Here is a 57671-nt window from a genome sequence, read left to right on the forward strand (position 1 = left end):
AAAAGATTCCATAATAGAACTGATTATCGGCCATAAACTGAGTTCCCTTATTATTTCTGGCAGCCTGTAAATGGATAGGTTTAATATTCTTGTCATTCAGATTATGGCCAAATGTAACCTGATTATTCTGATTATAAACCGCTACTCTGTTATTCTGAATAAGATGATTGTATTCTTGTTTGATCTGGGCATGCCTGTTTTGGGGAAGTTCATCCTTTTCAAGGTAATAAATAGCTGAAATAAGTGCTGTATTCCTAAGTTTTTCGAAATAAAAGATCTTAGTACTATCATAATAAGCAAAAAATATCACCGCAGATGTGATGATAGAAACAATGCCAAATGAAAGGCTTGAAATAAGGGTAAACCTGTTTCTAAGAGTCATTTCAGTCTTTAATTAAATATCCTGTTCCCTTAACGGTATGGATAATTTTCTGTTCCTTTTCATCAATCTTATTACGAACATAGGAAATATACACATCCACCACATTCGTAGTACTGTCAAAATCTATTCCCCAAACATTGTGCAAAATCTGCGTTCTGCTCAATACCTTGTTTTTGTTCTCCATCAAAAAAGTAAAAAGCTTATATTCTGTAGGAGAAAATTCAATCTCCTTATCATTTTGGGTCACCTTATGAAGATCCGTATCAATAACAATAGTACCGCATGATAAATATTGATCTTCCTTTTGATAACTTAATTTATTACGTCTTGTTAATGCCTTAATCCTTGATATCAGTTCTTCAAAATGAAAGGGCTTGGATAAGTAGTCATCTGCTCCCAAATCCAGCATCTTAATTTTATCATCAGGACTGTTCAATGCACTTAATACAAGAATAGGAGTATAGTTACCTTTAAATCTGATGATTTGAGTAAGTTGCATTCCATCTAACCCCGGAAGCATAATATCCATCAGTATAATATCAAAATCATAGGTATGAAGAATTTCTCTGGCTTTTTCCCCCGAATCAGCAAGTGTCATATTATGGCCGGCTTCAGAAAGTCCTTTCAACAGGAAACTGCTAATTCTTTGATCGTCCTCTACCAATAAGATATTCATAATGTTTCTGAAATTTCCCATAAATATAGGAATTCTGATTGAAGAAAGGAAGCCAGAAGAAAGACGCGAAAAGTTTTTCTAAGCATTAAAATAATAACTGCAATCCTATTTGGAAATTTATTATTCAATACCAACTTCCAGCCTTTTTTCATAATTTTGAGAAATGGAGATGACATATTTAATTATTGGATGTATTGCCGGCGGATTATTGGGAGCCATTATTTTATATTTTGCATTGAAATCGTCTACGGTTTCAAGAAGTTCTTATGATGAGCTCAACACATTACACATTAAAAACAAATCGGATCTGGAAAATTCAGGATTGAAAGTTCAGGAACTGAATCAAAATCTCACCAAGGAAAAGGAATTAAATATACAACAGCAAGACCTTTTGAACGATCTGAAAAATGAATTTGCCAAGATCTCTGCCCAACATTCTTCATTGAATACACAGTTTCAGGAGCAGAAGCAAACGAATTTAAAACAAGATTTTCAAATAGAAACACTTATCGCTGAGAAACAGGAATTCTTTGCTAAAAATGCTGAGCTTTCTGCACAAAATGAAAGTCTCCAAAAATCTCTTTCTACCCAAAAGGAAGAAATCACAAAAATACAAGAGGAATCCAAACTCCAGTTTGAAAATCTGGCGAATAAAATCCTGGAGGAAAAAACTGAAAAGTTCACTACTTTAAATCAAAATAATTTAAAAAATATCCTCGATCCATTTCAGGAAAAAATTGCTGACTTAAAAAACAGGGTTAATGAAGCCTATGAAAAGGAAAACAAGGAACGTTTCTCCCTTGCTGAAAAGGTAAAGGAACTGGCTGAATTGAATCAACAGATCTCTGAAGATGCAAAAAAATTAACCCGAGCTTTGAAAGGTGAAAGTAAAACCCAAGGAAACTGGGGCGAAATGATTCTTGAAAGCATTCTTGAAAAATCGGGGTTGGTAAAAGGCAGAGAATATTTTCTGGAGCATGAACTTCGCGATGAAGACAATAAAGCTCTATTCTCTGAATTCTCAGGAAAAAAGATGCGTCCGGATGCAGTTATAAAATATCCGGATGAAAGAAATGTCATTATTGACTCTAAGGTTTCTCTGACTGCTTTCACAGAATTGGTAGATGAAACAGATCAGGATGTTTATATGATGAAGCTTAATCAACATTTAGGTTCTATCAAAAACCATATCATGCAACTTAGCCAAAAAGCTTACGATGATTATGGAAAATCCCTGGACTTTGTCATGATGTTTATCCCAAGTGAACCCGCTTACATTGCAGCCATGCAGGCAGACCCCAACCTTTGGAACTATGCCTACGACAGAAGAATTCTTCTCTTGAACCCAAGCAATCTGATTACTTCTTTAAAACTGATCGCTGATCTTTGGAAGCGTGAATATCAAAACAGAAACTCTTTGGAAATTGCAGAGCGTGGAGCTAAACTGTATGATAAATTTGTAGGATTTGTAGATAACCTTGAAAAAGTGGGGAGAAATCTTGATCTTGCCAAAAACGTTTACAATGATGCCTACAAACAACTTCATACCGGAAATGATAATCTTGTGATTCAGACTCAAAAACTGAAATCACTGGGAATTAAAAACAAAAAAGACCTGCCTCAAAGCCTTATTGACAACACTAATTTAATAGAATAAAATTCTATTGAAATACCATGTAAAGGAAATTAATATTTGATAAAACGAATGATATGTTTTACTTTATACCTTATTCGTATCCAAAATCCAAATCGGTAAAAGAGATCCTGGTTTCTTCGCTGGCAGCAGGAATCCTGGTTTATCTTTTCCTGATTATTTTTCAGCCTTTTGGTACAGAAAACTATCATCATCCTTACAAATACCTTATTCTTTTTCCGTACACTCTTATTTTTGGAACAGCCTTTTTTATTTCAAGCCTCTTTGTTTTCCGATTCAAAGATTGGAATGTCGGATCTGAACTCTTGAAAATATTTGTCATCTTATTGCTTGGGTCCATCTTTTCCTACCTTTACAATACATTATGTATAAGTCATGTAAAACTTAGTTTTGAAAATTATGGCTATATGCTTCTCTACTCCCTCGCAATAGGCGTTCCCATTTCCACCATCTATATTCTGTCAAGATATATTTATTTAAAATGCATTCATGAAAATATTGCACGGGATATTACTCCTCAGCTCATCGGTAACCATGAAAACACCAAAGAAAAAAATCTGAAAATTACCGGTAATAATATTGAGCTGGCAATTGCCCAAGAAGATTTCCTGTGTGCTCAATCCATGGAGAACTATTGTACGTTATACTTTTTAGAAAATAATACAATAAAAAAGCTTTTGCTCAGAATAAGCTTATCCAATGTTTTATCACAAGTGGAAACAGATTCCATTAAAAAATGCCATCGCTCTTACATTGTTAATCTGGAAAAAGTAAAAAACCTTAAAGGAAATGCTCAGGGGTATAAATTAATTCTTCAGGAAATCGACTTTGAAATTCCTGTTTCAAGGAGCTTTATCTCAAATATTATTCCCCAATTACAACAATCTAAAAGGTAAATACTTGTCGTTGGTCACTATTCCTTGACACTCATCACATTCATTTGATTCTCTTTAGGGAAAGTTACATTTTTGCTTAAAAATAACTGACATGAGTAAAAATATTCGTTTTTTTTCCATCTTTATTCTGGGGTTTACCATCTATTATTTCTTTGATTTATTCTGTTTTAAAAGCATACAGCAATTCTCAAAAGAACTTTTTCACAGCAAGGCTATTGCCCATATCATTGCTTATCTAGTGTCCTTAGTTCCATTGGTGATAACATTAAAGATTCTATTTCCTAAAAAGGATATTCTTAACCTATTTTCTTTGGACAGACCCATTATTAAAGGTTTTGTATTAGCTTTTCTAGGCACGTTGCCCATGTTGATTGGGTATTTTATACATTTTAAAATAAACATTACAATAAACACTGAATCTTTATTCATCAATACTATTTCCTCAGCATTTTTTGAAGAAATAATCTTCAGAGCATTTCTCATTGGAACATTATTCAGATTCACAAAACTCGGATTTTTATCATCTGTAGTACTGGGATCATTGTTATTTGCACAGGTTCATTTATATCAAAGTCAGAAAACTAAGGAACTTATTGAAATATTTGCCATTACATTTCTGGGATCTGTGTTTTTTGCCTGGGTATATTTTGAACAGAATTTTAATCTCTGGGGCGCCATATTCCTTCATGCTCTCATGAATCTCTATTGGGAAATCTTTAATGTCTCGGAAAATGTTTCTGGAAACCTTCACGGAAATCTCTTTAAATTTCTATCCCTCTTTCTCATCATAGGTATTATTATATATCATAGAAGGAAAAATAAAATTCATTTTCAAATCACCTGGAAAAGCCTTTTTATAAAAAGCACAGAAGCTCAATCATAAATTTTGCATAATTTTGCGAAATGTTGATAGAAAGTTTTCAAAACGAAAAAATAAAAAATGTCACTAAGCTACTTACTGACAACAGGTTCCGTAAAAAATCAAAGGTTTTTGTTGTAGAAGGACAACAAGAGAATGAAAGAGCTGTACAATACAACTTTGAGCCATTGGAATTTTTTATCTGTGAAAATATCTTCAAGGGAACCATTCCTGAGAGCAAAATTCATTATGTAAGTGACAAAGTTTATGAAAAAATAGCCTACAGAGGAAGTTCTGAGGGAATCATTGGCATATATAAAGCCAAAGAAACACCTCTTTCATCATACGATCCCAAGGATAATTCAACGGTTATTATTGTTGAAGGTGTAGAAAAACCAGGTAATCTTGGTGCTATTTTAAGAAGCTGTGAAGCTTTTGGTATTGATGCACTGATTGTTGCAGACGGTAAAACCGATTTCTATAACCCAAATGTAATCAGATCCAGCGTGGGCTGTCTTTTTGGAATGGAGGTTTATCAGGCAGAAAATAATGAAACATTAGAATTTCTGAAGAAAAACAGCTTCAACATTTATACAACATTGATGGACGAAAGTGCTGAAGATCTTTATAAAAGAGATTTCACGCAGCGTTCTGCGGTGTTATTTGGTACAGAACATTCCGGGTTAAGTAACTTCTGGATTGGGAAAGGAAAAAATACACTGATTCCTATGGCAGGAAGTATTGACTCTCTAAATCTGAGTAATGCAGTGGCTATTACTTGTTATGAATCCTTAAGACAGAAGAAAGGATAGAAAATCCAGAGCCATTAAGATGATATCATCCTTTAAGAGTATTTAGGGGCCATCTTTTTGTTCGTGATATTAAAGCATAAAAAAACCGTCTCACTGAGTGAAACGGTTCTTTTATTTTTAAGCTAGGCTAAAATTATTTCTTAGCAGCGTCTTTTGCAGCATCTTTAGCAGCGTCAGCAGCTCCTTTAGCAGCATCAGCAGCTCCTTTAGCAGCGTCAGCAGCTCCTTTAGCAGCATCTTTAGCAACTTCAGTTCCAGCAGCAGTAGTAGCAGCAGCAGCATCTTTAGTAGCTTCTACAGCAGTAGTTGCAGCAGAATCAACAACTTTAGCAGCAGAATCAGAAACTACAGCAGCAGAATCAGCTACGTTAGCAGCAGCAGAATCAGTTGTACCTTCAGTAGCAGTAGCGTCAGTTTTTTTACAAGCAACTAGAGAGATTGCAGCGATAGCAGCTACGAATAATGACTTTTTCATAATAAATTAAATTTAATTTTGTTAATATTGTTTTATAAAATTTTCTTCTGTTCTGTTATTTGAACAAGACAAAGGTAGAGCAGTTAGGAAATTTGTTTATGAAAAATAATTGTAATACATTTGTAAAATAGTTTTACAAAAAAACATAGCTGATAATCAACAATTTAATTATTTTTAAAAAAATTGACAGATTTAGATTTATTACACTTTGAACAACTAAAAAAGGACGTTCAGGGTCAATATTTAAAAGAATATACCCCTTCACAGGATGACATATCCAAGTGGAAGGGTATAGATATCATATATTTTCAGGAAGACCTACGCAAAAAAGCAAAAGGTAACATCAGTGAAAAGTCATTTTACACCTATTTCAAAAATTCACCAGTCACAAAATTGCCAAGAATAGACATGCTTAATTTATTGAGTATTTATGCGGGTTATGACTCATGGTATGAATTCAAGAAGCAGCATCTTTTTGCTGGGGAATTATTACTGGAAAATGAAAATCTGGATGAAGAAGAAATTGATGAATTAGAAAAAACAGTAACTTCAGCTCCTGAGCTTCCAAAAAATGAGTTTCAACCTAAAAAAACTGAACTTAAGACCCCTGAAAACACTGATTTACAAAAATCAATTACTGAAAACCAACAAGTTAACACAATCGTTACAAAAAATAACGAAGCTGAATTTCCACCTGTTATTCCAAAGAAAAATTTCTTCAAAAAGAATGCTTGGGCACTTATTACTTCCGTTTTAATTACCATAACCGGTTTATTAGGATTTAAAGATGTAATTTTTTCAAAAAGTTATAAGTATTGCTTTATTGACAAGGACAGAGGAGTTTCCGTAATCAATACATTAGAAATAATGGTTGTTAAGGAAAATGAATCTCCTTTGATGTATAAAATAAAGCCAGGCGATTGTTTTTCTTATTCAACTAAGGATAAGATTCTAAAAATGCGCATCAGTGCTCCTTTTTATGAACCTTTGGAAGTTAACAGAAATTTGGAAAATGCTCCTGAAGAGGAAAAAATAGAACTGAAACCGGATGATTACAAGATGGCGGTTTATTATTTCTCCATAAAGGACATTAAGGGAGGAAATCCAGAAGAACAGGTAGCCCTTATCAAGCAGAAAAGAAATCAGCTGGAAAACCTGATTAGCAATAATGCCATTATATATCAGGTATATGACAATAACACGTATGGAATTGAAAGACTTGACAAACAAAAGTACATCACCCTTGTAACCACCCCTACTACTTCACTGAAAAACCTGAATGTAATAGAAATGAAAAAGGATAACAACGGTAAGATTGTATCCATTAAATTTAAAATTACCACCACAGATGAAAAGAATAAATAACTTTTTAATTTTCTCGGTACTTCTGACTTTATTTGTTGCCTGTAATAATAAAAAAACAGAGGTAAGCGATCTGGACAAACTAAGAAACAGCAATAATGCAAAAAGCTATCCTGCGGTACAAATGGATAGCATGCAGGCTATAAACTCTATTACCAAACAAAAAGTTCAGGAACTTCTTGACCTTTCTACCTTATATTTATCCGGAAACAGAAATACTGAAATAGATACTGTTATTTACTCACAGATGGAAAGCTACTTCCATAAACCTGACTCTTTAACTTTTAAAAGGTTATTTTCAGAATTAGACAGTATGAAAGTAAAATCTGTGAAAGTCAACAATTTGAATGTCTACAAGGAATTCTATAAGAAAGATACTCTTGATTATGCAAGATTCAATGTAGAATATTTTGACGGCAAAAATAAGTCATTGGGAAATTTTGAGAAAAATGCACAGTACATATTACTATCCACATCCAAGCTTAAAAAGGAGTTTAAGTTCTATTTTTTAGATTTTTATTCCAAACCGATTAAGAAAGACAGTACTTCTTTGGGAGTAACCAAATAGTCCAGCGGAATATCATTTTCCCAGACATCATCAATACATTCATCGGGGTCAAAGTAATTGACTCCGATTTTTTTTGTCCCAGATGACATTCCTTGAAAAAGACCATCATAAAATCCTTTTCCATATCCTACTCTATTTCCTTTTTTATCACAATACAAAAGAGGGGTAACCACATAATGGTAATCATTTCCCTTAGAATCATCATTAGAAACAGGTTCCAAAATCCCCCAACTGTTGGTTTCAAATAAGGTATCTTCAAAAATCTCTATATTGATAAGCTTATCTCCAACTATTTTAGGCACAAATACACGGATATTATGGGATAAAAAATACTTGATGAAGATTTGGGTATCAATTTCTTTTCTGGCCACAATCGGGATAAAAACATGTACTTTCTCCGACTCTTTTGGATTGAAATAATGAATGAAATTTTCAAAAATATTTTCAGATAACAAGAAAGCCTCATCAAGAGACAAGGCTTTTCTTTTTTGTATATATTTTTTTCTAAGCTCTGCTTTTAGCATAATCTTATGCATTTTCAGCTTGCGCAATTTTATATAATTTGTCAGACAAACGAACTCTAAACGGTAGTTCAAAAGTAATCTGATCTCCTACATTTGCTATTTCACAAGGACCTCCGTTGGCATAAATCTGAGTAATGGTAACCTCCTGCTCTCCTGTAGTTGGTCCTGAAATCAAGACTTTATCACCTATAGAAAGTTCTTTATTTTCAATTAAGAACTGTGCAATCTTTGATTTTGAATAATAATGTTCAGCCTTTCCAATTAATGTCTTTTTAACTTTTATTTTCTGGCGAATATCCTTTGTTTCAGCTTTTGTAGCTTTTCCTAAAGGTTGCGTTGATAAATCTCCTGAATTTTTAAATTTCAGAGCGTCAGATTTTCCTTTTCTGAACACTTTATTTCCAACCTGCAATCCTTTTCTTAATTGAACCTGCTCTTCTAATGGTAAGTGTATTGTTTCCAAACATTCGGTAGAACAAGTATTTTCCATTGCGGCTTTACATTCATCACATTGAATAAACAATAAATGACAAGCATCATTAGCACAATTGGTGTGGTTGTCACAAGGCTTTCCACATTGATGGCATTGGGAAATAATATCGTCAGTGATTCTTTCACCTAAACGGTGGTCAAATACGAAGTTTTTACCAATAAATTTACTTTCTATTCCTTCTTCCTTAATCTGGCGGGTATATTCAATAATTCCACCTTCTAATTGAAAAACATTTTTAAAACCCTGGTGTTTAAAGTAAGCACTCGCTTTTTCACAACGAATTCCACCGGTACAATACATTAACAGGTTTTTATCTTCTTTAAAATCCTGCAGTTGATCATTAATGATTGGTAGACTTTCTCTAAAATTTTCAACATCAGGAGTAATTGCTCCCTCAAAGTGTCCCACCTCACTTTCGTAGTGATTTCTAAAATCAACAACAATCGTGTTAGGATCCTCCAGCATATTATTAAATTCCTGAGCTTTTAAGTGAATTCCTTTATTGGTAACATCAAAAGTTTCATCATTCAAACCATCAGCAACGATTTTATTTCTAACTTTTATAGTTAACTTTAAAAAAGAATGGTTGTCCTGATCTACTGCTACATTTAAGCGAATCCCTTTCATGAAGTCATAAACTTCCAGCGTATTACGAAAAGCCTCAAATTGATCTGCAGGAACACTCATCTGAGCATTTATTCCCTCATGTGCAACATAAATACGGCCTAGGGCATCAAGGGCGTTCCAGGCTATAAATAATTCGTCGCGAAATTTTTTGGGATCTTCAATTTTGGCATACGCATAGAAAGACAAAGTAAGACGGTCCTTACCAGCTTCATCAATAAGTTGAGCTCTTTCTTCTGCGCTTAAGGTGTTATACAGTTGCATGCTATAAACGTTTTAAGTGAGAAAAATATTTTTGCAAAGATAGTAATTTTTCAATTAAATGCATTTCACAGGTAGAATCACAACCCAGAGAGTATGGGTAATGGTGCATTCCACAATGAGTAATAATTGATTACATAAATATAACAATGGCATTAATTTTTCTATATTATATTCTTTTACGTTGCGCCATTATGTCATATGTTGGCGTACTATTTTCTTTAATATTTTTTTAATTTTTGTTAACTATCGCGTTAACAATTATGACATAATGCATAAAATGATACAATAGCCGTTAAATTTTAGTTAAAATTGAAACATAGCATGCTAATTGCTTACTTATTTAACATTAAATTTGTTTACTCAAAAACATAATCGGAAATTAATTAATAAACAAGAAAGATATACAATGAAGAGTACTTTAAAAAAACTATTACCATTTGCAGTAGTCGGAGTAATTTCAGGAGCTACTACCGTTGGAGCTATACAATATTTAGGACATACCTCCAACAACGGAGATCAATCTTTTTTCACAACATCTGCTCCTACGGCAACATTCGCAGGAATGAACACCGGAGCGGTAGGTGATGACTTTGTAAAGGCAGCAAAGACAACCGTTCCTGCTGTAGTTACTATTAAAAATTATCAAAGCAGAACATCCAGCAGAGCTTCTGAGCAGGATCTGTTTGACTTCTTCTTCGGAGATCCATTTGGAGGAAGAGGACAGGGCCAGCAAAGGCAAAAGCAACAGGCTCCGGATAACATGCCATCAGGAATGGGTTCCGGTGTCATTATCTCTCCTGATGGTTATATCATCTCGAACAACCACGTTGTAGCAGGTGCCAATAAACTGGAAGTTGTCCTAAGCAACAAAAAATCATATATAGCAACCTTGGTTGGAACTGACCCTAATACCGATATTTCTTTATTAAAGATTGAGGAAAAGGGACTTCCTTACCTAAACTTTGCTAATTCAGACAATATTGATGTCGGACAATGGGTGCTTGCAGTAGGAAACCCACTGGGGTTAAACTCTACCGTAACAGCAGGAATTGTTTCTGCTAAGGGAAGAGGTATCGGAATCTTAGGAAGCCAGGGAAAAGCGGCTAACCCTATTGAAAGCTTTATCCAAACAGATGCTGCAATTAATCCGGGTAACTCTGGAGGAGCATTGGTAAATACTAATGGTGAACTGATCGGAATCAACTCTGCAATTCAATCTACCACAGGATATTACCAGGGATATGGATTTGCTGTTCCTGCTAACTTAGCAAGAAAAATCGTTGAGGATATCAAGAAGTTTGGTATTGTACAAAGAGGATTCCTTGGAGTTCAGTCTTTAGATCTTTCCAATGATCAGCTAGTAGCAGCATACAATAAACAGTACAAGACCAATCTTAAATCTGGATCTGGAGTATATGTTACAGGATTTGGAGACAATAGCGGCGCAGAAGATGCAGGTCTTAAAAAAGGTGATATCATTACTAAAATAGACAGCTATGACATTACAGATTTTGCTGACTTATCAATGTCTATCGGAAGCAAACGTCCTGGTGATAAGGTACAGGTAACTTACTCAAGAAATGGTAAAGAATCTACTACAAGTGTAACTCTTAGAGATCAGAAAGGAGGTACTTCTACCAGAACAAAGGCAGACCTTAGCATTACAGAAAAGATTGGAGCTGAGTTTGATCCTCTTAATGAAAGATTCAAGACAGAATACGGACTGAACAGCGGTGTAGTTGCCAAGAATGTATCTGAGGGTAGTGAAATGGCAAAAATAGGAATTGTAGACAACTATATCATCATTGAGGTGAATGGTAAGCCGGTTAATTCACAGAAAGATGTGGAAAAGATCCTGGATAAATACCAAGGAAATGTACAGGTTAAATTTGTAGATGACTACGGAAGAATTTATACCAAAGGATTTAAAATGCCTTAATCAAAACTAAACAATAGTTATTTTCATATCAACAAAAAACGCTGCAAAATTTGCAGCGTTTTTTATTATTTTTATTTAGGTTTATTCATTTTTTCAGCGATTCTTTTCTTATTATTCCGCTCATAGATGACTTCTACAATCTTACCGCCAATCCAGGAAAACGGGAAAAAGGTAAGGAAGATAGAAATCTTATAGAATGTAGGATGATAAGGAAATATAATCACATCCAACATCGCAATGAAAAGCATAATAAAACCGATCAGAATAGCATAGGCTACCTTGGCATATTTAACGATAATTGCCGTTGCTACACCTCCAATTGTAGTTCCCAATCCGGAAATAAACAACAGGAAGCCAAAAAAGGCCTTGTCATCTTTCATGCTGAAAAGAAACCTTTGCCAGTGCTCAAATGGAGCAAAGGCCTCAAAAGTTACCCATTGCGGAAAAACTCTTATACCAAGAGTAATAATAAGCCCTGCAATACCAAGGCCTACCAACACCGCAATTGTATTTCTTATAAAATTCATTAATCTTGATGTGCGATCATAGAAATTTCGATATCCACATTTTTAGGCAGACAAGAAACCTGTACTGTTTCACGAGCAGGATAGCTCTCTGCATCTAAATAAGAAGCATAAATATCATTCATTACAGCAAAATCATCCATACTTTTAAGGAAGATTGTTGCCTTTACAACATTTTTGAAAGTCATTCCAGCCTCAGTAAGAATTGCCTCAAGGTTCTTCATTACCTGATGTGTTTCCTTTTCAATTCCCTCTACCAATTTACCAGTTGCAGGATCTACAGGAATCTGTCCGGAGATATATAACACTCCGTTTGCCATATTAGCTTGTGAATAAGGCCCGATTGCTGCAGGTGCATTAACTGTGTTGATTATTTGTTTCATATGTGGATATTTATTTTTTTAATGGTCATATGGAATCGTCCTCTTCATTTATATTTCCTTTCTAACCGATTTCATTAGATTTTATTTTGGTTGCAAATATAAAATTTATATTCACAAATGCCAATCTGATATTAGAAAGGTGCGTTTGGCTGCGTAAAGCTTCGGTCTTTATACTTTAATGCATCACTTAAGATATTGGCTTTGATCCCAATAAAGAAGTCATACACTTTATATTGTCCGAATGGCACCCAGTTAAAATTAATGGTAAAACTTCGCTGATCTCTTGAAAAACCAATTCTTGTATAAGCTAATTCTTTGGTCACCAAGTCATAGTGGGTACTTCCATTGATGTTCCAAAATGGGGTAAGCTTAAGACTTCCGTCAAGACCAATGGATGCAATTTTGCTACCAAATCGACTAAGACCTTTTGAATAAGCATAATTTGCATTAACATTCAAAGTCCATGCCTGATCAAAATGAGCATAGTGATCGTCATCAAAATAATAATTTTCGTTTCGAATCTCTCCTTTCATGGAGTATTTTTTAGCATAATCTTTCTTTTCTCCAAAAAGTTCGCTGCTTAAAGGGTAAGATAGCTGAACATTAAATCCTTGTACTCCGAAATGTCCGAACTGCTCAGTTCTGATTCCTGTATCCTGTCCTGGTAAAAACTCAATTTTATAAGGTTCAAGTGAAAGGCTGGTATTTACTGTAAGCTTACTATTAAAGAAAGAGGACTGTCCATTGATCGTAAAAATAGACCATGGGTGAGTTTTTGCAGCAAAGTTATAGCTTCCTGTAAGGTTTAGGGATTCAAAGATTTTAATCTTCTTTACTCCGGTTGAGTCACTCTTAGACTTTACTTTCATTTCGATATTGTTCCCGATACTAAAGCCTAGTGCTCCTACCATACCGCTTGAAGGGCTTCCTACGATTCCTTTTTCAAAAATAGAATAAGGAGTAATAGCCCCTGTTGCATTATAATAATTTCTATAATATCCGAAGTTAGGACTTGAAAAATCCGGAGCATAAGTAAATCCTATACTTGGGATCATCATATGTCTTATGGCCTCTACAGCAGAACCTTTCTTGAACTTCATCATCCCGTAAAGCGTTGTCTGAAGACTGGCTGTGGTAGTGAAAGTAGAATATCCTGTGAAATTTTTATTGATCTCATCTACTGTAACATTCTTGATAGGATCATAATATCTGTTCAGTGTTTTTGTCGTTAAAGCATTGTCAATATTGGCACTTAAACTGAAAGTAAAATACTTTGCCAATGTAGTATTGGTAGCCAATGCAATATTATTCTTAAGACCCGTCTGCATTTTATCCCACATTTCTTTTTTAAACAGTTCATTTTCCTGAGTGCTTACAAAGTTAGTAAGATTGAAACCTGTATTTACTGTAATATTTTCAAGAAGTCCCTGTCTCACTCCTGTTTTTGATTTAAACAGATAAAACTGATTAACGGCTACGTTCATTTGTGGTAAACGAAGATCGGAAGAACCTGTTGCAAAATTCTGAGAATAAGATGCCGTCCCCGTTATCGTTACCGGAAGCTTCAAAAACCTCTTGGTAAGAGTTACTGTAGAGTTTTGCTGAGTATTCAGTACATTCTGGTTGAAAATATTGTTGTTATTAAGGGTGTTGTTATAAAACTTCGTACTTACAATATCCACCTGCGCACTAAACGTAAGGAAAGGGTTAGCCTTAACATCCTGTGAATGGCTCCAATTGATTCTATATGTGCTATTTTTATTATAATCATCCAGTCCCTTGATTCCTCTTACCATTGTTCCAACATCCGCATTAAAGGTTCCCGAATAGCGGTATTTCTTCTGGTAGTTCATCTGAGGACGAAGGTTCCAGCTTCCTTTGGTATAAATATCCGCAAGAACCTTAAGATCAAAATGTTCTCCAATTGGTTGGTAATATCCTATTCCATTCAGGAAAAACCCTACATCTTCTCTTTCCCCGAAACTTGGGATCAGAATACCCGCCGCTCTTTTATCAGAAAACGGCAAGATGGCAAACGGCAAGTATAGAGGGGTAGGAACCTGCTCTATAAACATTTGAATAGGTCCGGTAACAATCTGAGATTTATTTTTGGTTTTGATAAGCTTGATATTGTAAGCCCTCATAAAATAATCTGCAGCCGTGTCTTTTTTCTTAAGAAAATATTCATCTGTGGTATAATCTGCTTTTCGCATTGCAAACACAGAGTCATTATATTTTTTTGTTTTTTGGGCTATAATTACCCCTTCGCTTTCCTCCGTTCTGGCATTGAAAGCGATAGCCTGTTTCGTTTTCGTATTATAACTAAACTCGTTAGTTTCATATTTTTTCCCTGCCTGGGTGGTAATTACAGGTTCTATTATTTTTCCTAAAGAGTCTTGTTTCCCCCTGGCATAGATCAGATTTTTATTATCATCAATAGAAATATAATCTGCATCAATCTGCATATCCTGGTATTTTACCTGGGCATTCTTGTTAAGGAATGTCATTTTCTTGGGGATATCTCTTCGTTGATCATCTGCTTTTGTATGAAGTACATCATCTAAAGCTTCTTTTTTTACAACTATGGTATCCTTTTTGGAAATAGTATCATTAACCGCATTTTTAGGCAATTTCTCAGACGTTTTTTGTGCTAAAAAATTGTTAAAAATTAGGATAATTAAAATTTGTAATATATTTTTGAGGACGGTTTTGGCCAATTTTATTATATATAATTAAGGCCCAAAATTAATATAATTTTTATAACTGTAAGATGCACAAACAAAATTTTAAAATAATTTTATCATTTCTCCTTATTCTAATGAGTAACTTTTTTTTCTCTCAAAAGAAGTTGACAATAGTTTTAGATGCCGGACACGGAGGAAGTGATCATGGGGCTAACAGGTCCTATTCGGACATTGGAAGAGTAGCAGAAAAAGACATTACACTTGCCATTACCCTAAAGGTGGGAGCAATGCTTGAAAAAAACAGAGATTTTAAGGTTATCTATACCCGTAAGATAGATGAATACCCATCTCTTTCTGACAGAACCAACCTTGCCAACAGAAGTAAGGCTGATTTATTTGTATCCATTCACTGTAACTCTTCAGCGAGACCTACCGCTTATGGAACAGAAACTTATGTACAGGGACCTAACCAAAATAATGAAAACCTTGAGGTTGCAAAAAGAGAAAATGACGTGATTTTTCTGGATGAAAAGGATAAACAGATCTTCGGATCCTACAATCCGGAGTCTCCTGAGTCTCTTATTGCGTTAAAACTTCAGCAAAGTAAGTATCTTGAGTCCAGTCTTCTTTTGGGAGGGTTGGTAGAAGACAATTTTGTGAATAAAGATAAGAGATCTTCAAGAGGTGTATTTCAGAAAAACCTTCACGTTCTACGTATGAATGCCATGCCCTCTGTACTGATAGAAACAGGTTTTATCAATCATCCGGAGGAAAGTCACTACATTGCTTCTGAGAAAGGACAGAATGAAATAGCAGAAAGTATCTATAATGCCATTATTGATTATAAAAAAGCGGTTGACAGAAAATCCGGAGGATCATATACCTCCAAGAAGCAGGAACCTGAGAAACCTGCTGAAACTCCGCTGAAAAATGATTTCAGAATATTATTGATGAGTTCTCCTACGAAGTATAATGAGAACGATCCAGCGCTGAAAGGATTAAGCTATATTCTGACCCTCAAGGAAAACGGACAGTACAAGTATTACTACGCAGTAACCAATATGGCTTCTGTAAAAGACATTAATCTGAAAAGTGCCAAAGACGCCGGATTTAGAAATGCCTTTGCAGTAGGGTTTATGCCAAACCAAAAAATAAACATGGGATATTATACTCTGGAAGTGTATACCGGTGAAAAATTAAACGGGAATTCATACATCCTTCAAAATCTGAAAGATGTGGAAAGAGAAAAAGATAGTGGAGTTTTCTATTACACCTATGGAAAGGTATATACGTTGGAAGATGCTGTAAAGCTTCAAAAAGAAGTTGAAGCTAAGGGCATCAAAAACACAGTGATACAAAAAGTATATAAATAATTTAAAAAAATAATTTTGAGGTTTAAAAGTTAATTATTACTTTTGCAACCTCAAAATTTGGCCTATTCGTCTAGTGGTAAGGACTCAAGATTTTCATTCTTGCAACAGGGGTTCGATTCCCCTATAGGCTACCAAATTTGATATCATGCCGGATTTAAAAATACAAGAAGCAAAATTGCTTTTTAAAAAAGTCCACTCTAACCCAAAAAGTTACGATTTACAAATCAATGAAGAAGGGATTACAGGCAGGGATGATAAAATAAGTTTCAGACTTTACAGGACTGGAGAAAGGGTTGCTTTTGAAGTAACAATAGACGAACTCACTTTCACCAATACTACTGGGGAATGGAACAACGCACTGATCATGCTTGGAAATACGATCAAAAAAATAGATAAAGAACAGGAAAATTTAAAAATAGAACAAGCAATAGATAAGCTTAGAAAGTACCTTTCAGAAGAAAATTAAAAATTTTCAAAATAAATTTGGTAGTTAAAGAAAAAGTTTATAGTTTTGCACTCACATTTAAACGATATGGCAAATCATAAATCAGCTCTAAAGAGAATTAGACAAAACGAAACGAGAAGACTTCGTAACAGATATTATCACAAGACTGCTAGAACAGCATTGAAAACCTTAAGAAATGAGGAGAACAAAGCTGCAGCTACAGAACAGTTGCCAAAAGTTATCGCTTTATTGGATAAATTAGCTAAGAAAAATATTATCCACAAAAACAAAGCAGCTAACTTGAAAAGCAAATTAACAAAGCACGTTAATAAATTAGCGTAAAAATATAGCTGGCCCGTTCGTCTATCGGTTAGGACCTCAGATTTTCATTCTGGTAAGAGGGGTTCGATTCCCCTACGGGCTACTTAAATCTTTAAAAACCACTGTATAACATCAGTGGTTTTTTAAAGAAAAAGTAGAAAAGCTATAATTTTAAATAAAAAATCTAACCGGCCCGTTCGTCTATCGGTTAGGACCTCAGATTTTCATTCTGGTAAGAGGGGTTCGATTCCCCTACGGGCTACAAGATTAAGAGTTGACACTTATAAAAACAAAAACTAACACATTATTTCGATAATGGAAGATAGAAGGCCCGTTCGTCTATCGGTTAGGACCTCAGATTTTCATTCTGGTAAGAGGGGTTCGATTCCCCTACGGGCTACAAAAAAGGATTTTTTCGGAAATCCTTTTTTTTGTTTCTATACTCTCCTATTCTATCTTCTTCATACAAAGTTTTATCATTATTGATCTTTTATAAAGATATACAGCTTTACTTTTCTCACCCTTTCTTTATCGGCTATCTTCTTTACTTTGAAATATCAGGACTGATATATTCGTATTAAAAATTAAATACACCCATTAGCAGGCCACGATAATCCAATCCTTTATTCTCCACTTTAGTTTCAAACCATTTTATTCAGCAATATTAATTTCACCTTAAAAATCACCATAAATGGAAATATTATTTCCTACTCTTCCACTAAATGCTTAAATTTGAATAAAACTATTCATTAAAAAATAAATAACATGAAATTTAATTTACTTTTGGGAAATCACGCCTCTTTTAAAGCTGCGTTAGTAACTTTATTTTTATTTTCAACGCAAGCTCTATTATTTGGGCAGGACAGAATTTACGCTCACGCTCAAAGCTCTGGGGTATTTGGCGTAGCATGTCTGGGATGTCGCGTAGACAACCCACTTAATGCAATTGGGGGTAATGAAGATGATTATTCTACAATGGTACTGGGAACAGCTCTATTAGGAGGCATTCAGCAGACTTTAATTTTTCCGGATCTTAGATCGGATACCAGATTGGTGGTAGGAATAGGCACAGACAATATCCCATTATCTGTACAGCTTCTAAGCGGTGTTACCCTTGAAACAATGAACGGAGGAACTTCTAACGAAGACCGCAGAACGATAGATATAAGTTTGCTTAAACTAGGAGCAACTCCAAACAGGGGTACAGTAGAATTCAAACCGGCAAAACCTTATGATGGTATAAGGATCGGTTTAACAGGAGGAGTACTAAGCCTTGGCGGTGGATTCCGAATTTACTACGCTTATCAGGATCCATTGATCAGTATAATGGCCCACAGCCAGAACGGACAGGTTACTCTTGATGCCAACGTCTCATTAGAGGGAGCAGAAATAGCTTTAACCAATACTTCAGGAAAAGAAGTACACCGTTCTAAATTGAGATCAAAATCATTTGAAACCAATCAGCCTGAAGGGGTTTACTTTATGACCGTTCAGACTAAGGAAGGAAAAACTTATTCTAAAAAAATTATTATTAAATAATTCTCAGAAAACAGGAACGGCAATCTTTGTAAGGTTGCCGTTTTTTTGTGCTTAATACAAGGAAAATGAAATTATAAAACATATTATTTCTAATTTAAAAAATTATAGTTATTAAAACCAAATATTAATAAATCACAAAAAATAGAAATAAAATAATTAACATAATCATTTTATATGTAAATTTACAAAAACTAAAAATCTTAAAATCTCAACATATGAAAACCAATTTATTAGTGAGACAGCATGCCTTAAAAGCAGCGATGTCAGCCCTATTTTTGTTCTTAATGAACTCCATGTCTTTTGCACAGATTGTAAAGTATTATGCCAGCAGCCAGACTAATCAAGTTCTTGGTATCTGCATAGGCTGCGGAGTAGTGAATCCTCAAAATGCTGTAGGAAGTAATGAGAATGATTATTCTGTTCTACAGGTTTCAATAGGCTTACTAGCCCGTACTGAGCAAACCTTAATTTTCCCGAACAGTACTTATACCAATAAGCTGGTAATAGGTATCGGGTCAAACGGAACTCCTTTATCTGCACAAGTATTGGGAGGTGTATCTATTGAAACATTTAATGGAGAAGTTTCAAACAATGACTACCAAAATCTAAGCAATGACATTCTTAAGCTAGGAGATACAGATCCAAGTAAGGGTGAGATTGAACTTACCATGAACAAGCCTTATGACCGAATTAAAATAAATGTGAATTCAGGTTTACTTAATTTAGGTGGTGAACTTAGAGTATACTATGGATACCAATACAAAGATCCGTTTATCAGTATGCTTGCTCACAGCCAAAACGGACAGGTTACCCTTGATAAAAATCTTCCATTGGAAGGTTCAGAGGTTACTCTGGTTAATACTTCAGGAAAAGAAGTATTCCGTACTAAGCTGAATTCAAATACTTTTCAAACCAACCAGCCTGAAGGCATCTACATCATGACCGTTCAGACTAAGAAAGGAGAAACTTATTCTAAGAAGATCTTGATTAAATAAAATTTTAAAACCCAAGAAACGGCTGGCTTATATAAGTCAGCCGTTTTTATTTTATATCTATATCAATAATGCAATCTTAAAACGGGTCTCTACTATTGCTCTAAATTAACCTCAAATACTTTTTAATTATGGAGGTCTTAAATATTAATATAAAATTATCATAAGTTCATTCTCCTATATCATCATGTCCATTGATTTAGTAAAATTGGCTTCTGTAGCGTTGCTGTCTGATTGTTATTTTCACAAAAAAGCCCCGGCCAATTCTTGGCCGGGGCTAAATGAAACAAAATTAGCTATGCTAAAATTAATTTTTAATTAGTTTTTGCTGATACACTGCTTTGTCAGTTACTGCCTTCAGCATATACATTCCTTTTGGTAACATGCTTACATTCACCTGTCCATTGCTGAACTGTGTGTTAACCAGTTTACCGGAAGTATCATATATTGCTACATTGATCACTTTTTCCTGTGTTTTAATATAAAGGATATCTGTAACCGGATTCGGATAAATACCAAATTCAAGTTTCTTCACCTCAGCAGTTGCTAAAGTAGCCGCATTACTATTTACTGTAAGTGTTTTGTCAACAACCTTACCATTAGAATTGAAACTAATTACAATAGTAGCAGTTCCAGAAGTAATTGGTGTAATTACCAGTTCTTCATTGGCATTAATTTCTGCAGAAACAACTGTAGGATTACTGTTTGATTTCACAGATTTAATAATAGATGACCCAAAGCTATCCTCGTCAGAAACCATTGTTTTCAGATCAATGGAAGTCGCACTTGAGGCTGTTAACTGTGTCGGGAAAGTATTGCTTACGGTTGGAGCTGTATTATCCGGGAATACTGCTAATGACGGGAACCAATAATAATCATCCAGCGTTTTGGTATTGATCAGATTACCGGCAGCATCAAATGTGTGGATCCAGTTCTTTTGAAAATGAGCCCCATATCCGCTTTCTGTAGTATTCAGGATAAGATTTCCTGTGGATGGATTTACACGCAGTGCTGCTCCATAAGGAATCTGCTTATAAGTTCCTGTTTGTCCAGGAAGTGTAATAAATGTCTCATTGAATCCTTTTGTTGTAACGTCAAATTTAACAATTTGATTCCCCGGAACAAATCCGCTTCCGCCTTTAATCCAATATAGAGTATTTTCTGTATTGCTTGCCGTAAAGCTTCCTGCATTCCATGCACCCCATGAATCTGAGTATTTTGTAGTAGGAATATTATAATATTGTAGGGCAAGAGTAGTCGGATTAATATTGGCTAATTTCTGATTCTGAATTGCCCAAACGCTTCCATCTTTTGCCTGAGCAATAGAAATGAAAGGTCCAGCAATTGTATTTACCAAAGTATCTGTATCAGGATCAATCACTAAAATTCCTGCGCCTTGTTTTACTGCAAAAACATATTTTGAAGTACGAATCATGTTTCCAATCTGGCCTGCATACTGATTTCCACCACCTGTTGATGTTATTAAACTACCAACCTGCAGATTGTCAATATTAAATAAGTAAATTCCATTGGAAGCACCTATGTATCCTTTGTGTTCATTCACTCCAAGGAAAGATCTTCCATCTCCCCCTCCGATATCATTGAATCCTGCAATTTTCTGCATGGTCTGTGCATTGGCAATTACGAGTCTACCACCAGGTGTATATTGTGAATCTCCTCCATCAGCAGCCTGCTTGGATACAAAATAGAATTTATCTCCATAGATTGTTCCAAATTGTGTAGTTGCTCCGAAAGCATGATTGTTATTTACATTGCTGTAAACGCGATTTGTGATCTGTCCGTTATTGTCAATAAAGTTAACAGACCCGTTTGTATGTCCGAACCATTCTTCATTTACCATAAAGAATCCATTGGTAAAGTTGGTAGAACTTACATAAGGAGAAACGGGTGTCATTGTAGAAGAAATTGGAAAAGATCCTGACATAGGGCTATAATTCCATACATCCCATGAACCGTTTTGAAGTACACGGGAAGTAGCTCCTACTCCTGAAAAACCAAAGTCTGCATCCGTAGGATCTTTCACCCAGTATGACCAGAAGCCATTATACCATCCTGCATTCCAGTGATCACCGGTATCCTGAGCAGTATATTCATCAAAATCATAAGCGGTAGTATTTACAATACCATCCAGAGGATATAACGGATAGGTAGCATTGTTATTCTTAATAAGGGCTCTGCTGTTCTGTCCGTTCAGGTCAAAACCAATTCCTCCTATTGCTGTTCCAAACTGAGTTCCCTGATATAACAACGTATAAAACCTATGATCTGCTTTTGCAATGGCCTTAAGCATATCTTCTCCGGTAGCATTTCCGTCCCATTTAAACCCCCATACCAAGGCATCAGGATTTTTGCTATCATTCCATTGTACAACAAATGCAGCCTGATTGGAACCTGTTCCTACCCAGTACTGGACATCAGAAAAGCTGATTGTTGTTGTCGTGTTATTAATGGTGTTTAATTGATTATTCCCTGAAAGATCATTTCGGGGTACACCCTGTACTTTTATCTGAGCATTCGTGAACAATGCAAAGAGAAAAAGCATAGTAAAAATGTAAAACTTTTTCATTTTTTATTAATTTAAATTATTTCGTTTAATTATTTTGTAAAGTGTAGATCATAGGCTCCGGCAACTTCTGTGGAGACTTCGCCTAGCCAACCGGCTTCCTGATTGATTCCTGTATGCACTCTTACAAAATCAATTCCCGGGAGTTTCACATATCTTCCGTTACGGTCAACAGCCCATGAGATATCAATATTGGAAGCTTCATCAGTATTGGGGGCATTATCAGCATATCCAAAGTCATAGGACTTCCCTACCCAATAGGAACCAGTTCCGCTTTGATCGTAAAAATTATCTTTAAGTCTTGTTCCTGTAAAGCCGTAGGAAGCATCTGAAAACCATAAAGGATAATAGCTTTGTGCGTGGAATGTATTTTTTGTTTTAAATCCGGTATTCCCAAGATTATCCTGCCACTTGATGTATTCGATATCTGTTTGCCAGCCATCATTTCCCGGAACAGGAACTTTATTTTCGTTGGGTTTGAAATAGGTTATGCTATAATCCTTTGTTGTTGTGTTTTTAAAATATTCGCTACCTGCAATTTCATACCATTCATTGTCATCAGGTTTTCCGTTTTTGTTTCTGTCATAGGCAACCATAACAATTCCCGGTTCACAGCTTCCGGAACGAGGGTCATTTGCAGCATTTCCAAAGAATGCATTTCCCAAAATCTTAAAATCTCTTCCATTTAAATTGGGGATGGTATGATCAAATCCAAATACCACATATCCTCCGAAACCACCAAGACTTAACATTGTGGAATTAGATCCTACAAGAGATCCGTTGGCTTTCTGAATCATATCCGTTGCTGTGTTCCCTTGAATATATTCAGGAATTTCATTCATGAATTGTCCTACAGCCGGCCGAAAATCAAATACTTTGGCTATATATTTACTTAAGGTTCCTGTTTCTTTGGTCACAATGATTTTAGAATGATATACTTTTTCTTCACCATTATATCCGATCTTTAATGTTAAAGGATAGGCGTCTGCTTTTGCACTGATGAATTCTAGTTCCGAATTGTTGGAAATAATAGAGTCATTAATACTCCAGGTAAAGCTTCCTGAAATATTAGTTGGAATATTCAGTACTTTAAAGCGTTCAACGCTGTAGGAATCATCTAATCCATTAAAAGGAAAATCATTATCATCATGTTTACAGGAAGCTATCATTCCTACAAAAAGAAGTGATAAAGCTCCTGTTTTTAAATAATTAACAGTTCTTTTATTCATGTCTATCAGTTTTATTATTTATATAGAAAAGCAAAATGGGCAGGGATATTCCCTCCTTCAGTTTTCCATTTAAAGTGTCCGTTTTTATCAAAGCAATACACAAATCCCATGGATACATAGTTCCGAGCATCAGTTATATAAATATCTTCTGTGATTGGATTTACTGCAATTCCGTAAGGTGTTTTAATGATTGTTTCATAATCTGAATCAATAATTTTATTAGAAATAACTTTTTCAGTCTTTACATCAATGACTCCAAATGTTTTTTTGTAGGTATGGGTATTATAATTAAATTCATTACCATAGTAGTAAAGCTTATCATTCACGATGGTCATTTCACTAACTGCGATATTAAAATTCTTCTTTACCATTCCGGTAGCAGCATCAACAAGATATAAGTTGGAGGGAATATCATAGTAATCTCCTCTTGAGCTTACATACAGATCTCCATAATTATCTTTTTTAAGACGATGAAGATTAATGGCAACATCTATCTTTTTAGTTTCTGTAAAACTATTCAGATCGATTACTGAAACTGTTTTATCATAATTAGGGACCATATATCCTCCGGAGTTGGCAACAAAAAGCTGATTTCCTACAATTTCCAGTTCTTCCGGCTGATAACCTACAGTAACTTCTCTTTTTATCGCAAGAGAAGCCGTGTCAATTTCCACTACTTTACCCTTTGGAGCATTAGGATTAATATCTACAGGGCCTACATAACTACTTGCATAAGCCTTCCCGTCCTTGAAGGCTAAATATCTACAATTTTGCAACTGAATTGTTTTTATACGTTTAGCAGTTTTAGCATCCAGTACTTCTATTTTATTGGAAACATTCACTACAATGTATAATTTACTTCCATAGATTTTAATATCATTTCCAACATCCCCCAATTCTTTTACAACTTCCGGGTTGATTTCTGCATAGATATTTCGGTAGTAGTTTCCTTTGGTATAATCGAAGAAATCCAGAGTACATTTATTACTTCCCATATTTCCTTCGTTCAATACATAAAATCCTTTAATTCCATTATCCTGACCTGGTGTAAGTCCCTCCACAACTTCCATTGGAATAACTACTTCATCAGTACGACAGGCAATAAGAGCCAGCAGAGCAAAAAATAAGAAACAAATATTTAGTTTTTTCATAAGGTGAAGTTTAAAGTGAGTCTAAAGTTTCTTCCCGGCATGGGATAATTTTTTACAACGTCATAATATTGATTAAAGACGTTGTTCATTTCAAGATTAATTTTAAAAGGATGTCCAGCCAAATTCAGTTTCTTTTGAATAGAAAGGTCATGGGTATACCAAGGCTGTATAAAATTGTACTGAATATTGTCCAGTTGCCCATCATAACGTTTCCCGACATAGATCATGCTATAGTTGAAACTCCAGTCTTTATAGTCTGCCATCATGGTAAAAGAACCACTATGCCACGGGGTATAAGGAATCTGATTTTTATAAAAGGTATCTGCAGGATCTATTCCTTCTCCTTTGAAGGTTTTATCTTTAGCGCTTTGATAGGTATAAGACAATAAAGGCCTAAGCTTTACTCTTCCCAGCATCAATTCTGTCTGAGCATTGATATCAACACCTATAATTTCAACTTTCCCAAGGTTCAGCATCATCCAGCGGAACATATTGGTAGTGGGTACAGCAACAATTTTATCTTTTACTTTATTATAATATCCATCTATCTTTACATAAAATCCCTTAAATACAGGATTTTCATATTTCTTCTGATAAGTAAAACCGATATCATGCTGATACGTAAACTCAGGCTCAAGGAAAGTACTTCCAACATTGGTATAATATAAATCATTGAAAGTAGGCAGCCTGAAAATCTTTTTATAGAAAGCTCTAAGAGTAAGTTCAGGAACTGCAACAGGCTGATAACTCATAAAAAGGGCAGGAGTCCATTCTCTTCTGTCATCCGGCCTTTTATTTTTTCTTACTTCTTCAAAAGTAAAGGTACCTAATAAACTTCCTAAAAATTTGAACCTATTCCATTGATAAGTAGTAGCCAATGCTACGAGTGTAGTATAACGGGTAGGATAAGAAAAGTTTTTTAAATCAGCGTCCAGATTATTATACTGAAAGTCTCCACTTAAACTTACATCCCAATTGGAATTTATAGAATAAATATTGGAAGATGAAAGATAAACCTCTTTTTGGATATAGGTATTTTTTGCAGGATAAGCTGCCTGAGATAGCACTGTATCATTAAAATAAGTATAATCGTAAGCAAATTTAGCCTTAAGCTGGGTTTCAAACTTGGGAAAAAGTTTCTTTCTGAAGTTGGCTTGTACAAAATAATTTTCATCAATCATTCTTGCCCCTCTTGCTTTAAAACGATTATTCACAATAGGTGCAGGAATTCCGCGGTTTGAAATATATCCATAGCCACGGATGTTCCAATTTCCATTGTTTAGCGTTCCATTAATAGATGTTTCAAAACGTTTTGCCTTTATATCGGAATCATATCTTTTGGCAATCGTATCATTAGCAGTAGTACCATTAGGGTACTTTCTGGTGTATCGATATCTGTAAACACCATCACTCTGTAGAAATTCTGCACTTAAACTTGCTGAAATTCGTTTTGAGATCTTTTGCTCTAATCGGAAAGAGGGATTGAATAAATCTATAGAAGCACTTTTTGCTCTTATAGTGAGATTGGTTTTTCTGTTTCCTGTGAATACGGGTGTTTTGGGCTGTAAATAGATAGATCCTGAGGATCCAAAATCTTTCGCAGGCTGAAAAATCTCGCTCTTTTGTCCGTTATATAATGAAATTTCCTCCAGATCATCCAGAGAATATCTTCCTAAGTCTACCACTCCATTTTGGGCATTCCCCAATTGAATTCCATCATAGAAAACCCCTACATGCTGGCTTCCCATACTTCGAATATTGACAGTCTTCAAACCACCCATTCCTCCATAGTCTTTGATCTGAACTCCGGAGAAATATCGTAAAGCATCTGCTACAGAATGGCTGTTTAGTCTTTCAAGCTCCTCGCCCTGTAAAACCTGAGCAGGAAGTATTTCTTTAAAGTTCTTTTTGTAAATATTGACAGCCTTTATGGCTTCTTCTTTAATGCTGTCTTTTTTCTTCGTTTGGGAAAACAAGAATTGAGATGTTAACACAAATACTGTGAAAACAACCTTATGAAATTGAGATGTAGTCGGTTTTGGCACCATTAGCTCATTCAGGAATAATGATAACGCTAATGGATATAAGAAAGCAACGACAAGGCACAGCTGTTACTGCACAGAATCATTGTAGTCCTAAGCTTTATTCCACGAAAGCGTCAAACGTTTATATTTTCTGGCAGGTCTTCTGACTTACTCCATTTTTGAAATCCTTCCCATTAAAAAACAGTGGATATATTCTTCAAAAACTTTGGTGTGGAGCTTACAGCAGCGGGTCTGTTCCGGATTTTCACCGGATTCCCTTTTAAGAGCTTTTTAGGGCTCACCAAATTTCGGCAAAGATAAACAATTATTACTATATAGCCTTAAATAACAAAATGATTTACAATATTATAAATAAATGACTTTGAAATCTGATTTTAAATATAAGATGATTAAAAAAACAAAGTTTAATTTTTAGAATCTACCATCCTCAATGTATTCTAAAAATTAAACTTTGAAGAAAATAGAAAGCAATGTCTTCTCAACTCTTTTTGCTTTCTGTAAAAAATTATATTCCGATATTCACAAAAATACTGAACCGTGATTTCGCTTCAATATCTCCTCCGGCAAGATTAGTATATGCCGGCAGCATGATTTCACTTCCTAAACTGAATTTTTTATAAGAGGCTTCAAATCCCAGTTTTCCATATAAAGCACTTCCTGCCGTATTGGGTAAAGCTTCATCAAACTGTTTGTTTTGAGCATAAACCTCTCCCTGCACTCCAGCTTTTGCAGAAAAAATAGCATTTTCATTTCCTGCAATCTGGTAAAACCCTGTTGCAGCGTAATTCCATTGGTTTCCAAAACGATAATTCTTTTTATTTTCCGTTTTTATGGTGTAATCTGTATTGATCAATACCGCAATTTTATTCTTTTGAAATTTATAGTTCAGCGCGGCCTGATAATCCCAGCTTCCTGTTCCCAACTGAAAACTTGGATTAACTCCTGAGATTCCTTTCTCATCAAATTTTCCCAAGGGAACTTTTACGCCTAATCCGCCACTTAGCTGATGAAAATTGTCCTTAGAATTAAGAAGCTTATAAATTCCCATCAGATTCAAATCTCCTATTCCATTGATCCTGATATCACCCTGCATTGTTTTCTTCTCATGAAAATGGAATGGTAAGCTTGCATACACGCTTAGTTTCTTGGTTAATGGAATCTTTCCCCAAAGCTGTAAGGTATTGAAATACTGATCCTGTGTCAAATCTTTTACAAATAAATTTTCCTTTGCTTTGTAATGCTGTGCAAAGTATTTAATTCCTATAAATTGTGGATTCAATAAGGATTCAAAACCTGATGAACCGTTTCCTGCAGCACAACCGCATGCATCACAATCGTCATCAAAATCTATTGTCCTAAAATTATTCTGTGAAATATCTGCGCTGTCTCTGATTGTTTTCGCCTGGCTTACCGTAAATAAAACCATGCTTATGATTAAAATGATCTTCTTCATGTCTGTATTTAATTTATTCTGCAAATTTTGGATTGGTGATAAAGCCTTTATCGGATAAGGTTTTCAGAAAAGTAATAATCAATTGTTTTTCCTGACTGTTCATAGCAATTCCGATGTGATTATTCTGTTTGAGCTGCGGATCAAGATTGGGATTATCTTCTACGTTGTCTGAGTAAAAATTAAGGACTGCTTCCAACGTATAAAATCTTCCGTCATGCATATAGGGAGCTGTATATTCTACATTTCTTAAGCTTGGCACTCGGAATTTCATCCAGTCATTCTGATTCAGTGTTACGCGATGAAGACCAGCATCTTTAAATTGATTATTGTAGTACATTCCTGTATTTCTAAAGCTTTCGTCAGTAAACAATCCTCCACTATGGCAAGACGAGCATTTCTGGTTGAATAAAGCCATTCCCTGAGATTCTTCAGAAGTCAGATTTTCCTTTCCCTGCTTAAATCTGTCATATTTGGAATCGGCAGAAATCATTGATGCCATAAACTGAGATAAAGCCTTTAAAATTCTTTCGCCGGTTACATTTTCATCTCCATAGGCTGCACCAAATAGTTTTTTATACTTCGGATCATCTTTTATTTTGGAAATGGCTTCCGGCATAGAGCTATCCATTTCATTCACATCTGTCATAGGGATAATGGGTTGTTCATTTAAATTATGAATCACCCCATCCCACATATACCTTTTGAGAAATGCCATATTCTGAATAGGAGGTGCATTTCTGATTCCGATTCTGTCATCAACTCCGTGGCTTACCGTATGTCCGTGATGGGTAAAAGCATTTTCCTGAATATGACAAAATCCACAGGAAATAGTATTGTTTCTGGAAAGTCTTCCCTCATAGAACAATTTTCTACCCAGTTCTACTCCATTTTTGGTAACCGGATTGGCAGATTTATCAAAAGTCATTTCCGGAAAATAAGAGGGAAAACTTAGATTGTAAGCTTCATTTTTATCAAGCGGCTGCATCACCTCATCGGAACAAGAAGTACAGCTCAGGAGCAAAACTCCCAGAGCCAGTACTGTTTTTATGAAAAAATTAGTCATTGTGTACATGATCTACTTTAAACATTTTTGTAAGATTGTTGGTAACATCCACCAAATGCTGGCTGGACCCCATCATCATTGCATTAGCTTCGGTAAGGGTAAGCGACTTATCCCCGCTTAGGAATTGGTTTAAATCTGCCAAAATATGAATGGATGGTCTGATTTTACCATTTACTCTTGCTGTTGTAGGAAGATTCAATGTAATTTCCCTGTACAGATCAGGAGTGTTGTTCTCTGCCACTTTCCCCATATTTCCTGTATGGTTCATAAATTCAGTAGTTGCAGAACCTGTTCCGTATTTTCCTTCTAATTTTACAAAGACATAGCCGGCAGCCCATGACCATGACATCCCTTTTTGCTTGGCTCTATTCCAGAATTCAGCCTGACCGTCCATTCCCAACAGATATGCATTTTGGCTAATTCCCAGTCCAAATTTTATTTTCTTATAATTATTTTTCGGAATTTCGTTAAGGTTTAAATAAATGATTCCTGCTACAGCATCTGCCTGATCAATGATAAATGCTCCTTTATCAGGGTTATTTTCGTTGTACTTAAACTCATTTCCATTTTCATCGATCAGAGTGATATTACTGATGACATACTTTAAGGTTGAGAAATTATGTTTCTGTCCCTGAGCAGAGGTTTGTATGGTTTGATTGAGAACAATATCCCCAAGATTATTAAATCCGTTTTCAAATTTGATCTGAAGATTTCCGGGGGTAGTATCTTGCGGATTGTCATCATCATCCCTGCTGCTGCATGATGAAAAAGAAAATAAAGTAAGGGCAATAAAGAATAGTGATAAAAATTTATAAATTTTCATTGTTGATTTTTTAAGTTGAATTATAATTTTTGAATGTAAAAACATTCTTTTTTCACCACAAAAGGCACCAAAGTTCTTACACTTAAGGTTATTAAGTGATAGGCTTTATGCATCATAAGAACACTTAAGCTTTTTAAAAATCTTTGATTTTTAATGTAAATAAGCTTTTGTGACTTTTGGGGTTGAATAGTGATAGGAACAACTTAAAAAACAGGTGGTCTGAAAATGTGTTTCAGAAACAGAAAAGAATACTCTGTTTGATAGATAAAATTGAAATTGAAAAATGGAATTTTTTCCGTGATACTAATTTCTGCAATGTCAGGAAGAATATAAATATCAAGAATTTTCTGTCCTGAATTCTTCACTTTACTAAATGGTGTAGACTCTGCATTATCATTGGCTTTTGCCAGTTCTTTGCTCAAGTAACATTTTCCGTTACAATGAACTTCCGGCTTGCTTTTGTTAATACATAAGGTATCAACAATATAATTGTAATTTACAGCATACTCTACCAATGGTATCAGAGGTCTGAACACCATATAAAGGGTAAAAAGTATGCCGTAAAATATTTTCATGAAGTTATTTTTTGCTTAAAGCTTCTTCATATCTTTTGCTCACTTCTTTCCAGTTCAATACATTCCAGATTGCGGAAAGGTAGTCTGCTCTTTTGTTCTGATATTTCAGGTAATAAGCATGTTCCCAAACATCAATTCCTAAAATTGGAGTCCCTTTTTCCTCTACAATATCCATTAAAGGATTGTCCTGATTTGGAGTTGAAGAAACAAATAGTTTCCCTGTTTTATCCACAGAAAGCCAAGCCCATCCTGATCCAAAACGATCTGCTCCGGCTTTACTCATTTTTTCTTTAAAAGCGTCCATACCTCCAAAGGTTTCATTGATTGCCTTTGCTAATTTTGCTGATGGCTGACTATTTTTTTCTGGGGTAAGGATGGTCCAGAAAAGCTCGTGATTGTAATGTCCACCTGCATTATTTCTTACCGCAGGACTTAACTTGGATGTTTCAGAAAGAATCTGAATCAAGGTTTGTTTTTCCTGTGGTGTTCCTGCAATAGCCTTATTCAGGTTAGCGGCATAGGCTGCTCCGTGTTTGGAATAATGGATCTCCATTGTTTGTGCATCTATAGAACCCTCCAATGCGTTGTAAGCATATGGCAGAGGGGTCTGCTTAAATTGGGCCATTGTAAACTGAGCCGCAAATACTGCTCCTAAAGCAGCAATTTTAAAAATCTTCATAACATTTTGTTATATGGTTAAACAATATCTTTTTATCAAATGAAAGCCTTATGCTTCCTGTATTTACTTTAAAAGCTTCTTGATATCTTCTATCAAAATCTCTCTATCGGGGTGATACTTACCGGTTAGTTTTGGAGTTTTCCCCTCCGGATCTTCATAATTTAATCCTGAATAATAGAGGATTGGCATATTTTCCTTGTTGTATCTGCAACGAATATTCCCGTCCTGATCTACTAAGGCAATCATTCCGCTATGATTTAAACTTTCGCTGTCATCCTCTTTATCTCCCACATAAATATTAAATTTATCTGCAAGATTACCGATATAGCCTCTATCACCTGTTAGGAAATGCCAGTTTTGAGATTTCGCTCCAATTCTCTGAGCATGTTCTTTTAAGGCTTCCGGTGTGTCATTTTCCGGATCAATACTAATGGAAATAATTCCGAAATTAGGATCATTGATTTGGTTTTGAATGGCTTTCATATTGCTATTCATCACAGGACATATGGTAGGACATTTACTGAAGAAAAACTCTACCAGATATACTTTTCCAAGCATATCCTTATTCGTAATCTTTTTACTGTTTTGGTCTGTCAGTTCAAAATTAGGAACCGGCATTACCGTATACAGATTCTTCTTGAAATACCCCATTCCTACGCCTATTCCCAGAAACAATAACGCTATAACTGCAATCGGGATGATAACCTTGCTCTTGTTATTAGTCTGTTTATTTTTGGGCATAACTTTCAGGATTTTTCTTGAATTCATCTTTACAATAAGAACTGCAGAAACCGTACGTCTTATTTTTATATACTGCAGTATCTTTCAAAAATTCCGCCGTTTTCATATGACATATAGGATCTTCTTCGTTCACTACCTGTACATTTTTGATATTTTCCTTGGAAGAACTCATGTTGTTTTTATGCTTCACCTGCGGTTCTTTTGCACAGGACAGCAATGATATTGACAGCAATGCAGTCAAAATAACTGAAGATTTCATTTTAATGGTAAATTGAAATTAATATTATTGAATAAAGGTATAACACTAAGCAATGCATCTTGAAAAAAATCCAAACTTTAACAAAATCGCTATTGAAGATCATTGGATTACACCATAAATAGAAACAATGATTTTATTTAAATTACCCTGTCTATTTAAATGGTTAAGATGACGTCAGTAAAAAAACTAAAATTTTAGTTTAATATTAAATTAAATGAGTGGAGGATGGAATATCCTGGAAAAATAATCTGAAGAATGGAAATTAGGGTAATCTGAGCCGGGAGTTTCTACCAGCTGTTCAAAGTCTTTTTGATCCAAAAAAGAAAGGATATCATGAGAAAGAAAAACATCCAGTCCCGCTATCTTTATGGTTTGGGAACTATTGGATTGCTTTTCTGTTTTCGCAAGTTCTTTTTCAACATAGCATTTTCCTTTACAGGTAGACTGAGGTATATCTCTGTTTTCACAAAGATTATTTACAATGTAATCATAATTTACTACATAGTTTACCAGTGGCAAAACAGGACGTAGTGCAACTGTAAGAATGATAAATATGGAAATGAATACCTTCAACTTTTCAGTTCTATGTTACAAATATACTATTTCGAAATTGTTTTATGCTCTATTTATGATGAATGTCATTGATCGTTTTTATTGTTTTCTATGTGGATTATATTGATTAGAGTTATTTTTTTGTAATTTTTATCTCTCGCAAATTTTGCGGATGGTACAGATTTTTTTGGTTGAAAATTCATCATTTTTACTATTAATAGCGGTTAAAATAAAAATAGTAATCTGTTACCCATAAAATTGAAAAAACTGTACCTGTTATAAAACTAGTATTATCACGAACTTTGATTATGGATTTCAAAGTTTAATTCAGAATAAGGAACAACCATTTGATTTCCTTGCCTTGTCAAAGTAAAAAATTTAGTTCTTTATAAAAGTTTAATCTTGTCGAAGCTCTGCTGATCTTTTTCAGTGGAGCTTTTCTTTAGATACTCCAGATTCAATGAATTTTATCATTGTTACCTCTCGCGAATTTTGCTGATGATGCAGATTTTTTTGACTGGAAACCAATTCACTAAAAAAGCTCTACTGAAAACAGCAGAGCCTTTATTAATATAATTTAGTTTATGTTATTATTTGCTTTCTAGAACTTCATTCTCTGAATTCTTACTGCATTTAAAATAGCTAACAGGGCTACTCCAACATCTGCAAAAACCGCTTCCCACATGGTTGCAAGTCCTCCAGCTCCCAGAACCAAAACCACTGCTTTTACAGCAAAGGCCAGAATAATATTTTGCCAAACGATCTTTTTCGTTTGCTTTCCGATATTAATAGCCATTGGAATTTTGCTTGGTTTATCATCCTGAATAACGACATCTGCCGTTTCAATGGTGGCGTCACTTCCTAAGCCACCCATAGCTATTCCTACATCACTCAAAGCAACTACAGGTGCATCATTTACACCGTCTCCTACAAAAGCTACCGTTTGATTTTTTGCCTTAATTTCTTTAACCTTATTTACTTTGTCTTCCGGTAAAAGGTCTCCAAAGGCATTATCAATACCAAGTTGGTCTGCAACATATTTTACAACGGTTCCTTTATCACCGCTCAACATTGTGGCTTTTACACCCATTTTATGAAGATTATCAACTGTTTCTTTTGCATCTTCTTTTATGCTGTCTGCGATAGTAATATACCCTGCAAATTTTTTATCGTAAGCTACAGCAATAAGGGTGTATACAATATTGGCATGGTTAATATCATATTGGATATTGAACTTATCCATTAATTTGAAATTCCCTACAAGTAGTTCTTTTCCATTAACGGTAGCCTTTAATCCGTGTCCTGCAATTTCCTCTACATTTTCCATCGGAATGGAATAATTAATATCTCCTACATAGTTGTGGATAGCAGTTGCTACAGGGTGTGTACTTTTGCTTTCCAGTAGATTGACTAATTGAAGAATTTCATCTTTATTAAATTCGGGGGTAATACTTACTTCCTGAACTTTGAAGACTCCTTCAGTCATCGTTCCGGTTTTATCCATCACCACATTTTGAATCTCCGCAATGCTGTCGAGAAAGTTACTTCCTTTAAATAAAATTCCGTTTCGGCTGGCTGCTCCTATTCCTCCGAAATATCCCAGCGGAATGGAAATTACCAAGGCACAAGGGCAAGAGATTACAAGGAAAATTAAGGCTCTGTACAACCAATCTCTGAACTGATAATCGTTTACAATGAAATAAGGCAAGAAACAGATTCCTATGGCAAGAAACACGACAATCGGCGTATACACCTTGGCAAATTTTCTGATGAACAATTCTGTAGGTGCCTTTTGAGCAGTTGCATTCTGAACCAGCTCTAATATTTTACTTAATTTACTGTCTTCATAGGCTGTAGTTACCTTAACAAGTGCTATACTGTTCATATTGATCATCCCTGCCAATACAACTTCACCTTTATTTTTAGTATCCGGTTTGCTTTCTCCCGTTAAGGCAGCTGTATTGAATGATGCTGAATCTGAAAGCAGTTCCCCGTCCAATGCCAGTTTTTCTCCTGGCTTCAACTGGATAATATTTCCTACCTTGGTTTCTTTGGCTTTAATGGTTTTAGGCTGATTACTTTCCATAATCGTTACCTCATCGGGGCGCTGATCCAGTAAGGCTTTTATATTTCCTTTTGCTCTGGTTACCGCCATAGATTGGAAAACTTCTCCTACAGCATAAAAAAGCATTACAGCAACTCCTTCAGGATATTCTCCAATGGCAAAAGCACCAATGGTAGCAATACTCATCAGAAAAAATTCTGAAAATACATCTCCTTTAATAATACTTTTATAAGCATCTTTCAATACCGGAAATCCTACTGGAATATAGGCTGCCAGAAACCACACCAACCTTACCCAACCTGCAAACCATGCTGGTTTTATATAATTATCAAAAGCAATTCCCAGCAATAAGATCACAAAGGATATAATGGCCGGAAGAAACATCTGAAACATCGTCTGATCTCCGGAATCATGGGAATGATCATGGCCGTCATGGTCATGTCCATCTCCCTCTGAATGATTATGATTGTGTCCTTTTTTCTCTATTTTTTCTGGGGTTGTACTACAGCATTTTTCCATAACTGATATTTTTATACAAATTTAATGGGGAAACGAATGCAATGCTATTGCAAACTTTCAAGACAATTTTCACATATTCCTTTGGCAAAAAGCCTTATTTCATCAATCCGAAAATTGGTCTGAATATTTTCGGGAAAGGAAATATCCTCTTTACATGTCGTTTGTTTACATATTTTGCAATAGAAATGAAGATGCCAGTCCTTATGGGTTTTCTCATCACAATCGTCATCGCATAACTTGTATTTTGTGGTTGCATTTTCCTGTATGCTGTGAACAATTCCTTTTTCTTCAAAGGTTTTTAATGTTCTGTAAATGGTAATTCGATCTGCATTCTCAAAGTGATTTTCTATTTCAGAGAGGGACATCGCTGCGTCTTGTGAGCTTAGAAAATCGTACACCAGAATCCTCATGCTGGTGGGTTTGGTATTTTTATCAATGAGCTTGTTTTCTATATCTTTTTTCATTTTCAACAATTTAAAATTTACAGATGGACTTCATTTTCTTCATAGCCATCATCTTCTATCTGAAAAGTAGTGTGGTTTATTTTAAAGTTCTCCACCGTTTGGTCCGTTAATGTTTTCAATAATTGATTCTGGGGATACGCTTCTTCTTTCACAATGTGTGCACTCATCGCATTCACACTTGATGTTAAAGACCATACGTGAAGATCATGAACGTTTTTCACTCCCTGCGTCTGCTCCAGTGATTTGCGTAGCTCATAGATGTCTACATCATTGGGAGTTCCTTCTAATAATACATTGATTGCTTCTTTCAACAGCCGCCATGTTCTTGGAAATATTAAAAGGCCAATGGCTGCCGAAATCAACGGATCGGCATAATACCACCCTGTTGTCAGCATAATAATTCCGGCAATCATGACTCCTACAGAGGTAAGCATATCTGAAAGAACTTCAAAGTAGGCCCCTTTCATGTTCAGGCTTCCCTCTGAGTCTTTTCTCAGAATCATCATTCCTACAATGTTTACTACCAACCCTATCCCTGCTACAATCAGCATAGATTTACTTTGTACTTCCGGTGGATCCTGAAAGCGTCGATATGCTTCAAATAGGACATATATTGAAATTCCCAATAGAACCACTGCATTAATAACTGCTGCCAGTATTTCAGTACGGTAATATCCGTAGGTTCTGGAGGGATCTGCTTTTTTCTCTCCTATTTTAATGGCAATAAATGCCAATAATAATCCTACAACATCTGTGAGCATATGTGCTGCATCGGCTAATAGGGCAAGACTATTGGTAACAAGTCCTCCTATCACCTCAGCAATGAGATAGGTACCACTTAGACAGAGTACAATCAGGAGGTTTTTTTTATGTCTGCTTGCTGCAGAGGGAAGTTGGGTTTGTGTTTTGGTTTCCATAGCTGCTGGATTAATTACATTTCATAATAGGATGTATTTTCTTTTTTTAAAGGCACATTTTGCTCCCCGATCATTTGCCGGATATTGATTTCTATAGTCTGCGCCAGGGAAGTCATGGGAGTATCCACTGGTCCGTTTTCGAATGGATCCTGCATAATAATAGATGTTTTTTCTATCGTAATGAACACGATCGGAACCAGAAAAGTAATCATGATCTCGATTGTCAATTGTGAATCATCTAATCCAAATGGTAGTATAGCGGCAAACACATAGATCAAAATATGCACTAAAACGCTGTAGGACCTCGGAAAAACGGTATTTTTTAATCTTTCACATTTTCCCATACTGTCACAAAGTCTAGTGACCATATCATTCAGTTGCATCTGCTGGAAATCTGTAAGCCCTTTGGAAGCAGCAATTTCCTTAAACTGTTTGGAGTGGGCATCTAAAAGAGCATTGGGAATATTAACCGCACTGATCTTATTTTCATCCAAATATTTTTGAACTTTATCAGAAAAGGGCAGTTTTCTCAAAGATTCTCCTAAGGCATAAGTCCAGATGATCTGCCTTTCTGCAATGGCTCTGATATTTTTATCTCCCTCAGGTAAAAATTGACTGACCAATCTCACCAATGTTCTGGAATCATTCACAATGGCTCCCCAAACCGTTCTGGCTTCCCACCATCGTTCATAGGATTGGGAGGTTCTGAACGCCAGCAATAATGAAACTGCAGTTCCTAAAAGCGCAGGAATGTTCAGAGGAAGTGAAATTTTACGAAACCATGGCAGCATGTCCAAAAGTCCAATGACTACAGCGAATATTCCGATAAACAGAATTTGAGATTTTATTTCACGGATGAAATACCAGACTGATATTTTTTTGTTTAATAGCATCGTTGGGCATGTATTAAATTTTATAAGATACTCTTTGCTTTCCCTCAGTCGTTTTTACTTCAATAAAAATTATTCCGTAAACAGCTCTAATTTAAGTATAAAAATCGACATTTTATTGGTTTTAAACACTTTCATTAATGTTCGTGCTCTCCTGAATTCACGAGCTTGGCATTTACAAAAAAGGCTCCTTTTACAACAATTTTGGCATTATCCGGAATTTGTCCAATAGAAGTAATGGCAGTGTATCCCATGTCTGAGGTTCCTTTTACGACTTCCATTTTTTCAAAATTCAGGGTTTTCGGATGTGGTTTTCCTTTTTCGTCATGCTCTTCTTCTACCTTTTTATCAGTTTGTACAAAGACATAGTATTTTCCATCTGCTTCTACAATAGCTTCGGTAGGAACTGCAGGTGTTGTACTTTTGTCAAGGCTTACCAGCCCTGTGATATTCATCCCGTCAATCAGTCCTGATTTATTTCCTATCACCTCACAGTGCATTGAAATGGTCTTGCTTTCGTTTTCAAAGGATGATCCAATGCTGTAAATCTTCGCATCATATTCTGTTTCGGGATTATTGGTCAGTTTAAAATGAACAATCTGCCCTACCCTCATTTTCAGAAGATCTTTTTCAAACACCTGAAGATCCAGATGGATGGACCCATTATCAATAACGGTAGCAACAGGGGATGAAATATCTACATAACTTCCTATCTGTGCTGTGATCCCACTGATTGTTCCACTGATTGGAGCTGTGATAACCAAACCGGATTTCATATTGCCATTGTTTACACTTCCCGGATTTATTCCCATCATTTGAAGCTGTTTCAAAAGAGAGGCTCTTTTGGTTCTTAGTGTTTTCAATTCTGCATCTGCATTTTGAAGATTTTTCTTGGCCCCTGCATCATTATCAAAAAGCTCTCGTTGTCTCCTGAATTCCTGTTCAGCATAGGTAATTCGGCTATTGGTAGTCAGATAATCTTCCTGAAGCTGGATGTATTCAGGATTGGCAATGGTTGCGATAACCTGTCCTTTTTTCACAATACTTCCTACCTGGATATTTATTGTTTTAATAATTCCTCCGTATAGAGAAGTTATGGTTGCCTTATTACTATTCGGCACGCTCAAAAGACCATTGGCCTTGATGGTAGAGGTAAGTTCTTTCATTTCTACCGACCCCAAAGCCACTCCTACAGATTTCATCTGCTCTTCTGTTAATGAGGCAATGGTTTCAGGAGCTTCTTCGTGGGCTTTCTCTTTCTGTTCTGTTTTTTCCGGTGCTTTTTCTTCTGTAGATTCCTTTTTTCCACAGCTTATTGCCAACAGAGAGATTAATACAAGAGATATGATATTATATTTGAGTTTCATATGTGAATATTTATTTTTTCTAAAATCGTATGCCATCATCTTCATTGGGGAATTTTCTGTTAATAGCGACTTCATATTATTTGTTAATGATTGAATTAATGGTAACTACAGATTGATTCACCTGCTGGATGGATTCCAGATATTTTAATTGAATATTGGTGGCTGTCTGCAAGGCAAAAAGATATTCTACATAGGAAATTTCCCCTGTTTTATATCCTAGTTGAGCTGCCTTTACAATTTTCTCTGCATTAGGCAGCGCCTGATTGGTATAGTAATCATACTGCTGCGTATCCTGCTGATATTGGCTAAATGCATTTTCCAACTGGGCAGAAAGTTGTTTTTTCTGCATTCTCGCGTTAGTTTCTGCCACCTGTTTATCATATTCTAAAGCCTGCATTCTTGCCTTTGTAGCACCAAATGTTAAAGGTATTGCTACTCCTACTGTTGCTGATTGAAAGCGTTTCCCGGAATCATAGAAATTTTCCTGTCCGTTTATGGTATGAAATCCTATTAATGACTGGTTTGTATATCCCAGGCTAAAATCCGGTAAGCCCGTGGCTTTTTCTACCTTTTTATTCTTCTCTGCAATTTCCATTTCATGATAAAAAGCCTTTACTGTAGGATTGTTGGCTACCACTGCACTATCCAATACATTTTCTGCCTTTAAAGGTTCATAATCTGTTTTGAATGGTACTTCCAGGTTTTCTGAAGTATTCAGGAGTGTTTTTAAATTTTTATAGGCATTATTCAGAAACACTTCATTCTGTCTCAGTAATAGATCGATTTCTCCTTTTTGGGTTTCTGCGGTATTGATTTCGATCTTTTTGATGTCACCAGCTTTAAATCTTACGGTTGCAATTCTGATAAACTCTTCATAAAAACCTGCCAGACTGGTCAGTTTTTCTTTATTATACTGAAGATATTCAATCTGGTAATAATAGGTCCGAACGTCTTTAACAAGCTCGTTGATAGTAACCTCTTTATCAATCTGCTTACTCTTAATATTTTCATTAATGAGTTCCTTTCTTGCCTTAAATAAGGTGGGAAAAGGAATGCTTTGTGAAATAGCAAAAGACTGGTCGAATTTCGGACTGTTGTATTGTCCCAGTTGAGCATCAAAGCTTAATTTGGGAAGTTCCTTTGCCGTAGGTCTTAAAGCTTCTGCAGATTTTATGCTTAAGTCCTTTGACTGTAGGGTTAAATTATTATTCATCGCCATTTGTACAGCCTCTTCCACAGATATTGGCCGGGTTTGAGCTTTAAAGGTCTGCCCCACCATCATTAATCCTAAAAGAAGAATGATTGTAAATGATCCGGTCTGGTTATTTTTTCTTTTCAAAATTTTTGTATTAAAAATAATGTACAGCATGGGTAGAACGAATAATGTAAGGAATGTTGCCGATACCAACCCTCCAATAACTACTGTTGCCAGAGGTTTTTGTACTTCTGCTCCTGCTCCTGTAGAAATCGCCATTGGTAAGAATCCCAATGATGCTACGGTAGCAGTCATCAAAACGGGTCTTAATCTGGTTTTTGTTCCTTCAAAAACACGTTTTAAAATATCTGTTTCACCCTCTTTTTCCAATTGATTAAAGGTTCCTATCAATACAATTCCGTTAAGAACTGCTACTCCAAAAAGAGCAATAAATCCGATTCCCGCACTGATACTGAATGGCATATCTCTTATAATCAAGGCAAAAACACCTCCGATGGCACTCATTGGAATGGCTGTGAAGATTAATCCAGCCTGCTTGAATGAACGGAAAGTAAAATACAACAACATAAAAATAAGAAGCAGCGATACAGGAACGGCAATCATCAAACGTTTACTTGCTTCCTGCAGGTTTTCAAACTGCCCGCCATAGGTAAAGTAGTATCCGGACGGTAATTTCACCTTATCCAGCTTTGCCTGAATATCCTTTACTACACTTTCCACATCTCTCCCTTTCACATTGAATCCGATTACAATTCTACGTTTTCCCTGTTCACGACTGATCTGTGCCGGACCAAGCTTATAACTCACATTGGCAACCTGCGACAATGGAATCTGCGCTCCTGTGCCTGAGGTAATCATCAGGTTATTTACATCTGAAATATCTGTTCTGTGAAGACTGTCCAGACGCACTACCAAATCAAAGCGTCTTTCATTTTCAAAAACCTGTCCGGCAGCTTTTCCTGCAAAGGCCGTACTTACCGCATTGTTGACATCTTCTATATTTAATCCGTAATTGGCAATTCTTGTTCTGTCGTATTGCACATTGATCTGCGGAAGACCACTTACTCTTTCAATCTGAGGTGCTGTAGCCCCATCCACAGTCTGAATAATCTTTCCAACTTTATCAGCATACACGGCCAATGAATCTAGATTTTCTCCAAAAATTTTCACGGCAACATCCTGTCTGATTCCTGTCATCAGTTCATTAAAACGCATTTGGATAGGCTGGTTTTTCTCGAAGAATACCCCAGGAATTGTTTCCAGCTTTTCACTGATTTCATCTGCCAGTTCACTATAGGATTTTTTAGTTTTCCATTCGCTTTGTGGTTTTAAGACCACAATCATATCTGTTGCCTCAGGCGGCATCGGATCTGTAGGAACCTCAGCAGATCCGGTTTTCCCTACTACCATTTTCACCTCATCAAACTGCTTGATGATTCTGGAAGCCTGCATCGAGGTTTCTATACTCTGGCTCAGGGAACTTCCCTGTGGTAAAATACAATGGAACGCAAAATCTCCCTCCTGTAATTGTGGAATAAACTCTCCACCCATATTTTTAAAGGTAAATGCGGAGATCACAAAAACCACTACTGTTGCTGAAACAACAATATATTTTACTTTGATTGCTTTTTGCAATAATGGCTGATACATCTTCTGAAGACGATTCATCATTTTATCTGAAAAAGTTTCCTTGTGTGATATTTTTTTGGATAAGAACAAGGCACTCATCATCGGGATGTACGTTAATGACAAGATCAAAGCTCCCAGAATTGCAAATCCTACTGTTTTTGCCATTGGTGTGAACATTTTCCCTTCTACACCGGATAAGGTAAGGATCGGAATATATACAATCAGGATAATAATTTCCCCGAAAGCGGCACTGCTTCTGATCTTTGATGCTGAAAGGAAGACTTCTTCGTCCATCTCAGACTGAGTTAACGTCCTCATTGATTTCCTTACCCCAAGATGATGCAGGGTTGCTTCTACGATAATAACAGCTCCGTCTACAATTAACCCAAAGTCTATTGCTCCAAGGCTCATTAAATTAGCACTCACCCCAAAGACGTTCATCATCCCCAGCGCAAATAATAAGGAAAGTGGAATGGCAGAGGCCACAATAAGCCCAGCTCTAAGGTTCCCCAGAAAAACTACAAGAACAAAGATAACGATCAAAGCTCCCTCGATCAGGTTTTTCTGAACGGTGCTAATAGCTCTGTCAACTAAATCAGTTCTATCTAAAAACGGCTCTATCACTACATCATCCGGAAGCGATTTCTGAATGGTAGGAATCTTCTCCTTGATGTTGCCAACAACTTCATTACTGTTGGCTCCTTTTAGCATCATCACTACTCCACCCACGGCATCTACTTTTCCGTCATAGGTTAACGCTCCATAACGTACAGCACTTCCTAAACGAACATCGGCAACATCTTTTATAAAAATAGGAACGCTTCCTGTTTCATTTTTAACAGCAATATTCCTGATATCTTCCAGGGAAGTTACAAGTCCTATTCCCCGGATAAAATAAGCATTGGGTTTTTTATCAATATAGGCTCCACCTGTATTTTGATTATTCTTTTCAAGAGCTGTAAATATCTCAGTAATACTGGTTCCCATCGCCTTTAAACGATTGGGATCAATGGCTACTTCATATTGTTTTAATTCTCCTCCAAAACTGTTGATTTCCGCAACTCCCGGAGTTCCGTTAAGCTGTCTGCGGACAATCCAGTCCTGCATGGTTCTTAATTCTTTGGCATTGTATTTCTTTTCGCTTCCTTTTTTCGGGTGAAGAATATACTGATATACCTCTCCAAGGCCTGTACTTACGGGAGCTAATTCAGGAGTTCCCACTCCTTTCGGAATTTCCTCTACTGCATTTTTTAATTGTTCACTGATAAGCTGTCTGGCAAAGTAAATGTTTACATCTTCCTTGAAAACCACTGTAATTACAGAAAGTCCGAATCTTGAAATACTTCTTGTTTCCTGAATATCCGGAACATTTGCGATACTTTGCTCAATGGGAAAGGTCACCAATTGCTCTACTTCCTGCCCTGCCAATGTAGGACATGCAGTAATAATTTGCACTTGATTATTGGTAATATCTGGTACTGCATCTATGGGTAGCTTTGTGGCACTCCACGTTCCCCAAATGATCAGTATCAGGGTCATAATACCAATAACAACCTTGTTTTTGATACTAAATTTTATGATTTTATCTAACACGATTTATATTTAATTTTTATTGAAAATACATTGCGTACAGCGTAATTCTGCAGCAAAAATATCCTGAAAATCTCTGCAATGGTATTGCAAAGTTTCAAACACGTTTAGAAAGGTAACTTTCTAAAAATCAATAAAATTAAATTTTAGGGGGTTGCCAGACGTGATCATACACCTGGTAAGCAAAGTCGTTTTTATGAAATAAAATTTTCTTAGAAAAATAAGCAGGAATCTGCTCGGGAATTTCTAACAATGAACCCATTTTAAATGCTGAAACCGTGATCTGGCAACAGCTGCAGGCACAAAGAGGTGAACAAATATCCCCTTTTTCTGTTGAATGAGCTCCCTGAATGTTTAGGGAAATCTTTTTATCTCCAGAGTCTGATGAAAGATGAGACACGTCTTCACAGGGCATCAATGATAACGCCATGAAATAAATTGCCAGTATCCATCTTAACAAGTTCATTGTGACAAAGGTAAAGTTTTTTTCTAAAATGGGTAAGCTTTCAATTTTAAATACATGATAAAAATCATAAAAAAAATATCAATTAAAAAACTTTTTAAAATAATAGTCCTTTATTTTCAAATACTATAATATTTCCAATCAATAGGTGTATTATATTTCACAAATAGCAAAATACACTTAAGACACTATAATAAAGACGATTAGAAGTGGTAAATATATCATTTACTAACTTTGCAAAAAACATAAATAACCATTTTAAAGTGATAAAACAATTCACCCTCTCTCTAAGAAATATTCTCATTTATTTCAATTTCAAAACAAATTTAATTTATATATGAAACGAACATTACTATTGGTTTGTACTATCACTGCGTCCAGTATTTTTGCACAAAGCTGGAACACTACAGGAAACGCAGGCACAAACTCTTCAAACAACTTTATTGGAACTACAGACAATCAGGATTTAACATTTAAAACCAATAATACTGAAAGAATGAAAATCAGTTCGACAGGTAGTGTAGCCATAGGAGGCCCTGTAGTGGATCCTAATATAGCTTTCAAAACTTATGGCAGGGCCCAATTTCATTCAAGTGCTAATGCTGATGCTTTCCAGATAAGTAATTTACTTCCCAATCTTAATGCAGGGGTTGACCTAGCATGGTTTGTCTATGATAAATACCAGCCTAATGATGTTGGATTATTAACCCTTTCTGCTCCTCTTTTCTCAGGGGATTGGGCAAAGCCTTTATTCTCAGTAAGAGCAAACGGAAAAGTTCTGATCGGAACATCAATGAACACAGCACTTTCCGGATGCAATGACTGTAATGAGTATAGATTATTTGTAAAAGGTGGAATCAAGGCTGAAAAAATAAAAGTTGAAAATCCATCAATCAATGGTTGGGCAGACTACGTATTTAAGAAAGACTATCAACTTAGATCTCTGGAAGAGGTAGAAAAGCATATTTCTGAAAAAGGACATTTACCCAATATTCCCTCCGCAAAAGAAGTGGAAAAAGACGGGATTAATCTAGGTGAAATGGATGCTAAACTTTTGGAGAAAATAGAAGAATTAACTCTTTATTCCATTGAACAAAACAAGCAACTCAAATCTCAGTCTGAAGAGATTAAAGAACTTAGAGAACAAGTACAGCAATTAATTTCTACCAAAAAATAAACACCCATGAAAAGAAAATTACTTTCTCTGTGTTCTCTGTTCATTGGATTTTTAGGGTTTTCACAAACTGAAGTCTACTTCAAATATGATGAAGCCGGAAACCAACGATACAGAGGAACTAACTCCGCGGGTAAAAACGCAGAAAATCAAATCCTAAAAGAAACAAAAGCGGAGGAACAGTCCAAAACAGCAGCCATTACCAAACAGGCTCCTACTATGGATGAAACAACTTTCTGGAAACAAATTAGACTCTATCCGGTTCCTGTGAATGATTATCTGACGATTGACTGGACTGAAGAAGTGGATGGATTAATAGAATCGGTTTCACTCTACCAGCACAGTACCGTTCATTGGAAATTTCAGCAACAGAATATTCCCGGACTAAACCGCCAGCTTAAAATCAATATGACTGGGTATGATTGGGGGATTTATATTCTACGCTTTACCTTAAAAGACGGAAGGGTCTTTGCCAGAAATGTCACCAAAAGATAAAGAGTAAAAGAAAAATGTAAAGGCATTGAAAATGTTTTCTTTGCTCTTACCAGTATTTAACCATCTTTATTAATTATCACTTATAAAAATAACCAATACAAAAATGAAATTTATTTCATCATTGATATTATCCTTGTGGTCAGTGATAGGTTTTTCACAAACCATCCTGTATCAGGCAGAAACTACATCACGTACGGTTCAGGATCCGCAAACGATAGTGCTTGCCCAAGGATTTCAAGCCAAATCGGATGCTTCGAATCCCTTTATAGCAAAAATAGGTCCTGCTACAGAGAATCCAGGTGGAGGACCAACAGACTCCCAAGCTGGAGCCAGTAATCCAACCGGAACCTCAGCTCCAGACGGTCAGAGTTTTCACGATACAAAAGGAAATATAGAAGTTGCTGGAGGAGGCCAATTACAATTCACATTACCTATTGCTTTACCGCCAGGAGTGAAGAGTGTAGCACCACAAATCAGTCTTACCTATTCCAGTGATTCCGGAAATGGAATTGCAGGTTACGGGTGGAATTTATCCGGTATCACTTCTATCTCCAAAACCGGAAAAAATATTGAAAAAGATGGCGAAGTTAAAAGTATTCAGATTGATTTCTCAGATTATTACAGCTTCAATGGACAAAGGTTAATCCTGAAATCCGGAGAATATGGCAAAGACGGCGCCGAATATGTTACTGAAAAGTACTCAAATATCAAAATTAAGTCTTTTGGGACTATGTCCAACTGGAAGCAGCCACAATATTGGCAAGTAACCTTTGAAGATGGTTCACAAGCCTGGTATGGAGGAACGGCTCCAGATTGGAATAATGCTGCCACCCGCTTAAGTTTTAGTATTGTAAAGTGGAAAGATGCTCAGGGAAATATTATCAACTATACTTATGATATGGAAAATAATATTAGTATTATTAAATCCATTACCTGGGGAGGGAATGAGAAACTAGGAACTGCTTCTTTTAATGAAATTATATTTGACTATAGTGATAGAAACATTCCGGAAAGCACCTATATCAATGGGCCTGGAACATTGTTCACCCAAACAAAGATTTTAAAAGATATAACAGTAAAAACAAGTGGGCAGATATTTAAGAAATATGTACCAGAATACATTACCGATACAACAGGTTACCAATATGTAAAAAAGATAACAGAATCTAATTCAAAAGGTGAATCTGCAAACCCTGTTATATTTAATTATCCTGCTCAAAGTCCAGCAACAGCTATTGGCTTGAATCTTGATAATCAGGCTTTATTTGATAGGATCAGATTTACTGGAGATTTTAATGGAGATGCCTACCTGGATTTTGTAATGACCGATGGAACTATAAAATTAGGCGTTTTTAATGATGAATTTAACGTTGTTCAGACTAATAAAATTTTTAATTATAATTCATTGGTGGTCAATACATTTATTGATGAAACAGGCAAAGTATTTACCGGTAACGGGATTGCGGAGTATGAAAAGGGTAAAGTTTCCATATATGCTTTCAAGAATAATGCATTTGTAAAAGTTTTTGAAAAACAAGTATATGATCTGTCTAATTGTACTGACAACGGAATTGAAAAATGTACTCTTTATGCTAATTTAAATGAAGGAGATATTAATGGAGATGGGATATCAGATATATTTATTTCACTAAATGCGAAAAGATGTACTACTGTAACTAATCCGGACTGCATTGATCCACCACTTAATTTAAGTGTAAATAGTGATGATAAAGCAATAGTACCTCCTAAATGCTTAGAAACAATATGCAACACAAATTCTGTAGGTCATTTTATTATAGATTTGAAAAACACTAATAATCCTGTTTCTGAATATACTATTGATTCTGGTATTGATGAGAATTTATATACGGATCAAAAGTATATGGATATAGATAATGATGGAAAGATAGACATCATCAATATATCCAATACAGCATATACTGTATTTGAATTTATAAAAACAACATCCAATCAGTATATAAAGAAAATTAAATTTACAGGAAACTTAGAAGAAACTAAAGGGAACGGATTCCCCTATCTATTTGGAGATTTTAATGGAGATGGAAAACTTGATTTTACGCTACCTCTTACTGAAGGAAAAATAGGTCAAGATGACTGGAAATTCTACTTAGGAACAGGAAAAAGTTTCAATACAGTTTTTAAACCTAATTTCTTGGCGTATAAAAATGAAAGTACACAAAGTAATGGGGTTATGTTCAGATTTAGTAGAACCATGTATTCCGTTTCAGACCTTAATGCAGATGGAAAGTCTGATATTGTTCAGGTTCATTCTTATTCCAACAAATTAAACGATACTTCAAGAACAATAGGGTCTACTGTAATTGGAGTGATCTCGAAAGGATCTCCTACTTTTGGAGCCATAGATTTTGAAAAACAGAATATTTACAGCTTTCCGATTTCTCCATATTTCACGATAGTTCAGCCTTATGATGATCTTTCCATCCATCAACCAATAACGAATATCATAAGGTCTAATAATAACTATTATAACGTTTTCTTATTTAGAAAAGATAATGTAATTAAAATTAAAGCGCCTACAGGAGTAGATGAATTAAAAAAAGTACAATCAATTACTCAAGGGGGGATTACCACATCTGTTACCTATCAGGAGATTGTTCCAGACAATATGGTTAATCCTAATTTTTATAAAAATACAAAAAGTGAATTATATCCTTATTTCTCTTTAAATAGAATAGACAGAGGGTATGCCGTTTCGCAACTTCAGCAAGAAGACAGAAAACAAGATTTCCGATACAGGGGGATGACAATACATATGCAAGGTAAAGGAATGATAGGTTATTATCAAACGGCCCGCTCTTCCTGGTATGCAACAGGCTTCGAAAACACTAAAATCTGGGCAGGTGCAGAAATTAACATTGAAAATGAGGGGCTGCCAGCAAAAGAGTGGTCAATTCGAACTAATGACGAAAACAAAATTTTCCCTGATGATATTTCAGAAAATAACACCCAGCTTTTAAGTTTTAAATCTACAGCCTACCAATCAGATAAATTATTAAATAATCAGGTAGTAACTTCTGTTTCTGATAATGACAAACCAAAAGTAGTAACCTCCATCGTCCCGAAAACTACCAAAACCAAGGATTTTTTAACAAACATTGTTACAACCAGTACACTTACCTATGGAGATTATTATCTCCCAATACAAAGTACATCTAATGTAAACAATGGCTATGGTATTACAACTTCTACATTTGAGTATACTCATAATCCATCAGGATCAGGCCCCGACTATTATATTGGTCGCCCAAAAACTAAATCAAGTGCAATACAGGCTTATGGAGATACCCAATCTACTAAAGAGGAATACACGTATGAAAGTAATCTGTTAAAAACCTTAAAAACCTGGAACCAGGACAATACAGGCTATCTACAGGAAACTTACAGTTATGATAATTTTGGAAACGTAACTCAAAAAGTAATCAACAATAGTGTAGATTCACAAACACAAACAACTAAAGCAGAGTTTGAGCCAAAAGGTAGGTTTGTAGTAAAAAAAACGGATAATCTTGGATTAGAAACTCATATCACTTATAATGATTTAGGGCAGATCTTAACTCAAACCGATCCATTAGGAAATACTTTGACCAATACTTATGATACTTGGGGGAAATTATCAACTTCTAAAACCAATCTTGATGGACTAACTACCTATCAGTATGAAAGAGATAATAATTCCAATATTTTAGTTACACAATACGACCCAGATGGTAATGTATCTAAAAAGTATACAAATAAGTTAGGACAAGATTATAAAGCTTCTACCAAAGCTTTTGGACAAGGACAATTTGTTTCCAATGAGGTTAAATTTGATATATTAGGAAGAAAGACTGCTGAGAGTGAACCTTATTTTGAAGGAGGAGCAGTATGGCAATGGAATTCCATCGCATATGATGACTCTGTATTTCCTGCTAAAATTACTGCTACAACATTTACAGGCAAGCAAATGGAAACGTCAGTTGTTGGCACTACTACGATAGAAAAAGAACTCAACGGATATGGAAGGACAAATTCTAAAATAGCAGATGCACTGGGGAATCTAATATCATCAATAGACAAAGGTGGAACAATTACATTCTCTTACAGCGCAGCTGGAGAGCAAATTAAAGCACAATATGCCGAAAATATTGTAACTACCAAGTATGATTCATGGGGAAGAAAATCAGAATTCAATGATCCAGCCAATGGAACTTATAAATATGAATATGACGGTTTTGGAAAGCCTAAAAAAATCATAAGTCCAAAAGGCACTAAAGAATATGCTTATAGCGCTCTAGGGCAACTTATCTCTCAAAAAGAGCTCTCCACAACAGATGGTGGCCAGGCAACTAATAAGCTAATCTCTTTCAACTATGATGATAAGGGAAGACTTATTTCAAAAACAGGAACCTCTAAAGGAAAAGCTTACAGTTCAAATACTACTTATGATCAGCAAGGAAGAATATTATCTTCTTCTGAAAGTAGTAATGAAAAATATTTTATACAAAAAGGAATTACCTATGATGATAAAGCAAGAGTAATTTCCTATGAAAAGCAACTATTCTCTTCAGGGGTATTGACTAAAGTACAAGTAGAAAATGTATATAACGCCTGGAATGGAGATTTGTTTCAAATCAAGGATAAAAATTCAGGTAAAATTCTTTGGGAACTAAAAGAAATGAATCATAGAGGTCAAGTTCTTAAAGCTCAATTGGGAGCTGTTGAAATTAATCAAAGTTATAAAAATGATGGAACATTAAATCATATAAATCACTCTTCAGCAACCAAACCAGGCATTCTTCAACTTTCGTATAATTTTAATACAATCAAAAATGAATTAGAAGCAAGAACTACCGGAGGAGACTTTAATATTACAGAATCATTTGATTATGACGATAACAATAGACTTGTCAACTGGACTAATCCGATAACAGGTGTTAAAGTACAGAATGCAACCCGTAACGTCTATGATGTAAAAGGTAGAATCCAGGAAAACGACCAGGTAGGAAAAATTAAATTTGACAACCCCTCTAAAATTTATCAACCTACAGGCATGACCCTAAATAATGAAGGAACTCAAAATTATAACAATGATTTAATTCAAAGCATTATTTACAATGAAAACAATGATCCTGTATTCATTGATGGGATGAAAGGTGATGTAGCTTTCCAATATGGACTTACCGGTATGAGACAAAAAGTTACCTACGGTGGTAACTTTAATCCCGATGGAAATGGTAAATTCACCAAATTCTACAGTGAAAGCGGAAGCTTTGAAGTAATAAAAGATAATACTACAGGAAAAGAAAAACATCTTATTTATATTGGTGGATCCCCTTATGACAGTAATATTGTATATGTAAAGAATTATGAAGAAACCTCGGGGTCTTATAAATTCTTGCATAAAGATTATTTAAGTAGTATCTTAGCTATCAGTGATGAAGCCGGAAATAAACTGGAACAGAGACATTTTGATGCATGGGGTAATTTAACCCATCTTCAAATAGCGAATAACCCGGTAATTACAGATAAAAATGCCATTAGCACAATCTCACTGTTAATAGACAGAGGATATACCAGCCATGAATATTTTGCTGAAGTAGGAATTATCCATATGAACGGAAGATTGTATGATCCGTTACTAAGAAGATTCTTAAATGCTGATGAAAACATTCAGGATCCATATAATACTCAGAACTATAACAAGTATGGGTATGTATTGAATAACCCATTGATGTATAACGATCCAACGGGAGAGTTTGCATTTGCTCCTTTTATTGCTCTCATAGCGAAAGCTGCATTTACTGCAGTTGCTATCACTGCTGCTACTTATACAGCTACAGCATTAATAAAAGGAGATTGGACGGTCAATGGATTCTTTAGATCTATTTCCTCGGCAGCCATTACCGGAATGGTAAGTGGTGCGTTATCTTTCGGAATAGGTACCCTATTTCAGGTAGCAAACATTGCCAAGGCACTGGGACCTGTAGGCATGGTGGTTGGACGTGCCGGTGCCCATGCTGTAAGTATGGGAGTTATTTCCACTTTTACAGGTGGAAGCTTTTGGAGTGGAGCAGCAAGTGGAGCATTCGCAAGTTTGACAGGAGATTTACTAAAGGCTCCCAGCGATGGGTTTTTCGATTTTAACCCTCTAAGAAGTGATACAGGGATCATAATAACAGGGGCTATTTCTGGTGGAGTTGGTTCTGTATTAGCAGGAGGTAATTTCTGGCAAGGGGCTATGAATGGATTTTTTGTTTCAACTTTTAATCATGTGATGCATAGAATTGATACCCAAGTAGACTATGCTGATGCTGATAGTAGTTCTGGAGGAGCGACTAATGATAATAAAGGAGATGTATTAAATTGGTTTAATGAAAAAGACGGAGGTCTATATAAAGTTGCACAAAATGACCCGGGTGTTCCAGAAGGAACGATTAGAATTTATGCACACGGAAACGCAAAAGGTATACAGGGAGCAGATAGATATTGGATTGATACGCCGGAGAAATTTGATCGAGTTTTAATGGAAAGAAGTCCTACCTGGAAAAATTACAGAGAAAACGGAGGTGCTATAAAAATAGAGTTAATGTCTTGTAACACTGGTAGAACGAGTAATGGTATTGCAAGTAGAATTTCCCGGGCTTTTATGTTTTCTTCGGTTATGGCGCCTAATAATTATTTTGTTGCTAGAAGAGATGGTTCGTGGAGCTGGGTTGCAGGACAATATAATTTAATCAATCCAGGAAGATGGAACAACTTTGTTAATGGACAAAATATAACAGGTATATACGATAGATATAGAAAATGAAAAAACCAATAATTTATTTAGTGCTTTTGATTTTTGCAATTAATTGCAGTAACAAGAATAAAGAAAATATTATGAAAAATGCTGATACATATAATACAGATTCTGCTTTACCGGATAAACCCGATACGGCAAAAATTATTGTAGACACAGCTTCTGTTTTTAAAAAAAATGAATTAGAAGAATATAAGAAAAATGTGATTCGCAAAGGAGATTCTGATTCATTTACTAGACTTATAATTCATTATGGCAATCTTCCTGATTATAAAGAGTTAAATAAATATGCCTTGATAATGGCAGATAAATATAATAGTGGAGATGGATATAATATGGTTTTTGAATCTATAATTGCAATGAATAACAATAATGAGTATGATGATATTACAGATTTTGCAAAAATAAATGAAAAAGCAAAATTAGAAGCTTTAAAATACTTAGAAAAAGGAGCAAAATTAAATGATATTAATTGTATGTCTAAACTTCAGGAAATTTACAGGAATGGAATTGGTGTTGAGAAAAACGTTAAAACAGCGGATGAACTCAAAAAGAAGATTGAAAAATTGTAGTAATCAATAAAATAATAAACCCGCTTCACAGCGGGTTTATTTTTATCATAAAGCCAGCGCGTTAGAAAGCGTTTTTTTAAGTTTAAGATTATAGAGCGCCATATCAATAATATTGAATATGGATTCTTTCTGTTTCTCGTCCAGTTGTTCTATCAATTGTACTTTTTCCACTACAGATTTATTCAGAGAATCAATATCAGAATTTACAATGAACTTGTCTAAAGTAAAAGAAAGAATGGTATTTCCTAAAAAAGTTGTATCATTCTTTCAAAAAAAACTGTGTTATCCAAAGATATAATAAAAAAGAGTTTAGCCGGTATTTGGATCTAGGGCTCTCAAAAAATAATTGTAAAGTATTATTAGAAGAAGTTGTAAGTTCGATATTGTACCGTTTAAAAACAGGCTGTCAATGGCGTGAACTTCCAATAAAGCAGTTTTTCAGCTCGCCTTATTCATGGAAAAGTGTGTATTATCATTTCAGAAAATGGTGCAGGAACGGAAATTGGGAACGGTTAAAGGAGGGGCTTTTTGAAAAATATAAAAGGTATTTGAATTTATCCTGTCTTCAGCTTGATGGCTCTCATACCCCAGCAAAGCAAGGAGGAGAAAGAGTTGGATACCAGGGTCGAAAAAAATGCAGAACCACCAATATGTTATTCTTGTGTGATAACCAAGGTATTCCATTGGGATGTAGCCAGGCTATCGATGGAAATCATAATGATCTTTTTGAAATTGAGAATCATGTAGATGAAATTTTATCCAGCCTCAAAAATTCATCCATAAGGACGGACTATTTATTTATCAATGCAGATGCAGGCTTTGACAGTGAGGATTTTAGAAAATTTCGCACAAGAAAGGAGCTATTGCACAATATTGCCTTTAATAAAAGAAATGGAAATATCTCTGACAGGGATCTTATCTTTGATGAAAAATTATACAAAAGAAGGTTTGTTATTGAGCGTATGAATGCTTAGTTAGACGGATTCAAAGCATTATTAATTCGTTTTGAAACGTAGAGCTTTACATTGGAAATCTATTCACCTCATTGCCTTTTGTTGTATTCTAATCAGGAAACTTTAGACAAGTTCACAAAAAGAAAAGTATCATAGCCCCACTTTTCATATGTATTATTTCATATTTTTTAATATTCATTATATTATTTTTTTAAATTTAAATTGAGCTGTTTTATTAAATTCAATGAATTTGTATGTTTTTTCATGAAGACTTCAATTTTTAAGTTATTGTTGGATGTGCTAGGATAAGAACATTTGGTTCAGAGAAGAAGATCCAAAGTTGCTAAGAGTAGCAGTAAATGACAATTATACACCTGACAATACGGTAAAAATTTACGCTCATTCAAGTGGTCGCTTCATAGTAGGACCAAATGGCGAACATATCTATACAGCAGAACAATTAGATCAGGTCTTAACTGGTCGTAGTAGAGCTTGGGAGAATTTTAAAAAAAATGTAGGAAAATTAATATTGGATATTAGAGCTTGCAATGCTGGTCATGACGACAAAGGATTCGCTACACGTATATCAAGCAGTCCTATTTTTAAAAATGTTGTTATAGTTGCACCCAGTGATTATTATATGTCAAATGGAGTTAACTCATGGATAAATCGAGGTGGTCAATATAATATCATATTAAATGGTAAATTAGTTAGAGGTAAATACAGCAGCCACCCTATCCCTTAAAAATTAAAATAATGAAAATCAAATACTTAAATAAATTAATTGTATTTTTACTTTTTTTCTTAATCTGTTGTTCAAAGGAAAAAGAACAAAATAAACCTAAGGATATCCCAATAGAAAAATATAAAAAAGAAGTTTTAATGAATGGTAATATTAATGCTTATAACAAATTAACTATATATTATCTTAAGTCAACCTTTCATAATGAACTTTTACCTTACTCAATTCTTATGGCAGACAAATATAATCATGGAGATGCCTGTCATGAGATCTTTGTACAAATAATTGGACTGAAACAAGCTCCAGGGACTCAACATTATGATATATCAATTTTTAATAAGTTGAATAAGGGCGAAAAGGAATATGTCTTATTTTATTTGAAAAAAGGAGCTAAACTGAAAAATATAGGATGTATAGTAGCTCTTAGAGACCTTGGTATTTCTGACAAGGATTAATACATTCAGAACGAATACCTTTGTTCTATTTAAAAACAAAAACCGTTGCTTTTCTAGCAACGGTTTTTTCAATAAAAAACCACCGCAAAAGCGGTGGTTTAAAAAATCAAATCTAATTATGGACTGTAATTATAAATTGGGATTATTTTCAATTTCTTTCTGTGGAATACTGAATAAATAATAATTACTGTTCGGAGTAAATGCTTTCTTATTAGGAAGATCAAAGATTGAATGACCTCTCCCATCAACCGTTTTCACAGTTCCGTTTGGCGTTGTTATCTGAACTTTAATAGGCTTTCCATCCCCATCTACAAATGGCTTTCTTACCACAGAACCTTGTGTTCTGATAATATCTGAAAGAGAGAATCCTTCTCCAAATAATTCTTTTCTTCTTTCAATCAAGATTTCATTCACAACATCATTTTGTGCCAACGGCCCGCTATATACATTGGCATTTCTTGCTGATCTCAATTGATTTAAAATAGCTACTGCCTGTACCGGATTTCCGTTTCTTGCTTCTGATTCTGCTTCGATCAGGTACATTTCAGCAGCTCTCATATAGACAATATCTCCAATAAGATTCGGTTTAAATTTAAATTTAGCATATCTCAGCAATCCCTCTCTTGCCGGAAGACCATCCCATGAAAATAACTGAGATCTGATATCATTGGTATCAAATAAATTTTTAAAGAAAGGATCTGCCATAAAGCTGTAATAAAAACTTCCTGATGAAGATACATCCAAATAGTGGAATGCATAACTGGCGTCTGACTGTTCCTGAGTTTGTGCATGCCCCCAGATCCACTCTACATTGTTAATATCATTGAAGCCATCCTTATACTTTTCCGGAGCCATTAAAGTAAATCCTTCTTTTGCAATTTTTGCAGCAGCAGAGGCTTTGCTCCATTCTCCCGTATTCAGATAAACCCTTGCTAAAATTCCGTTTACTACGTTTCGGTTGATTTTATCCTTATTATTTCTCGTATAGTTTTTCAATAAATTATCTGCATCTGTAAGATCACTTTTAATTAAAGCATAAATATCTTCCAGACTAGATTTTTTCTTTCCTCCTGTACTTGTAGATGATGGTTCTGTATAAATTGGAGCGGTTAAAGCCGTTTTATCTTTAAGATAACTGAACTGGTAAAAGCTGGCAATATTAAGGTAACAAAAAGCACGCAATGCTTTTGCCTGGCCTTTCACCTGATCCTTTTTTTCCTGGCTCCCCTCTGTTCCGTCTATTCTTGCAATAACATTATTCATATTATTGATGGCGGAATAAAGCATAGTCCAGATAAACAACGGACGACCTACTGTATTGTTGACCATTTCGGTAAAGCCATAGGTAGATCCGAACCCATATTTATTGGTAAGTACGGCTACATCGCTTCCCATGGCATCACTTGCCCTTAAAACAGTTGAGTAACCAATATTGGCATAAGTAGTCCCATCATTATTAAACTTTGCCCAGGTTCCGTTGATAACTGTTTCAGCATTTTCTGCTGTTTTAAAAACCTCTACACTATTAGACTGATCAGTTGGAGCTGTATCCAAATCACTTTCACAACTTGTAAGTGACCATAATCCTACTAGAACAAGGGATACATATTTTAATTTTTTCATTGTTTCAATTTTAAAGATTAAAGAGTTGCCTGAAGACCAAATGTAATTGTTCTCATTGCAGGATATCTATAGTAGGTTGTACCATCCAATGCCTGCTCAGGATCCATTCCCTTATGCTTATAGAATGTCAGAAGATTCTCTGCCTGAACATAAATTCTGAATTTCTTAAGCCCTATTTTTTCAAAATAATCTGATGGAAGCGTATATCCTAAACTCACATTTTTAAGTCTTGCATAAGTTCCTGAATATAAAAATCTTGTAGAGTTTGAAGTCCAGTTATTTGTTCTTGTACTCAAGGCAGGAACATCCGTGTGGGTATTTTCCGGCGTCCATCTATTCAACATTTCAACACCCCATGCACGTCCTCCTGAACTTCCGTTATGCAGGACAGAAGTGTAATCTGTATCTAAAATTTTTCCTCCGATCTTGAATGTCAATAATGCCGAAAAATCAAAGTTTTTATAAGCAATACTTGTATTAACACCCCCTGTCAGCTTAGGCAATGCTGAGCCTTGTAATATTTTTGTTGCCTTTGCGTATTCAGAAGTTGTTCCCTCAACCGTATTTCCATTCGCATCCTGAGAAATTGTTTTCCATAACGGATTTCCGTTACTTGGATCTACTCCTGCCCATTCCTGGATATAGAAATCATATACAGAACCTCCCTCTCTCAGCATTTTGGTTTGTCCTACAACAAGAGGTCCTTTTGGTAATTTGGTTATTTTGTTATTTAAAGTACTCAGGTTCACATCTACATTCCACTGGAAATTATCC

The 57671-nt window shown here is 35.3% G+C and carries 49 protein-coding genes, 4 tRNA genes, 1 pseudogene and 1 riboswitch (2 of these 55 running past the window's edge); of the genes and pseudogenes, 24 read left to right on the top strand and 30 right to left on the bottom strand.

Translation table 11 applies throughout. The annotated features are described in order from the left end of the window. Both SCA31_RS04860 and SCA31_RS04865 read right to left on the bottom strand, forming a co-directional pair. Positions 1-382 carry the beginning of an ATP-binding protein gene (locus tag SCA31_RS04860; protein WP_410695691.1) on the bottom strand. The gene continues 980 nt to the left of window position 1, outside the view, so only the first 382 of its 1362 coding nucleotides appear in the window; its start codon is at positions 380-382; its stop codon lies beyond the left edge, outside the window. Position 383: 1 nt separating this feature from the next. Continuing rightward, positions 384-1058, bottom strand: a complete 675-nt coding sequence (locus tag SCA31_RS04865; RefSeq protein ID WP_410695972.1) for a response regulator transcription factor — start codon at positions 1056-1058, stop codon at positions 384-386. 163 nt (positions 1059-1221) lie between these two features. Here SCA31_RS04865 and rmuC point away from each other — a divergent pair, with 163 nt between their 5' ends. The 4 genes from rmuC (at position 1222) to SCA31_RS04885 (ending at position 5279) form a co-directional block, all read left to right on the top strand. Continuing rightward, positions 1222-2715: a DNA recombination protein RmuC gene (rmuC, locus tag SCA31_RS04870; RefSeq protein ID WP_410695692.1), complete on the top strand. Its 1494-nt coding sequence runs from the start codon at positions 1222-1224 to the stop codon at positions 2713-2715. A gap of 53 nt (positions 2716-2768) precedes the next feature. Continuing rightward, positions 2769-3608 carry a LytTR family transcriptional regulator DNA-binding domain-containing protein gene (locus tag SCA31_RS04875; protein ID WP_410695693.1) on the top strand — a complete coding sequence of 280 codons (840 nt, stop codon included), beginning with the start codon at positions 2769-2771 and terminating at the stop codon, positions 3606-3608. 91 nt (positions 3609-3699) lie between these two features. Next, a complete protein-coding gene (locus SCA31_RS04880) occupies positions 3700-4491 on the top strand; it encodes a CPBP family intramembrane glutamic endopeptidase (protein WP_410695694.1) in 792 nt (263 codons plus the stop codon). 20 nt (positions 4492-4511) lie between these two features. Continuing rightward, positions 4512-5279, top strand: a complete 768-nt coding sequence (locus SCA31_RS04885) for a TrmH family RNA methyltransferase (protein WP_410695695.1) — start codon at positions 4512-4514, stop codon at positions 5277-5279. A gap of 133 nt (positions 5280-5412) precedes the next feature. On the opposite strand, the gene SCA31_RS04890 is transcribed toward SCA31_RS04885, so the two are convergent. After that, positions 5413-5754, bottom strand: coding sequence for a hypothetical protein (locus SCA31_RS04890; RefSeq protein WP_076353234.1), 342 nt, complete (start codon positions 5752-5754; stop codon positions 5413-5415). Positions 5755-5937: 183 nt separating this feature from the next. Here SCA31_RS04890 and SCA31_RS04895 point away from each other — a divergent pair, with 183 nt between their 5' ends. Together SCA31_RS04895 and SCA31_RS04900 are read left to right on the top strand one after the other, a co-directional pair. Beyond that, positions 5938-7119, top strand: coding sequence for a hypothetical protein (locus tag SCA31_RS04895; RefSeq protein WP_410695696.1), 1182 nt, complete (start codon positions 5938-5940; stop codon positions 7117-7119). Further along, a complete protein-coding gene (locus SCA31_RS04900; protein ID WP_410695697.1) occupies positions 7103-7684 on the top strand; it encodes a hypothetical protein in 582 nt (193 codons plus the stop codon). The genes SCA31_RS04895 and SCA31_RS04900 overlap by 17 nt, the downstream gene beginning before the upstream one ends. Here SCA31_RS04900 and SCA31_RS04905 read toward each other — a convergent pair. Together SCA31_RS04905 and SCA31_RS04910 are read right to left on the bottom strand one after the other, a co-directional pair. Continuing rightward, positions 7633-8220, bottom strand: coding sequence for a 5-formyltetrahydrofolate cyclo-ligase (locus SCA31_RS04905; RefSeq protein WP_410695698.1), 588 nt, complete (start codon positions 8218-8220; stop codon positions 7633-7635). The two genes, SCA31_RS04900 and SCA31_RS04905, sit on opposite strands and share 52 nt — an antisense overlap. Continuing rightward, entirely contained in the window at positions 8213-9589 is a 1377-nt protein-coding gene (locus tag SCA31_RS04910) for a rhodanese-related sulfurtransferase (RefSeq protein WP_410695699.1), read from the bottom strand. The genes SCA31_RS04905 and SCA31_RS04910 overlap by 8 nt, the downstream gene beginning before the upstream one ends. A gap of 406 nt (positions 9590-9995) precedes the next feature. On the opposite strand from SCA31_RS04910, the gene SCA31_RS04915 reads away from it, so the two are divergent. Beyond that, positions 9996-11528, top strand: a complete 1533-nt coding sequence (locus tag SCA31_RS04915) for a trypsin-like peptidase domain-containing protein (protein ID WP_410695700.1) — start codon at positions 9996-9998, stop codon at positions 11526-11528. Between the two features lie 71 nt (positions 11529-11599). On the opposite strand, the gene SCA31_RS04920 is transcribed toward SCA31_RS04915, so the two are convergent. The 3 genes from SCA31_RS04920 to SCA31_RS04930 all read right to left on the bottom strand — a co-directional run bounded on the left by SCA31_RS04920 (position 11600) and on the right by SCA31_RS04930 (position 15152). Beyond that, positions 11600-12055 (bottom strand): hypothetical protein, encoded by a 456-nt coding sequence (locus tag SCA31_RS04920; protein WP_410695701.1) that lies wholly within the window; start codon positions 12053-12055, stop codon positions 11600-11602. Next, entirely contained in the window at positions 12055-12435 is a 381-nt protein-coding gene (locus SCA31_RS04925; protein WP_045491236.1) for a RidA family protein, read from the bottom strand. The genes SCA31_RS04920 and SCA31_RS04925 overlap by 1 nt, the downstream gene beginning before the upstream one ends. A 131-nt stretch (positions 12436-12566) precedes the next feature. After that, the gene (locus SCA31_RS04930) at positions 12567-15152 is read right to left on the bottom strand and encodes a putative LPS assembly protein LptD (protein ID WP_410695702.1); all 2586 of its coding nucleotides are present in this window, start codon (positions 15150-15152) and stop codon (positions 12567-12569) included. A 53-nt stretch (positions 15153-15205) separates the two neighbouring features. Between SCA31_RS04930 and SCA31_RS04935 the strand changes: the two genes are divergently transcribed. The 9 genes from SCA31_RS04935 (at position 15206) to SCA31_RS04975 (ending at position 19792) form a co-directional block, all read left to right on the top strand. Further along, positions 15206-16492, top strand: coding sequence for an N-acetylmuramoyl-L-alanine amidase family protein (locus tag SCA31_RS04935; RefSeq protein WP_410695703.1), 1287 nt, complete (start codon positions 15206-15208; stop codon positions 16490-16492). Between the two features lie 59 nt (positions 16493-16551). Continuing rightward, positions 16552-16626, top strand: a tRNA-Glu gene (locus tag SCA31_RS04940). An 11-nt stretch (positions 16627-16637) separates the two neighbouring features. Next, positions 16638-16958: a hypothetical protein gene (locus tag SCA31_RS04945; RefSeq protein WP_410695704.1), complete on the top strand. Its 321-nt coding sequence runs from the start codon at positions 16638-16640 to the stop codon at positions 16956-16958. Between the two features lie 66 nt (positions 16959-17024). Next, the gene (rpsT, locus tag SCA31_RS04950) at positions 17025-17279 is read left to right on the top strand and encodes a 30S ribosomal protein S20 (RefSeq protein WP_076353226.1); all 255 of its coding nucleotides are present in this window, start codon (positions 17025-17027) and stop codon (positions 17277-17279) included. Between the two features lie 10 nt (positions 17280-17289). After that, positions 17290-17361, top strand: a tRNA-Glu gene (locus tag SCA31_RS04955). A gap of 87 nt (positions 17362-17448) precedes the next feature. Beyond that, positions 17449-17520, top strand: a tRNA-Glu gene (locus tag SCA31_RS04960). 66 nt (positions 17521-17586) lie between these two features. After that, positions 17587-17658 (top strand) — tRNA-Glu (locus SCA31_RS04965). 365 nt (positions 17659-18023) lie between these two features. Then, positions 18024-18797 carry a T9SS type A sorting domain-containing protein gene (locus SCA31_RS04970; protein ID WP_410695705.1) on the top strand — a complete coding sequence of 258 codons (774 nt, stop codon included), beginning with the start codon at positions 18024-18026 and terminating at the stop codon, positions 18795-18797. Between the two features lie 215 nt (positions 18798-19012). Continuing rightward, entirely contained in the window at positions 19013-19792 is a 780-nt protein-coding gene (locus tag SCA31_RS04975; RefSeq protein ID WP_410695706.1) for a T9SS type A sorting domain-containing protein, read from the top strand. A gap of 304 nt (positions 19793-20096) precedes the next feature. Here SCA31_RS04975 and SCA31_RS04980 read toward each other — a convergent pair whose 3' ends face one another. From SCA31_RS04980 to SCA31_RS05070, 19 genes are all read right to left on the bottom strand, one after another. Continuing rightward, positions 20097-22376, bottom strand: coding sequence for a DUF5074 domain-containing protein (locus SCA31_RS04980; RefSeq protein ID WP_410695707.1), 2280 nt, complete (start codon positions 22374-22376; stop codon positions 20097-20099). A 29-nt stretch (positions 22377-22405) separates the two neighbouring features. Next, positions 22406-23602 carry a cell surface protein gene (locus SCA31_RS04985; RefSeq protein WP_410695708.1) on the bottom strand — a complete coding sequence of 399 codons (1197 nt, stop codon included), beginning with the start codon at positions 23600-23602 and terminating at the stop codon, positions 22406-22408. 14 nt (positions 23603-23616) lie between these two features. After that, a complete protein-coding gene (locus SCA31_RS04990) occupies positions 23617-24753 on the bottom strand; it encodes a YncE family protein (protein WP_410695709.1) in 1137 nt (378 codons plus the stop codon). Continuing rightward, on the bottom strand, positions 24750-26729 hold the full coding sequence (locus SCA31_RS04995; protein ID WP_410695710.1) for a TonB-dependent receptor plug domain-containing protein: 1980 nt from the start codon (positions 26727-26729) through the stop codon (positions 24750-24752). The genes SCA31_RS04990 and SCA31_RS04995 overlap by 4 nt, the downstream gene beginning before the upstream one ends. Before the next feature lie 183 nt (positions 26730-26912). Continuing rightward, positions 26913-27098, bottom strand: a riboswitch (cobalamin riboswitch). Positions 27099-27303: 205 nt separating this feature from the next. Further along, entirely contained in the window at positions 27304-28251 is a 948-nt protein-coding gene (locus tag SCA31_RS05000; RefSeq protein ID WP_410695711.1) for a transporter, read from the bottom strand. Between the two features lie 13 nt (positions 28252-28264). Beyond that, positions 28265-29314 carry a cytochrome-c peroxidase gene (locus SCA31_RS05005; protein WP_410695712.1) on the bottom strand — a complete coding sequence of 350 codons (1050 nt, stop codon included), beginning with the start codon at positions 29312-29314 and terminating at the stop codon, positions 28265-28267. Then, positions 29307-30137 carry an MbnP family protein gene (locus SCA31_RS05010; RefSeq protein WP_410695713.1) on the bottom strand — a complete coding sequence of 277 codons (831 nt, stop codon included), beginning with the start codon at positions 30135-30137 and terminating at the stop codon, positions 29307-29309. Before SCA31_RS05010 ends, SCA31_RS05005 begins: the two co-directional genes overlap by 8 nt. A 203-nt stretch (positions 30138-30340) precedes the next feature. After that, a complete protein-coding gene (locus SCA31_RS05015) occupies positions 30341-30712 on the bottom strand; it encodes a hypothetical protein (RefSeq protein ID WP_410695714.1) in 372 nt (123 codons plus the stop codon). Positions 30713-30716: 4 nt separating this feature from the next. Then, on the bottom strand, positions 30717-31391 hold the full coding sequence (locus tag SCA31_RS05020; protein WP_410695715.1) for a superoxide dismutase: 675 nt from the start codon (positions 31389-31391) through the stop codon (positions 30717-30719). Between the two features lie 63 nt (positions 31392-31454). Next, complete coding sequence (locus SCA31_RS05025; RefSeq protein WP_410695716.1) at positions 31455-32132, bottom strand: SCO family protein; 678 nt, start codon at positions 32130-32132, stop codon at positions 31455-31457. Further along, positions 32119-32391 (bottom strand): YHS domain-containing protein, encoded by a 273-nt coding sequence (locus SCA31_RS05030; RefSeq protein ID WP_410695717.1) that lies wholly within the window; start codon positions 32389-32391, stop codon positions 32119-32121. The genes SCA31_RS05025 and SCA31_RS05030 overlap by 14 nt, the downstream gene beginning before the upstream one ends. Before the next feature lie 210 nt (positions 32392-32601). After that, positions 32602-32964, bottom strand: coding sequence for a hypothetical protein (locus SCA31_RS05035; RefSeq protein ID WP_410695718.1), 363 nt, complete (start codon positions 32962-32964; stop codon positions 32602-32604). A gap of 580 nt (positions 32965-33544) precedes the next feature. Then, a complete protein-coding gene (locus SCA31_RS05040) occupies positions 33545-35527 on the bottom strand; it encodes a heavy metal translocating P-type ATPase (RefSeq protein ID WP_410695719.1) in 1983 nt (660 codons plus the stop codon). Positions 35528-35571: 44 nt separating this feature from the next. Beyond that, entirely contained in the window at positions 35572-35991 is a 420-nt protein-coding gene (locus SCA31_RS05045; protein WP_410695720.1) for a Fur family transcriptional regulator, read from the bottom strand. 17 nt (positions 35992-36008) lie between these two features. Beyond that, complete coding sequence (locus SCA31_RS05050; RefSeq protein ID WP_410695721.1) at positions 36009-36908, bottom strand: cation diffusion facilitator family transporter; 900 nt, start codon at positions 36906-36908, stop codon at positions 36009-36011. A gap of 14 nt (positions 36909-36922) precedes the next feature. After that, positions 36923-37801: a bestrophin family protein gene (locus SCA31_RS05055; RefSeq protein WP_410695722.1), complete on the bottom strand. Its 879-nt coding sequence runs from the start codon at positions 37799-37801 to the stop codon at positions 36923-36925. 134 nt (positions 37802-37935) lie between these two features. Then, the gene (locus SCA31_RS05060) at positions 37936-39165 is read right to left on the bottom strand and encodes an efflux RND transporter periplasmic adaptor subunit (protein WP_410695723.1); all 1230 of its coding nucleotides are present in this window, start codon (positions 39163-39165) and stop codon (positions 37936-37938) included. Between the two features lie 76 nt (positions 39166-39241). Beyond that, complete coding sequence (locus SCA31_RS05065) at positions 39242-43603, bottom strand: CusA/CzcA family heavy metal efflux RND transporter (protein ID WP_410695724.1); 4362 nt, start codon at positions 43601-43603, stop codon at positions 39242-39244. Positions 43604-43739: 136 nt separating this feature from the next. After that, the gene (locus SCA31_RS05070) at positions 43740-44066 is read right to left on the bottom strand and encodes a DUF6660 family protein (protein WP_332560227.1); all 327 of its coding nucleotides are present in this window, start codon (positions 44064-44066) and stop codon (positions 43740-43742) included. 334 nt (positions 44067-44400) lie between these two features. Between SCA31_RS05070 and SCA31_RS05075 the strand changes: the two genes are divergently transcribed. The 4 genes from SCA31_RS05075 to SCA31_RS05090 all read left to right on the top strand — a co-directional run bounded on the left by SCA31_RS05075 (position 44401) and on the right by SCA31_RS05090 (position 53124). Beyond that, positions 44401-45240 (top strand): cell wall anchor protein, encoded by an 840-nt coding sequence (locus SCA31_RS05075; protein ID WP_410695725.1) that lies wholly within the window; start codon positions 44401-44403, stop codon positions 45238-45240. Between the two features lie 6 nt (positions 45241-45246). Next, a complete protein-coding gene (locus tag SCA31_RS05080; RefSeq protein WP_410695726.1) occupies positions 45247-45732 on the top strand; it encodes a hypothetical protein in 486 nt (161 codons plus the stop codon). A gap of 103 nt (positions 45733-45835) precedes the next feature. After that, positions 45836-52561, top strand: coding sequence for a SpvB/TcaC N-terminal domain-containing protein (locus tag SCA31_RS05085; protein WP_410695727.1), 6726 nt, complete (start codon positions 45836-45838; stop codon positions 52559-52561). Continuing rightward, positions 52558-53124 carry a hypothetical protein gene (locus tag SCA31_RS05090; RefSeq protein ID WP_410695728.1) on the top strand — a complete coding sequence of 189 codons (567 nt, stop codon included), beginning with the start codon at positions 52558-52560 and terminating at the stop codon, positions 53122-53124. The genes SCA31_RS05085 and SCA31_RS05090 overlap by 4 nt, the downstream gene beginning before the upstream one ends. Positions 53125-53169: 45 nt before the next feature. On the opposite strand, the gene SCA31_RS05095 is transcribed toward SCA31_RS05090, so the two are convergent. After that, complete coding sequence (locus tag SCA31_RS05095) at positions 53170-53295, bottom strand: hypothetical protein (protein WP_410695729.1); 126 nt, start codon at positions 53293-53295, stop codon at positions 53170-53172. Positions 53296-53444: 149 nt separating this feature from the next. Here SCA31_RS05095 and SCA31_RS05100 point away from each other — a divergent pair. The 4 genes and pseudogenes from SCA31_RS05100 to SCA31_RS05115 all read left to right on the top strand — a co-directional run. Next, positions 53445-53627, top strand: a pseudogene (locus tag SCA31_RS05100) (transposase); the annotation flags it as partial. 45 nt (positions 53628-53672) lie between these two features. Then, positions 53673-54098, top strand: a complete 426-nt coding sequence (locus SCA31_RS05105) for a transposase family protein (RefSeq protein ID WP_410695974.1) — start codon at positions 53673-53675, stop codon at positions 54096-54098. Between the two features lie 319 nt (positions 54099-54417). Beyond that, a complete protein-coding gene (locus SCA31_RS05110; protein ID WP_410695730.1) occupies positions 54418-54822 on the top strand; it encodes a hypothetical protein in 405 nt (134 codons plus the stop codon). Positions 54823-54833: 11 nt separating this feature from the next. Further along, positions 54834-55274, top strand: a complete 441-nt coding sequence (locus SCA31_RS05115; protein ID WP_410695731.1) for a hypothetical protein — start codon at positions 54834-54836, stop codon at positions 55272-55274. Between the two features lie 129 nt (positions 55275-55403). On the opposite strand, the gene SCA31_RS05120 is transcribed toward SCA31_RS05115, so the two are convergent. Both SCA31_RS05120 and SCA31_RS05125 read right to left on the bottom strand, forming a co-directional pair. Then, the gene (locus SCA31_RS05120) at positions 55404-56897 is read right to left on the bottom strand and encodes a RagB/SusD family nutrient uptake outer membrane protein (RefSeq protein ID WP_410695732.1); all 1494 of its coding nucleotides are present in this window, start codon (positions 56895-56897) and stop codon (positions 55404-55406) included. 17 nt (positions 56898-56914) lie between these two features. Continuing rightward, positions 56915-57671: the 3' end of a SusC/RagA family TonB-linked outer membrane protein gene (locus SCA31_RS05125; protein WP_410695734.1), read on the bottom strand. 2180 nt of this gene lie beyond the right edge of the window; only the last 757 of its 2937 coding nucleotides appear in the window; the start codon falls outside the window, past its right edge; it ends in the stop codon at positions 56915-56917.

This window comes from Chryseobacterium sp. SIMBA_028 (genome assembly GCF_046535285.1).
Taxonomy (GTDB): domain Bacteria; phylum Bacteroidota; class Bacteroidia; order Flavobacteriales; family Weeksellaceae; genus Chryseobacterium.

Excerpts from the sequence above, each read along its gene's own strand:
- SCA31_RS04865 (WP_410695972.1), bottom strand. The coding sequence starts at position 1,058 with ATGAATATCTTATTGGTAGAGGACGATCAAAGAATTAGCAGTTTCCTG.
- rmuC (WP_410695692.1), top strand. The coding sequence starts at position 1,222 with ATGGAGATGACATATTTAATTATTGGATGTATTGCCGGCGGATTATTG.
- SCA31_RS04875 (WP_410695693.1), top strand. The coding sequence starts at position 2,769 with ATGTTTTACTTTATACCTTATTCGTATCCAAAATCCAAATCGGTAAAA.
- SCA31_RS04880 (WP_410695694.1), top strand. The coding sequence starts at position 3,700 with ATGAGTAAAAATATTCGTTTTTTTTCCATCTTTATTCTGGGGTTTACC.
- SCA31_RS04885 (WP_410695695.1), top strand. The coding sequence starts at position 4,512 with ATGTTGATAGAAAGTTTTCAAAACGAAAAAATAAAAAATGTCACTAAG.
- SCA31_RS04890 (WP_076353234.1), bottom strand. The coding sequence starts at position 5,754 with ATGAAAAAGTCATTATTCGTAGCTGCTATCGCTGCAATCTCTCTAGTT.
- SCA31_RS04900 (WP_410695697.1), top strand. The coding sequence starts at position 7,103 with ATGAAAAGAATAAATAACTTTTTAATTTTCTCGGTACTTCTGACTTTA.
- SCA31_RS04905 (WP_410695698.1), bottom strand. The coding sequence starts at position 8,220 with ATGCATAAGATTATGCTAAAAGCAGAGCTTAGAAAAAAATATATACAA.
- SCA31_RS04910 (WP_410695699.1), bottom strand. The coding sequence starts at position 9,589 with ATGCAACTGTATAACACCTTAAGCGCAGAAGAAAGAGCTCAACTTATT.
- SCA31_RS04915 (WP_410695700.1), top strand. The coding sequence starts at position 9,996 with ATGAAGAGTACTTTAAAAAAACTATTACCATTTGCAGTAGTCGGAGTA.
- SCA31_RS04920 (WP_410695701.1), bottom strand. The coding sequence starts at position 12,055 with ATGAATTTTATAAGAAATACAATTGCGGTGTTGGTAGGCCTTGGTATT.
- SCA31_RS04925 (WP_045491236.1), bottom strand. The coding sequence starts at position 12,435 with ATGAAACAAATAATCAACACAGTTAATGCACCTGCAGCAATCGGGCCT.
- SCA31_RS04935 (WP_410695703.1), top strand. The coding sequence starts at position 15,206 with ATGCACAAACAAAATTTTAAAATAATTTTATCATTTCTCCTTATTCTA.
- SCA31_RS04945 (WP_410695704.1), top strand. The coding sequence starts at position 16,638 with ATGCCGGATTTAAAAATACAAGAAGCAAAATTGCTTTTTAAAAAAGTC.
- rpsT (WP_076353226.1), top strand. The coding sequence starts at position 17,025 with ATGGCAAATCATAAATCAGCTCTAAAGAGAATTAGACAAAACGAAACG.
- SCA31_RS04970 (WP_410695705.1), top strand. The coding sequence starts at position 18,024 with ATGAAATTTAATTTACTTTTGGGAAATCACGCCTCTTTTAAAGCTGCG.
- SCA31_RS04975 (WP_410695706.1), top strand. The coding sequence starts at position 19,013 with ATGAAAACCAATTTATTAGTGAGACAGCATGCCTTAAAAGCAGCGATG.
- SCA31_RS04980 (WP_410695707.1), bottom strand. The coding sequence starts at position 22,376 with ATGAAAAAGTTTTACATTTTTACTATGCTTTTTCTCTTTGCATTGTTC.
- SCA31_RS04985 (WP_410695708.1), bottom strand. The coding sequence starts at position 23,602 with ATGAATAAAAGAACTGTTAATTATTTAAAAACAGGAGCTTTATCACTT.
- SCA31_RS04990 (WP_410695709.1), bottom strand. The coding sequence starts at position 24,753 with ATGAAAAAACTAAATATTTGTTTCTTATTTTTTGCTCTGCTGGCTCTT.
- SCA31_RS05000 (WP_410695711.1), bottom strand. The coding sequence starts at position 28,251 with ATGAAGAAGATCATTTTAATCATAAGCATGGTTTTATTTACGGTAAGC.
- SCA31_RS05005 (WP_410695712.1), bottom strand. The coding sequence starts at position 29,314 with ATGACTAATTTTTTCATAAAAACAGTACTGGCTCTGGGAGTTTTGCTC.
- SCA31_RS05010 (WP_410695713.1), bottom strand. The coding sequence starts at position 30,137 with ATGAAAATTTATAAATTTTTATCACTATTCTTTATTGCCCTTACTTTA.
- SCA31_RS05015 (WP_410695714.1), bottom strand. The coding sequence starts at position 30,712 with ATGAAAATATTTTACGGCATACTTTTTACCCTTTATATGGTGTTCAGA.
- SCA31_RS05020 (WP_410695715.1), bottom strand. The coding sequence starts at position 31,391 with ATGAAGATTTTTAAAATTGCTGCTTTAGGAGCAGTATTTGCGGCTCAG.
- SCA31_RS05025 (WP_410695716.1), bottom strand. The coding sequence starts at position 32,132 with ATGCCCAAAAATAAACAGACTAATAACAAGAGCAAGGTTATCATCCCG.
- SCA31_RS05030 (WP_410695717.1), bottom strand. The coding sequence starts at position 32,391 with ATGAAATCTTCAGTTATTTTGACTGCATTGCTGTCAATATCATTGCTG.
- SCA31_RS05040 (WP_410695719.1), bottom strand. The coding sequence starts at position 35,527 with ATGGAAAAATGCTGTAGTACAACCCCAGAAAAAATAGAGAAAAAAGGA.
- SCA31_RS05045 (WP_410695720.1), bottom strand. The coding sequence starts at position 35,991 with ATGAAAAAAGATATAGAAAACAAGCTCATTGATAAAAATACCAAACCC.
- SCA31_RS05050 (WP_410695721.1), bottom strand. The coding sequence starts at position 36,908 with ATGGAAACCAAAACACAAACCCAACTTCCCTCTGCAGCAAGCAGACAT.
- SCA31_RS05055 (WP_410695722.1), bottom strand. The coding sequence starts at position 37,801 with ATGCTATTAAACAAAAAAATATCAGTCTGGTATTTCATCCGTGAAATA.
- SCA31_RS05060 (WP_410695723.1), bottom strand. The coding sequence starts at position 39,165 with ATGAAACTCAAATATAATATCATATCTCTTGTATTAATCTCTCTGTTG.
- SCA31_RS05070 (WP_332560227.1), bottom strand. The coding sequence starts at position 44,066 with ATGAACTTGTTAAGATGGATACTGGCAATTTATTTCATGGCGTTATCA.
- SCA31_RS05075 (WP_410695725.1), top strand. The coding sequence starts at position 44,401 with ATGAAACGAACATTACTATTGGTTTGTACTATCACTGCGTCCAGTATT.
- SCA31_RS05080 (WP_410695726.1), top strand. The coding sequence starts at position 45,247 with ATGAAAAGAAAATTACTTTCTCTGTGTTCTCTGTTCATTGGATTTTTA.
- SCA31_RS05085 (WP_410695727.1), top strand. The coding sequence starts at position 45,836 with ATGAAATTTATTTCATCATTGATATTATCCTTGTGGTCAGTGATAGGT.
- SCA31_RS05090 (WP_410695728.1), top strand. The coding sequence starts at position 52,558 with ATGAAAAAACCAATAATTTATTTAGTGCTTTTGATTTTTGCAATTAAT.
- SCA31_RS05115 (WP_410695731.1), top strand. The coding sequence starts at position 54,834 with ATGAAAATCAAATACTTAAATAAATTAATTGTATTTTTACTTTTTTTC.
- SCA31_RS05120 (WP_410695732.1), bottom strand. The coding sequence starts at position 56,897 with ATGAAAAAATTAAAATATGTATCCCTTGTTCTAGTAGGATTATGGTCA.